Here is a 57,671-nt window from a genome sequence, read left to right on the forward strand (position 1 = left end):
CTATTACCTCAAACTCTCTTATCCGGAATTCTCCGATAACAGGAGTGAGAGGCCTGACCACGGATTTTATATTTGGCTGAGTCCTGAGGAGGGCATCAGCGATCTTTAAGGCTGTCTGTGCGTCCAGATTCTCGTCTTCGAGGAGAGCAATATCCCCTATGACATCATAAGCAGGGTTAAAGCCGAGAAGGTCTTCAGGGACAGGTTTTTTCTCCAGGAGCTCGAAATCGAAATCTGTAAGCTCGAAGCCTTCAGGCAGGCTTTCCAGTTCCTCAGGGGCAGGTTCTCTGGAAAGCGGGAGATAAAGAAAGGTTTCATCCGAACCTATTTTCAGTGAGTTGTCCAGAATTTCAAAACTGAGAAGTACCCTTCTTGCAGGTTCTCCTTTCTTTTTGGAAATTTTTATGCATTGCCGCTTCATAGAGCTCCTACCTTCTGAAACTCTAAAGCTATCCTTTTGTTATTAAGTTTTCTCAATCAGAAATCGAACAGGAAACTTGGTTAAAAATTTTGCTATAAAGACATATTTATATATTGAATTATGTAAAATATAAATAATTAAAAAATGTTAAAATGGAAAGGAAGGGGTAATCTGGCACTTGAAATGATCATATATAACCTGAGAACGATATCACTGGGACTGCAAATTGTGGTTTTGCTGATATTTTTGCTAAGCCTGATAGTATTACAAAAGAAAACAAAAAAAGGAAGCATAAAAAGACACGGAAAACTAACAACCGGAGGATACGTCCTTGCAGTATTATCGGTCCTTTTTATGCTTTATTCGGCCTACAACGTGGCAATTGCCGGAAGGGCTCTTTCAGTTATATATATTCATGGTCTTTTTGGAGCCATATCCCTGATTTTTGGCTTTATTTTCGTTATTAACAGATGGAAATGGAAAACCCGTAAAAATATGAGAATACTGCTGGCTTTATGGGTACTCACATTCAGTGGAGGAGTATTGATCTATCTGACCTTTATTGGAAAGCTCTGAGGAAAATACTGAAAAAAAAGGAATTCTTTGGAAATAAGAAAAAATAAAGGTCTTACTTCACGACAGCTGAATGGGATTATTAAAGTTAAGCATGAAATAAAAACCGAAAATCACCAAAAACCCTCCGCAGGCGTACAGGATAATTTCATGAGTACGCTCGGAGAACAGAGTTTTTCCACGGCTGAAAGACCCGGATACTGCAGTAAACCAGCTAAGGTCCGCTGTCCAGTGTCCGAGAATATAGGCTATTGAGACAAAAAGCCCCAGTTCATACGCCCTCAGCACAAGCGCGCTGCCCGCAGTCAGCCACCAGATCCAGAAGTAAGGGTTGGAGACTGAGGTTATCAGGCCTAACACCACTGGATTTGAAGTCAATTTCATGTCTGACTTTTCAGGAGAAATACCCGCGGAAGCAGCAGCTTTTGCATCCTTTACCGTAAGCAGTCCGAAGACTGCAAGGGCAAGCCCACCAATAACGGAAATAGCTGAAATTGTGCTGCTGCCGACAAATGAAGCAAATCCAAGAAGGATTAGAACAGAGAGAAAAAACTCAACCAGCATATGCCCGAGTACAACCTTCGGACCTGCAAACCAGCCTTTCTTGAGAGAAAGCTCTATGGTTGCAAAAAACATCGGTCCTGGAACCAGGGCACCTGTAAGCCCGATAGTGAAGCCAAGGAGAATGGCTCTTAAGATCTCGATTGTCAGCATTATAACCCGAAGTTTTTATAAATCTACTCATTTTTTACAAATATATACCTTAAAAAAAGAAGGATGCTCGGAAACAGAATATATAAGTACGCTAAAAAGATCAGTTCTAAAGAAAAGGGAAGAAAAAGAGGGAAAACTTAAACCCTCCACCCACCTGAAGAACCTATAATCAGGCTGGCTGAATAAAAAAGAAGAAAAGTTTAGAGAATGATCTCTATGTCCAGTTCTTCTGCAAGTTCTTTATACCTGTTCCTGATGGTAACTTCCGTGACTCCGGCAACATCTGCGACTTCACGCTGAGTCCTGCGCTCTCCGCAGAGAATGGACGCAATGTAAATTGCAGCTGCGGCAACTCCTGTTGGCCCCCTTCCGCTTGTGAGTTCTTTTTCTGAAGCCTGCCTGAGGATTTCAACACTCTTTGACTGGACTTCTCCTTTAAGGTTAAGCCCTGAGCAGAACCTCGGAACATAGTCGATTGGAGAAGTTGGCATGAGCTTTAAGGCAAGTTCTCGAGAAATGAAACGGTAAGTCCTTCCGATTTCTTTCCTGCTTACCCTGGAAACTTCTTCGATCTCGTCAAGTGTCCTCGGGACACTGCACTGGCGACAGGCTGCATAAAGAGCTGCTGCGGCTACACCTTCAATGCTCCTTCCGCGGATAAGATTCTTGTCCACAGCTTTTCTGTAGACGACTGCTGCTGTTTCCCTGACAGTTCTGGGAAGACCAAGAGCAGAAGCCATTCTGTCCAGTTCGGAAAGGGCAAAAGCGAGGTTTCTTTCAGTTGCGTTACTTACACGAATTCTACGCTGCCATTTTCTTAAACGATAGAGTTGAGCACGGTTTTTGGAAGATATGGACTTTCCGTAGGAGTCACGGTTTCTCCAGTCAATCATTGTGGAAAGACCTTTGTCGTGTATTGTATATGTCATGGGCGCACCCACACGGGAACGCTTCATACGCTGATCGTGATCGAAAGCTCGCCATTCCGGTCCTTCATCCACAAAGTCGGCATCAATGACAAGTCCGCAGTCCCCACACACGAGCTCCGCTCTCTCATAGTCGTGAACTAGGTTTCTGCTACCGCATTCTGGACACACGGCCTTTTCGGTCTCAAAACTTTGCTCCTTTTGTTTTTCTTTGCGAGCTTTAATCATGGCACGTATTTTTTCTCTTTCAAGAGTGTCCGAATAGCGAACTCTTTCGACTTCTACCATATTATATCACCTTACAAATTAACATGACCATATGTTTATCCCTGAATTTCAAGTCTGCATCATATAAATTACAGTATATATATAAAAGAAGGGAGAAGAAAACTCGCGGCTATAACTAGCGAAAAACTTATAAACCTGTTAAAGTTAGACCATAACAAAGGATTAAAATCTTCATCGAATGTCAGAGATCTCACCGAATATAGACCCTTTCATTGACGAGAGCCCGAGTTTCTGAATCAGGAATTCGCTTAAAGCCCTTCACTAAAAAATATGGATGGTTCACAGGTCCAAAGACACTGACAATTGTACCAATCCGGTTCAGAGCCTTGTCAACAACAACCGAATTCAATTTTGGAAGACTACCTGAGACGTTATCGGGTTTTACCTCATCCCCTCTAATTATCAGGTTTCTAACACCTGACCTGTGCAGCACGGTACCGAGTCGTTTCATATCAGCCACGAATAGTTTATGCCTCTATACTCAGGGCAGAAATACCCCGGTTTCGAGTGGATTAAACTGTCAGTCCCGAATAAGAATATATATCATAGACTGAAAAGCATATGTAGTCTATGTTCATTATATATAAAGATATCGCAAGACCTATATTATACATAGAGTTTAAATAATTTAAAAGAGTAAGGTATAAAATACGGGGAAAGTAAACCACAAGCTTATATATTAAATGGACATTGTTGGCAACAACCAGACCTACAGTCTAGGAATGTTTGACTCTAACTCCGATTAATGATCTCGATCCAGGGAGGAGAATCATTGTCCAAGTTCGTATATTTTTTTGGAAAGGATGTAACTGATGGCAAAAGTAGTATGAAAGACCTGCTTGGAGGTAAGGGTGCAAACCTTGCCGAGATGGCAAATCTTGGAGTTCCCGTACCACCAGGTTTTACAATTACAACCGAAGTCTGTGTACTTTATCTTAAGGAAGAAAAATATCCAGATGAGGTGCTCAGACAGGTAGAAGAAGCAATCGATAAACTGGAAACATTAAACGATAAAAAACTGGGAGATCCCAAAGATCCGTTGCTTGTTTCCGTAAGATCCGGAGCCAGGGTGTCCATGCCAGGGATGATGGACACAGTTCTGAATCTGGGACTTACGGACAAATCGGTAATCGGACTCGCAAACAAAGTCAATGATGAAAGATTCGCTTACGATTGCTACCGAAGATTTATTGCCATGTTTGGGGACGTGGTGCTTGGGGTTGAATTTAGAAAATTCGATTCCTTAATCGAGGACAAGAAAAAGGAACTGGGGGTTAAATCCGACACTGACCTTGATTCAAAAGCATTAAAGGAATTAGCAGAGAGATTTAAGGAAATAATCAAACTCGAAAAAGGGTTTGAGTTTCCACAGGATCCCAAAGTTCAGCTCCAGATGGCAATCAACGCTGTTTTTGACTCATGGAATAATCAGAGAGCCATTACCTACAGGAAGCTGAATAATATTGATGACAGCTGGGGCACAGCCGTCAATGTACAGACAATGGTCTACGGGAACAGAGGAAATACCTCAGGTACAGGTGTTGCTTTTACCAGAAACCCGTCTACCGGTGAAAAGAAATTCTTCGGGGAATACCTCATCAATGCACAGGGCGAAGATGTAGTTGCAGGAATAAGGACTCCGGATTTCATAAACACCCTCGAGGACAAAATTCCGGAAGCCTATGCTCAGCTTGTGGACATTTGTCAGAAGCTTGAAGCCCACTTCAAGGACATGCAGGACATAGAGTTTACAATCCAGGAAGGAAAACTCTACATGCTGCAGACCAGGACCGGAAAGCGCACAGCTGCTGCAGCCGTGAAAATCGCAACCGATATGGTAGAAGAAGGGCTCATTGACAAAGAAACTGCTGTAAAACGAGTTAATGCGGAGCACATTGACCTGCTTCTGCACCCGAGGATTGACCCGACAGTAAAACTTGAAGTAATAGCAAAGGGTCTTCCCGCATCTCCAGGAGCTGCTGTCGGAAAGGTGGTCTTCACTGCCGAATCTGCTGAAGAAATGGCAGAACTCGGAGAAAAGACAATCCTTGTTCGTACAGAAACCTCCCCTGAAGATATAGGAGGAATGGCAGCTGCACAGGGAGTCCTTACCGTTCGCGGAGGAATGACTTCTCACGCAGCAGTCGTTGGAAGGGGCATGGGCAAACCCTGCGTAGTTGGTTGCGGAGAAATCTCAATCGATATTAAGAGCTCCCTCTTCATGGTTAACGGCTTCACAATTAAAGAGCACGACTACATCACGATTGACGGCAGCATAGGAAGCGTCATTATCGGGAAAGTAGACCTGATCGATGCCGAAATAAATGAAGACCTTAAAAAGCTCCTCATCTGGGCTGACGAGATCAGGACTCTCGGAGTCAGGACAAATGCAGACAACCCTGCTGATGCAGCTCTTGCCCGTGAACTCGGTGCAGAAGGTATCGGGCTTTGCAGGACAGAGCACATGTTCTTTGGAGAAGACAGAATCCCCGCAGTTAGGGAAATGATCATGGCCGAAGACGAAAAATCAAGGAAGAAGGCCCTCAAGAAACTGCTCCCAATGCAGAAAGAAGACTTCCTTGGAATCTTCCGCAGCATGGAAGGTCTGCCTGTAACTATAAGACTCCTTGACCCGCCTCTGCATGAATTCCTTCCGGACAAAGAAGAGCTCGATGAAAAGCTCAGAGAACTTGAAGCTTCAGGAGACTGTGGAAAGATCGATGAGGTAAAGAAAGTTATCCAGCGTGTAGTTTCCCTTAAGGAACTCAACCCCATGCTCGGGCACAGGGGCTGCAGGCTCGGAATTACCTATCCTGAAATCTACAACATGCAGGTGCGCGCAATCATGGAGGCTGCCTGTGAGCTTACTGCCGAAGGACTGAAAGTTATTCCTGAAATAATGATCCCGCTCGTTGGCCTTGTAAAAGAGCTCACTCTCACCAAAGAGGAAGTCTGCAAGACTGCAGAAACCGTAATGGCTGAGAAAGGCATGAAGATTGACTACAAAGTAGGTACCATGATCGAACTGCCCAGAGCCGCAATTGTTGCAGACCAGATTGCTCAGGAAGCTGACTTCTTCTCCTTCGGGACAAATGACCTGACCCAGACAACCTTCGGGTTCAGCAGGGACGACGTGTCCAAATTCGTGCCCATCTACCAGAAGGCAGGCATCCTTGAACACGATCCCTTCGCAGTCCTTGACCAGGAAGGTGTTGGCGAGATCATGAAGATCGGTATACAGAAAGGCCGCTCCGTCAAACCCAAACTCAAGATGGGAATCTGCGGAGAACACGGCGGAGAGCCGAGATCCATTGCCTTTGCCCACAAAATAGGCATTGACTATGTGAGCTGCTCACCATACAGGGTCCCGATTGCAAGACTCGTAGCTGCTCAGAGCACAATGGAAATGAGAAACGCAAAATAAAAAGACGTTTAAAATAAATCTTAAATTTGAATTCTGGCAGGACTAAATCCTGCCTTCAATCCTCTTTTTTGAAAAATACTTTCCTGAGCGTAGAGAGCCTCCTGTATGGTCTCAACTTTGAAAGTTCTAAATGTTTTATTTTCTCATAAGCTACTCATCAAAAGAGTATCTGATATTGATCAATTGATCACAGTAGTAATTGATATTGATCAAAAAGAAAGTGGGAAACAAAACAAAAAAATTAGAAATTGAGATATGGATGAGCCAGAATCAGCTCATCCTCAATATTCTCTTGAGATCATATAGTCAGCAATCTGAAGGAGAAGAGTTTTTTCGGGACAGTCCCTGAGGACATCCAGTTTTGCCTTACCTTCATTGATATATGAGATTGCAAGATTTTTCACATAACCGATTGACCCACATTCGGTCAGAGTCCGAACGGCTGTTTCTGTTTCAGAGATAGTAGCTTCACCTTTTCCAAAGATGCCCAGCTCCACGCCTTTTCCGAAAGCATCAATGACAATGAGTGTGTGTTTCCCTTCCATTAAGTCACTGCCCCTTACCTTTCCGAGCACTTCTTCAGGCGCGATCATATCAAGGACATCATCATACATCTGGAAGCCTATTCCTATAAGACGCCCATATTCGGATAAAGCCTCGGCAACTTCGTCAGAAGATCCTCCGAGGAGGGCACCGATTTTGGCTGCGGCTGCATAGAGGACAGAGGTCTTCTTTTCCACCATCTCAATATACTCGGATTCCGTAACCTTTTCCCTTGTTTCGAAGTCCATATCAAGCCATTGCCCTTCACAGATTTCGGTACAGGTCTTTGAGAGGATATCCATACACTTTAGAACCCTTACAGGCTCATTTTCGACTTTTGAGAGGATTTCGAAAGCTTTGGAATAAAGAGTGTCGCCTGCAAGAATTGCTCCGGCTTCACCCCATCTAACATGGACTGCAGGCATTCCTCTGCGGATATCGTCTTTATCCATTATATCATCATGGATCAGAGTGAAATTATGTACAAGTTCAACAGCGACTGCTGCAGGCAAAACGGACTTGAGATCGGAACCGACAGCTTCTGCTGCCAGGATGAGAACTGCCGGACGAAGGCGCTTTCCCCCGGCATCCACAAGGTAACGGGAAGCTTTGTACAGCTCCTCGGGGCTGGTCACCGGAAGCAATTCATCAATTGCAGCATCAACATGAGAACTTCTTTTTTTAATTTCATCAACAAGCGTCATAAGCATCACGAGATACGGGGTTTTTCATTATAGGGTTACTCTTCTATATATAACACTTCGCCGTTTCTGAGAAGGTGTACGGTATCTCCGAGTACATACCCCGCATCTTCTGCCATTTCGATGTAGTGCCCGTGCATTTCCATATCTCCGTGGGCAGGAATCACATGTTCGGGATTAATCATGCGCAGAAGTTCCCAGTGGTCTTCCCTGTATGCGTGCCCTGAAACGTGGACGTTGTCATAGATCCTGCCGCCCTTCATTTTGAGTTTGGTTTCAAGAGCATAGCGGTTTGCCTGAGTCATCGGGCTCGGGATCACGTTTGCAGAGAAAATGATCTTGTCCCCAGGCTCAACTGTATAGGGAGTTTCCCCGTTTGCAACCCTCACAAGAATGGAACCTGGCTCCCCCTGGTGTCCTGTGACAATAGGCAGATACTTGTTTTTGCCTTCCTGCATGATGCGCTTGAATGCCCTATCGACATCCTTTCTCGTGCCGTAAATCTCCACATTGGAAGGAAGCTCAAGATAACCGACATCTCTGGCAGCACCCACATAACGTTCCATTGAGCGCCCCATAAGCACCGGAATCCTGCCCATCTCTTCGGCAGCCTCGATAATCGCTTTGAGCCTGGCAATGTGAGAGGCAAAGGTCGTAATGATCATACCGACATCAGATTCTTCCGTACCGAGAAGGACATCCCTTACCATGTCTTTTGCAATCTGTTCGGAAGGAGTCTTGCCCGAGCGTCCGGCATTCGTGCTCTCTGTAATCATTGCAATGACCCCTTCCTTTCCAAGGGATTTGAAGCGGTCAAAGTCAGGAGCCTCACCCATTGTCGGAGTCCTGTCCAGCTTGAAGTCACATGCATAAAGGACAGCTCCTGCCGGAGTGTGCACAGCTGCGAGTACACAGTCAATGATACTGTGCTGGACTCTGATGAATTCTATAGAAATATCTTCCGTGACCTGGTAGGTCCCACCTGCCTGCAGAGGGATTACCCTGTTGCAAACCTCAAATTTGCGTTCAGACTCAATCTGTTGCTTGATGATGGCTGCTGTATAGGGGGTAGCAAGTATGGGGGCGTTATACCTGTGGGCAAGCTTAGGGATCGCACCTACATGGTCAAGGTGCCCGTGAGTACAGACGATTGCCCTTACAGTCCCGTTGATTTCTTTCATAATAGTATCATCAGGAATTGCACCCATCTCGATCAGTTCAAGAGAATGCATTTTGTCAATCTCGACATCCTCGTGAATTTGAACCCTGTCAAGTCTGAGTCCCATATCAAGAATAACAATATCTTCACCTATAATGACAGCAGTCATGTTGCGGCCCATTTCATTATAGCCGCCGACTGCAACAATGCCTATTTCAGTCATATTTTTTTAACCTCATATTTAATTTATTGAATATCTTATCCTTATGAAAACCGAAACCTCAAAAACAGATCCGGTAACGGACTTAAATCAATGACCATGAATGTAAACGTGTAATGGAAAAGCATGGAATCATAATATTGAATCATCTTTTTAGAAAAGTCACTTATGAAAGCTACTTTTATACCCTTGAAGAAGTCCCCTCCTGGATCAATTGCACCAGGCTGCAGTTCCTAGCAGAATAATACACTTTAAATATATATTTGTTTCAGTATACAAATATTTTGACCTGCCAGAATTTTCGGAAACTAACTCCGATCCTGTTCTTATGTAACTAAGATTTCCAAAAGGACTTCTAACTTACAGAGAAATTCGGATCCGAACATTCTCTATACTCACTTTCGGTATTCTTCCTTAGTTACAACTACTCTCAAAAAGCCTGTTTCCAAACAGACTCCAGATTAAGGGTAAGCTTCTACGTTTAAGTGACTTTACTAAACTATTTTCAACTATATTCTATACTAAAGTGATCTATTCTTCCATTTTCCAACGACTTATTATAATCCAATGTTTATTTTTTATAGTCCAATAATTTATTTTTATATTCCTAATTATTTCCTTTATTCCAGTATTTTCCAGATTGCAGTCGATTCAACATGGAATTTATTTTACTGCTTGCTGAATGACTTTCTTTATAATTGGTTCCTTACTTCAGTAGTTCGTAAATAGTTCCTGATTTAATGAACATAAGAAATGACTTTTAATATATCAATTTCTTAAGTGACGCGGAAGTTTTTTAAAGAAACTAATTCTTAAACAAAGGTCTTAAAGGATCAATTCTTTGAATTAATCCCTGAATCAATGATTTTTAAGGAGCTAGTTCGCGCTCTGTAATAGTGATAACCTGGAATTAAGCTCTATTCCGTGAAATTCTATTCTGAGCTAAATCTATTATGCTAATTATACTTATCTGAATTACCGAATTATCTGAATTACCGGAGTTAACTCATTACTTTACGATGTTACATTGATCCAATAATATCCAGTAATATAGTAGTTTCATGCAAATTAATAATAAACTGCATCCTTTTACTCTTCAGGTATATCTAAAGGGAAACAAAGCTAACTACTTTTCCCTTGATAAGAGTCAGCGAGATCAATAAATTTTTTTGAATTCGTTTGAGTCAGAGCCATATAAGTGGGTCAATTCTAGCTAATATTAACTATTTCTTTTGAGACATTACTTCCGTTTTACCTATAAACGTTATCATGGAAAATCTGCAATTGAATAAACCTGTAATCGAATAAATCTATAACGGGATATGCAGGCACACGAGGATAGAAGAGAGGGATTGTTAACAGTTGCATCCCTTTCCTTTGGTTAAAGCGCATTCTTTGGTAAAGAGAGGTCTTTTACATTAAAACCGCGCTGTTCAAGGTATTCGCGTGTCCATCCGGTCACAACAACCGAGGAATTATGCAGCGCCTGGATATTTGCACACCCGCAGAGAAACATTGCAGCTTTGAACTCTTCAAGCATACAGGAAAGAACTCTGACAACCGATTCTTTTCCATCAAGAGAAGGCCCCACAAAAGGCAGAGCTGCACTTGCCGCACTGGCTCCAAGAGAAATGGACTTTGCAATATCAAGTCCGTTTCGTACTCCACCAGTCGCGATAAGAGGAAGAGAAACCCTTGACTCTATCAGGCTGGCAACAGTCGGGATTCCGAAGTCCCAGAAAAGTTCCCCAAGGCGTTCAGAGACCGCATCCCTGCTTTCTTTTGCCCTGTAAACTTCAACTCCTGCCCAGCTCGTGCCGCCTGCACCTCCTACATCGATTGCAGAGGCTCCGGCTTTCTGAAGGAGAAGAGCATCCTCCCTGGAAATACCTGCCCCTGTTTCTTTCACGATCACCGGGGTTTTGATCCCAGAACATATTTCAGTTATCATGTCCAGGCAACCGGTAGCATCCCTATCCCCTTCGGGCTGGACGGCTTCCTGCAGGAAGTTAAGGTGAATCGCAAGAGCATCGGCATCAATCATCTCAATGAGTTTTTCTACTCCTTCAACCCCGTACTGGCGGATCTGGGCAGCTCCAACATTTCCGTAGACAAAGGCATTCGGAGCCTCGTCCCTGACAATCCTGAAGGAATCTTCCTGAGCAGGGTCATCAATTGCAGCTCTCTGGCTGCCTACTCCGATTCCGACTCCCAGCTCTTCGGCCGCAGCCGCAAGTGCAGCATTTACAGGGATTGTATCAGGGTGACCTCCTGTAATCGACGCAATTAAAAATGGAGCTTTAATGCGCTTTCCAAGGAAATCCACAGAAAGATCAAGCTCATCCATGTTTAATTCCGGAAGCGCCCTATGGATCAGGGTTACGTCTTCAAAGCCCGCACTTGCCTGTCTGGCTTCAACCGGACTTTCAGCGCAGAGCTTCAGATGTTCTATCTTTCTCCTGGAGGTAGTGTTGATCATGCTTCATACCCTTTATCCGGACTGATCCTGGTCCCTATGGATTCCCCATTTAAGAACCTGTAAATATTATCCGCTTTTCCTGCATTGAATATATAGGAAGTAATACTAGAATTTTTGCTGAGTTCCAGAAGTTCCAGAACCTTCCCAAGCATCCCGCCTGTAACATCGGTACTTCCGGAACCTCTTATACAGTGTCGGAATTCTTCAAAGTTTTCAGGAGTTATCTCAGGTATGGGTTTTCCTTCCTTATCAAGCACACCATCCTCAGCCGAGCCTAGTCCGAGCCTGGTAATCCCAAGTTCCTTTGCCAGATAAGGAACGATCTGGTCTCCGGAAAGGATGCAGGTCCCGAGTTCAATGTCCATGGCAACATCTCCATGCAGTACAGGCACAAAGCCTTTTTCGAGCATGAGTTTTATGCTGTCAAGGTACATGCTCTCTATCCTCCCGTTTCTGCACACCGCACAGCCCATAGGATGCACGGCAATGGCCCTGACTCCGAAACTATTCAGGGCATCCACCACCTTTGAAGCAAGTTTCTTTACGGATTCATGGGTTACAATCGCCCCTTCAGGGTCAAATGTCCTGTCAAGCCCATACTTTTTGGCATAGGTATGCCCGAAAGACCCGGCTCCGTGTACGACAATCATTTTTCCCCTGAAGCCTGAAACTTCCCGCGCAATTCTGAGAAGGTCAGCTTTTTTTACAACCCCTTCGTATGCGCCTTTGTCAGTAATGGCGCTGCCTCCTAGTTTAAGGATAACAGGTTCGGTTGAAGTGTTCATCATATCACTTAATGCCTTTTTTAAATAACTTTCAACTTATAATAAAAGATCACAATTTCTGTAACAATCATAACAAAATGGGAGATAAAAAGTTATCTTATTTGCAGGAAAAATTCTCCTAAGTACCTTTGTTCAGTCAACCTTCAGCCCCTGTTCCGTGGGTTTTGTGATGGTCACTTTGCCCCCTGCACCTGCAATTGCTTCAGCTACGTGAGTGCACTTCTGCGGTGCCGTTAGTGCAACCATACAGCCGCCGCCTCCGGCTCCCGTAATCTTTGCCCCGAAAGCTCCTGCTGCCCTTGCAGAATAGATCAGCTGTGAAAGCTCAAGGATGTTTACCCCAAGTGCATCAAGCAGCCCTTGGTTCACATTCATAAGCCTGCCAATGGAAGCATAGTCTCCAGATAGCACAAGATTTTCTCCGATTCTGGAGATTTTGCCAATAGAAGTCATGAGAGGCACGATAAGTTCAGGGTAACTCTCACGAAGCTGCCTGACACTTGCTACAAGTTCTTTAGTAGAAGAGAAAACTCCGGTATCCCCTATGACAATTCCGCAGTCAGGAGTCTTCAGTTTTTTTCTCTCAGGGATGGTAACAACTCCTCCGAAAGTAGAGACATAGGTATCTGTAGGGCTTGCCACACCCTGCACTTTTATTTCAACCTCATGCCCCAGTTTTGCAATCTCTTCGAGGGACAGACCGCATCCAAGCAGTTCGTTGAGAGCTCCTATACTTGCAATAGTAACTGCAGCAGATGACCCGAGCCCTGAACCTACGGGGATATCCGAATCAACAGTTAAAAAAATACCTTTTATGGGGACAAACTCTCTCATTTTCTCAATTACTGCAGAAACATAGGGATGTCTTTCAAAATCAAGGCCTGTTCTGCCAATCTGTGACTGGATAGTTATGGAGTCATTTAACTCCACCCGCACCCGGGTTCTCAACTCTACTGCACATGCTATTGCGGTTTCTCCGTAAACAACCGCATGCTCTCCGAAAAGATAGATTTTCCCGGGCGCAGAACATGAAACCATATTATTCCTCAACAGTTTTTCAATTTTTGCTGAATTTGAGCATGTTAAGTAATTAACTTTACCCTTAGAAGGCTAGCTATGAGTAAAAGTAAAAATAGTATAAAAAAACCTATCCCTGCCCAGGCTTTATTCCGGATATTTTGAATAATCAAAAGAAATTTTTCTGGTTTTCTTTAAATCTATCTGCTAGTTTTCAGTTATTCAACAATGATTGCAGCATACCCGACAACAGCCTCCGTATCTCCGGAAACCTCCCCGCTGTTTGTATACTTGAGCAGAGTGGCTTTTGAACCCCCTAGCTTTTGAGAAGCTGAAAGCATTGCAGTAATGGGTCCGTATCCGCAGACCGAAGCATTTCTTCGATAAAGCCGATCGTACATTCCTGAGATATTGAAATTCAGGATAGCATCTATGACTTCGGAATCTATTTCCTTTGCACGTTCGGCAGTCTCATAGTGAGTGAAATCGCTGGATGCTATGATGACAGCACGTTTTCCGCTTTTGGAAATAAGATCGGCAACAAGATTTCCTACTTCAACTGCCGTTTCTTCATCCTGCATGCCCATACAGATAGGAAGAATTTTAAAATCTCGCTCGAAGCGGTACTGAAGGAAAGGAAGCTGAACTTCAATAGAATGCTCATATTTGTGCCCGAGTTCGTCTGCATCAACGATGCTCCCAAGAAATCCGTCTGCAAGTTCGAGATCAACATCAAGATTTCCAAGGGGAGTTTTCCATGTTTCCCTGGATACTGATACTGGCGAACCATACCCCGTATGATTGGGACCAAAAATAATATAGGTATCGGCTTCTGGGAGAGTCGCATAGACATGTGCAGCTACTTTCCCGGAATAAACATACCCGGCATGCGGGCAAACAGCCCCCAGGACTTCCCGCTCCCGGATCTCCAGGCCTTCGAAACATCGTTTAAGTTCTTTCTCCAGATTTTCACAACGCAGGGGATAGAACTGCCCTGCAACTGCTGGCTGTCTCATTTCCAATCACCCATAATATAAGATATGGGCAATTTTTATAAACCCTTGCAGTATGCAGGACGGATGTCCCGAAATCAGAGTGGAGTTTCGAAATCGGTCAGCTCGTAATTGAAGGGGGTGTTATTGAGTCTGGAAACTTCTCTTGCAAGCAGCCAGTAGACAAGAGAGAGAGCTTTTCTACCCTTGTTGTTTGTCGGGATCACAAGATCCACATTTGAGGTAAGGTTGTTTGTGTCACAGAGTGCTACAACAGGTACCCCAATGCTTGAAGCTTCCTTCAGAACCTGGGCATCTCCTGCAGGGTCTGTTACAATTATAACATCAGGCTCAAAGAAACCGTGGATCTGAGGGTTTGTAAGGGAACCTGGAATAAACCTTCCGAGCATTGCTCTTGTGCCGAGTGCCCTTGAGAACATTCTTGCAGGGTGCTGACCGTACTGCCTTGAAGAGACTACAAGGATTCTGGAAGGATCGTAGTGAGATAGCAGTTTTGATGCAACTCTGATTCTTTCGTCTGTTGACTGGATATCAAGAACATATAACCCATCAGTTCTGACTCTGTATACGAAACGCATCATATCCTGAGTCTTCTGCTGGGTTCCTATGTGAACACCTGCTGCGAGGTATTCGTCAATAGATACAAGGGATGTTGACCCTTCTTTAGCGGAAGCTGCTTCGTCCTCAGCTACAGGTACAGATCCGGTCTTTACTGCGGCTTCCTTTTCAGGTGCAGGTTTTGCTTCAGCCACGATATTTTCTTCAGGCAAAGGCTGTGCTCCGGTCTCCTCCTGCCCTGTCTGCTCAATTTCCTCCATAAAGTCACCTCATAATATATAGAATCAACATAAAATTCATTCAGCGTCTGAAAGTATCCCAATTACGTTTTTAACTTTTCTTACGTTTAACCGTTATAGGAATAACTCCGGCCTTCAACTCTTCAATGGCTACACCCAGGGGGTCCAGCCGCCCGTCATCTTCAACCAGGACAGGAGCCCCCATTGCAATCTGCAATGATCTTGCACCTACAATTCGTGCACGCTCGAACCGGGTATAATTTTCCTTGACCAACAGATCACCCTGAAACTTAAAAACGCTCCGATGAGTTCCGATAATCGAGAAGCATGATAAATTTGACATATTCAGTACACACCTGAAAACCAGTACCCTTGAAAAAGGGAAAGTGGGACCGCTGAGATTCGAACTCAGGTTCCGGCGTCCCGAACGCCGAAGGATGGACCAAGCTACCCTACGGTCCCTTACTGGTACGGTGAAAGCACGTCAACAAGTTCGACATGGCTGAGGAACATTCTGCGGCAGCAGTAGCGGGTGATCCCGAGATCATCCAGTACTGCGGCAGAGTCTTCGCCGTCATTGACGCGTCTTTTGTACTCATCCCAATAGTTAGAGATTACTTTTCCACATGAGAAACATCGGACTGGGATCATAACTTTCCTTACCTGTAAGATTTCTGGTATTTAGATCTTGCTCCAGGTCCACCAAAGTTTTTGGCTTCTTTCTGCCTGGAATCGCTTACAAGTAAATTGCGGTCATAGGCTGCAAAGTTGTCTCTGATGGTTGTGTCATTTGTCCATTCCACAATACCACGGGCAACTGCAGTCCTTACTGCATTAGCCTGCCCTATGATTCCGCCACCCTGAACATCGACATTGATGTCGAGACCGGAAACAACATCGTTTCCTGCAATAAGCAGAGGCTCGGAGATTTTCATCATCGCAAGCTCAGGCTTATAGAGCTCAAGCGGAACTTTGTTGATCCTGACCTTACCTGTACCTTTCATGACTGTTGCGCGAGCAGTTGCAGTCTTGTGCTTTCCAGATGAATTAACTACTTTGACCATGAGGACTCACCCATTAGAATTTTGAACCCATTTTCTGGCTCACTTCACCAAGCTCCACGTACTTGTTGGAACTCAGAAGCCTCATGTCGGCATCTGCGATGGTGGTTGTCTCAGTGCCCTTAAGTTCGTAGGGTACACCTACATAGACCTTGAGCCTGGACATTGCGTCTCTGCCTCTTGCTCTCTTGTAGGGCAACATGCCACGAATAGTCCTCTTCAGAATGCGGTCCGGACGCTTCGGGAAGTAAGGCCCGAATTCCGTTGCACCTCTTTCCCGGGTTTCCCGGTATTCTCTGAGAGTGGCTGCCCTTGAGCCAGAAATGATGGCTTTTTCGGCATTTATGATATAAACCTTTTCGTCTCCTGAAAGCAACTGTTTTGCAACTGAACTTGCAAGACGCCCCAGAATAAGCCCTTTTGCATCGATAACCGTCATCTTCGTCACCTCAGCGGAAAATCCGGATACCGGACCCTTTTGGATTTGCTTCCATGATCTCTTCGAGACTCAGGCACTTGCCGCCGGCTTCAGTGATTTTTTCAACTGCAGATTCGCTGAATGTTACAGCCGCAACGGTAACAGGATGATCAAGAAGACCTGCACCCAGAACCTTACCCGGGATAAGCAGGACATCATCTTCAGCAGTGTGCCTGTTGATCTTGCTTATATTCACAGCCGCATAGTTTCTGGACGGCGCCTCAAGACGTTTCGCAACATCCTTCCAGATGGGGGCAGAGTCTCCATTTGCCCTCTCTTTCAGGGTAAGAATCAGGGAAACGATTCTTGGATTCGTTTTTCTTGTAAGTTTTACCAGTGATTTTTTACCCAATGTATGTTCCTCCGCAAGATTTATTGAAAATCTTACTCACGCGGAAAAAATCCCTATCGCGTTCGAACATCGCTATAACTGCCGCAGCTCAAAAGCTCGGGGCAGTAAATTAAATATCAAGCGATTAGTCGGATTGGTATGATGTGAATAACATTTCTAGTACATAAAGATTATGTGCATCGATAATTCCTAAAAATGTTCATTCTTTCTCTATTAACTTGTACCTCTCAGAATGTTACATGGACCAAAGCTGTACTGGTATTTCTCACTGTAAGGATTGCATAAAGTATACCAGATAAAACTGGCTTTCTAAGTTAATTTGAGAATTCCGGAAATGTGTTAAAGAGGGCCTCATTTTTATAATTAAAGGAATTATAATATTTGGGGAACAATCAAGATTGAGAGATCAATGTCATACTGAGTTAGTACCTGATATGGGAGCGGGCGCTAAACGAACATTAGATTTCTTTGGAAATATTAAAACGAAGGCTGGAGATTGGCCGAGCCACAAAGAGAAAAGGCCGCGCGACTGGCCTGAATTGTACTTGTCTTACAGTGCAACGGTCACTATTAGAGTCAGAGCCCAGCGGGCAGGCTCGCTGGCTGCAATTGCTTCCGAATAGCTGATCAAAATTGGATTGATACACATGGTAATCAAATTTTTGTTAATCGGAGAATGCTGAGCTTAATCTAAATTGATTAAACAAATGAGTGCGTACATGGTGATACTATTATGCCTGAGACAATTATTCGATATCTTCTAAACCGATTAAAACAGATGGGCATTAAGGATATTTTCGGTGTGCCGGGAGACTTTGCATTTCCTATCAACGATGCCATCTGTGATGATAAAGAGCTGCACTGGATCAGCTGCTGTAATGAGCTGAACGCCGCTTATGCTGCTGACGGCTATGCTCGTATCAATGGCATGTCAGCGCTGTCTACTACTTTTGGGGTAGGTGAACTATCCGCACTATGCGGCATAGCAGGCTCCTATGCAGAGCACAATCTGGTATTTCATATTGTTGGAATGCCGGCAATGCAGGTTCAGGAGAAGCATGCTATAGTACATCATACGCTTGGCAACGGGGAATTCGACCAATTTATGACGATGGCTACTCAAGTGGTATGTGCAAAGACGATACTTACCCCGGAAAACTGCGTTCAAGAAGTCGAGCGTGTAATTGCGGCAGCTCTGGAGTACCGCCGTCCAGTCTATATTGCCATAGCTCACAACTATGTGAATGAAAATATCTCCCTCTCTACGGCACCGGCAAACGTTCCTGTAAAAAGCGATCCTGAGGTGCTGGAAGAAGCGGTCTCGACCATTGTAAACAGGTTGTCGAATGCAAGTAAAGCCTGTATTATGCCAGGTATCTTTGTAGAACGTTTTGGGCTCCGAGACTTAACTGCTGACATTGTTAGTTCTTCGGGTTTACCTTATGTGACCATGGCGATGGATAAATCAGTACTCGACGAAACTAATCCCTCCTATTCGGGATTATACATCGGACAGCTTGCGAACCCTGAAATAAGGGAATTCGTAGAATCCTGCGACTGCATACTTGCCATAGGCACTATCTTGTTTGACATTAACACGGGTTTGTTCACGGCGAAGCTGGATAAATCCCGCATTATCAATATTATGCCTTCTGAAGTCCGTATAGGGCATGCCGATTACACGAATCTGAAAATGTCTGATGTACTTGAGGAACTCGTTAAAAGACTTTATAAACGTACTGACGTAAAGGGACCTGTAGCTAAATTACCCACACTGCCGGATGTAGATGCCAACAACCCGATAACAGCTGATTATCTATATGCAAGCTATGCTAAATTTTTTAAGCCAGACGATATCATCATAGCGGATTCAGGTACATCCTTTTACGGTCTGCTGCCAGTACTTTTACCTGAAGGAGCCAGGTTCTACAGCCAGACCCTCTGGGGTGCAATAGGCTGGGCTACTCCGGCTTCCTTTGGCGCCGCACTGGCTGCCCCGGACCGACGGGTGATCCTTATAACGGGAGAAGGGGCGCACCAGATGACAGTTCAGGAGGTAGGTCAGTTTTGCCGCTATGGTCTGAAACCTGTTATTTTCGTACTGAATAATCAAGGCTACCTGATAGAAAGAATGCTGTCCAGGAAGTTAGATTATTGTTACAACGACCTGGGACAATGGAAATATCATGAATTACCAGAGGTACTTGGCTGCAGTGATTGGATAATGAGGAAAGCTGTCACCTGCGGCGACCTGGATAAGATCATGGAAGAACTGGAGAATACCAGGACAGGCGCATATATAGAAATCGTTACGCCAAAGTTGTCGGCACCCCAGATTATGGAGGCAATTCATAACAATTTGTGAGACCCGTCAAACAAAGTTGCCCTGCAGGCAGACTCTTATCCAAATCGTTCCAGAAAGCGTTGTAAAATGTTTGAGCTGGGTACAGAAAACTTCCAGGTGCAGTTCGTGTGACAAGAAGCTAAACGGATAATTGTGAGGAAATCACTACTTTAAAAATCATTACGTAATTCATTCAAAATATCTCTTCTCAATGTGTATAGCTGGTAACAACCCCTTCTGAAATATCACTGAAATGAGAATGCGAGAAAGTAGTGCTTATCTTTCATATCACAGGTACCTCGTTTCCACACTCATGTTTCTTCTAAGATGTATATGCTCAGGCAATGGGCAAAATATTTGTTCTATTGATAAAAAATAATTGGTATTTTTACTTGAATATAGAAGATACGCTTATTATTACGAGAAGATCAAAGATTATGTGTAATATTTTGCTTCCTTTCATAAATACTCCAGCTTGCCCTAATGATCATAATATATGAATGTTTTCAAATAAACTTCTTTATTTTGGGGAATAGACTCCTTTTAATCAACAATTTAATTTAGGAATTAGTGGCGGTTAATAGCAGGAAGCCTTCTTCATAAAAATGGATAGCAGGCATAAAAAGAAAGCACGTCTGGTACTTTCATGCTAATTAATTCAATTATTTTTTTCTCTATCCGATCGTAACTCCATTAATAAGAAAAACCAAGAACAGCCCTGGAAACCTTCTCAATTATCCCTTCTATCCTGCATCCGAACTTCTTTGCCACGATAAGTGCTACTATCCTGATATCCACAAGATAAGAGAGATGGTCCTGCATGGAGTTTATCTCGGAAACAAGCCTCTGCCTGTTTATTCCCGTATCTGCGGAAATGAAGTCGAGGATCTGCTCAAAAGAGATTTCTTCCCTGCGCCTGGAATTCCCGAGTTTTCCGGGTTTCTCTTTAAGTTCGAGAAAATTCTCAGGAGGCTTAAAAGCATGGGGAAGCCGGACACTCTCAACATCAAAACAGGGCACAATTACACCGTCCTTCAGGGAAAGCAGACCTGCTTCAAGGGCGCGGGCCTTTACTTCAGAAGCAGTTTTCGGGGAAAACCATTTCAGGTCAAAGGCAAGGGAAAACTCAAAGTCTTTTTCCGGAAGGGAATCTGCAAGATTTTTCTTAAAAGGAGCCGAAACAACATGTTTAAGTTCTTCCATTCATGAACCTCGAAGAATACTTCGAAAAATAATGCATTTGGAAAGACAGTATAATATATAAGTCCCACCAGGATCAATCTCAGATCCGGGAAAAAAAATTCAGGGAAAAAGTAAGTGTCTCCGGCACAGAAAAATTAGACCTGCACCGGAATAAGATATTTTTCGGAATTATCCTTAATGCAATTTACTTATGTGTTCAGAAGAGTCACAAGCTTGGCATTAAGAATACCTGGGACCTGCCTGACCTCATCAAGGATGGCATCGGAAACATCGGAGTCAATGTTGAGAACCATCATGGTCACGCCTCCTACTTCTGATCTTCCGACCTGCATTCCCGAGATATTGATATTGTTTTTACCGAGCACCATGCAGCAGGGTCCGATTACATTTGGCTTGTTAATGTGTTTGGCAAAGATCATACGCCCGGCAGGGAAAATATCTACCGTGTCCTCATCAACGGAAACAATCTTGGGCTCATCTCCAACAACAGTTCCTGCAACCAGCTTTGAGGTTTCTGCGCTGGTAAGTTTGATGCTCATAGTGGAAGAATATTCCTCCGCAGATTCGGACTTGCTTTCCACGACAGCGATTTTTCTTGACTTTGCAAGGGTTGGGGCATTGACATAATTTACCCCGGCTCCCAGAGCCATTTCAAGCAGTCCTTTGAGTGCGGAAACTGTGAGAGGTCTGGTATCTTTTCCGGAGATCTCCCCATTGTATCCGATTTCTACCTTTTCGTAGTTGCCGTCTACAAGCTGGCCTGCAATTTTGCCCATAAGCTCTGCTAGCCTTATGTATGGGGCAAGGACTGCCATAGCTTCGGGTTTTACGGAGGGGATATTGATTGCATTCTTTGCAAGCCCGCCGGAAAGAACAGAAACAACTTCATTGGCAATATCGATTGCAACATTAACCTGAGCTTCCTGTGTGGAGGCACCGAGGTGAGGGGTTACGATAACGTTATCAAAGTTGAGGAGAGGGCTGCCAAAAGGAGGTTCTTCGACAAATACGTCAAGAGCTGCTCCGCCTACCTTGCCGCTCTCAAGGGCTCTTATCAGGGCTTCTTCACTGATAATGCCGCCGCGTGCGCAGTTAAGAATCTTGACTCCCTTCTTCATGAGGGCAAACTGCTCGTCATTGAGGATATTCCTGGTTTCCTTGATAAGAGGAGTGTGTACTGTGATGTAGTCAGCCTCTTTTGCGATCTCATTAACCGTAGCCAGCTTGACTCCGAGTTCCATAGCCCTCTTCTCGGAGATGAAAGGATCGTATCCCATAAGGTTCATTTCAAGCCCTGAGGCTCTCTTTGCGACTTCAGACCCTATCCTTCCGAGCCCTATAACTCCCAGGGTCTTGCCCTTGACTTCAACGCCCATGAATTTGTTGCGCTTCCATTCCCTGGCTTTCAGGGAGGCATTTGCCTGCGGGATATTCCTTGACATTGCCATCATCATGGCAATTGTGTGTTCTGCTGCCGAAATCATGTTTCCTTCGGGAGCGTTGGTAACGATAATTCCTTTCTTTGTGGCTGCATCCACATCCACATTGTCGACTCCGACCCCTGCCCTTCCGATAACCTTCAGGTTGTCAGCAGCCTCGATTATTCTCTGAGTAACCTGGGTACCGCTGCGTATTACAAGGGCATCGTAGCCTTTAATCTTTTCAACCAGCTCATCTTCCGAGAGTCCGGTGCTGACGTCAACATTAAAGTGTTCCTTTAGAATCTCCAAACCTTCATTGGAGAGTGAGTCGCTGACCAATACTTTCATGTCAATTTCTCCAGATAAATACGATAAACATGAGATGCAAAGTTTTAACAAAGGATACCAATCAACTTAATCACACTTAAGCGTTGTCACATGTTTTTAGATAGGAATTCCTCACTAATTCTTCATATTTTGGAAATTAAAGCCCGTTATGCAGGTTAACCTACAAGCCTTATAATCCCGATTTTCGGTTCGTAACATTGCCCTCCTGCAAGAAGAGAGCGGACAACTTCTTCTACTACCTCTTCGGGAACGCCTCTTGATACTGCAGCATTTACAAAAGAGGCGTAATCAACTCCTTTGCCTCCACCCATTTCCCTTAGAAGTTCAAGTACGAACTCCTTCTGATCAGCCTTGGCTTCTGCAGTATCTTCGGCTTCAAAATTAAGAGCTTTCAGCCCTTCCCTGATAGAAGCCCTGAGCTGCTTTGCAAATTCCTGGGGGGCGCGTTCCCTTTCAAGGATAATGGAAATCCCTTCAGCAAGCTCTTCGGAAACTCCCCTTTCAAGCAGGTATTCTCTGAGTGTTTCTCCGCGGTATCCGCTCGCAAGGGCATCCGAAAAAACCTCAAGCCTGTCAACTGTCTGTTCCGCAGTATCAACAACCCATCTGTTGCGGATTTCTTCATCCACCACATTTACCTCTTCTGCCCGGATAGAGATGAAAACCGAGCCTGGTTCGGGTTCATAAATCCTGGCTTTTCCTGTGAGAGCTATGAAAGCAGGAACTTGAGCCGTTGAAAAGAAAATAGAAGCATCAGGCTGGAACTGTCCTGCATATACCGTAAATGCCCCTGTAGGGTCAACTATTCTGGCTTTCCACATTTCGTTTTGCGTGCCTATGCTATCCAGTTCGGTAAGCACCCCGACTGCAAAGACACGGTTGAGAATAAGTCCCAGAGGGCTGATAAGAAGGTTAGGGGATTTAGAATCGGCTTCAGACGCAGGTCTTTCCGATTTCTCAAGTTCCCTACAGGCTTCAAATTCCTTTGCAAAAACCCTTTTTGCGATTTCCCGTTTAAGCAAGGCTTATCCCTCCTCTGGAAACCCCTGAACCAGGGTATTCTTCATCCAGTCCGAGCCTGCGTAATAGCTCAACAACTCTGACAGCCAGGTCATCTTCAGGCACCCAGGCGCTTTCTGCAACAAAAGAAACTCCATATTCTCCATTTGAAGAATTCCCACGCACTGCCAGGTAACGGCCTGTAAGAATTCGTCTCAGGTCTTCATAAACCGCGTCTTTAGAAATATCGGAAAACATGAGCTGTTCAGCTTCTTCAAGTGTTTTCCCGTAGATGACTTCTGCAAGTTCCCTTGGAAACATGACTGACATTGCCCCTGTCCCGTCATCCAGTACAGCTTTAATCCGCATGTCCCTTACGCCCTCCACCTTGCCGTGCACCCTGCAGTTTGCTTTCAGAACAACGCGACTGCACTCGGGACAGCGGGAAATTATCCCGGAACCCGGCCTGACGGAAACAACATTGCCTGCGGCAACTACATCGAACATGCTGTCCTTTGAGGCTATTTCTTCAATTTTCAGGAGGGCAGGATCTTTTGCAGCGGACTCGAAAGTGAAGGCAAGCTTTTCAGCTTCTTCAACTCCGACTGAAGAGACTTTAGTGCTGCTGATAAGATTGATCGAAGGCATTCCCCTGAACATGCGGATCTGAGCTCCTTCTATCCTGATTATGCTTCCTATGTCAATCCCCGGGAGTTCGACCCAGGCAGTAAAAGGCAGTCTGGCAGTCTCATCTGCGAGCACACCCGAAATCACTTTTGACTGCTTGCCCCTGACAGGGACTTCTCTGTGAGAAAGCCGGAGTATGCAGGCAACCGTGTTTACGGAAAAATCGGCAGCACCAATGTCAATTAATTTCTTTGCAGAGGTTTTGGAAAGTTCTGAGAGCTGGGGAATGGAAGAATCAGAAACTTTAGATACAAGAGACTGCTCTCCGATAGAGAGCCTGATCCTGTTCTGCCAGAGGCGGGTATAGGCATTTTTGATGTTGATTACATCTCCGACCGAGCCCGGCAGTTCTTTCCAGGAAGAAAACATGACAGAGCCCGTTTCGTCTGCAAGAACCCCTGTATACAGCTTTGAAGGTCCCGCCTGAACGCCTTCCTGAGGACGGAGTGCCTTTTCTCCAATGTCCAGGATTCTGCCTATTATTTCAAAATTCTTAAGCGAAGCTGAAAGATCTTTTACCTTCAGGACTTTTCTTTTTCCACCGAACTTACGGAGTATGGTCTCTTTTGCAACCTCAGGCGGGACATGAAAAGCAAGAAGCTTATCAAACTCTGCCCGGATGCCAGTCTTATCGATATCTCCAAGCGCCCTGGTTAGCTCTTCAAGATGGGGCGCAATCTTTTCATCCATTTTAAGCCTCCATTTGAGACAATAATAAAACGATTCAAATATAAGGGTTTTAGCTTTTAAGGACTTTAGGTATAGGACTTAAGCACTTGAAGTACAGAGCAATAGCAAAAAAAAGACAAAATAACTTTGGATTGAGAATTATGAAGAAACGGTGGATAGATTGAGGACGGTAGAAGAAGGAATAACTTCAGATATTATTAAAAATTATGCTCAAAGTAAGGGAAACAAGGAAAAAAAAGTAGATTACAAACGAGAATAATTGGCTTTGGAATAATTTACATTATAACAAGTGCAGTGGCGCAAAAATACCCCGCTGCTTCAAATGGGAAGCGCCACCGCAACTTTGATTTTTCTGCAGATCACAATTATTTATGACTTTTCTGAAATCGATTCCGCTATTTTGAATATTTCATCCTCTTCCAGGGGTACACCAAGGAGAAGATTAATATCTCCCAGCTTCCATCTCAACGTTTTTGCTTCCCCCGAAACATATTTTCCTTCTGTCCCATTAATCTTAACATCAGTACCGTTACTCATAAATATAGAATAGGTGGAGGCGTTCTTATATACGGTTTCAGTGAGAACAATACTGGCTTTTATGCTGGCTCCTTCCTTTGCATATATCAGTTCGACTGTTTCGTAATGACTATCCGGGTCCGAGGAATATTCACTGTTGTTGGTGATTATTGAATAGCTGAATTTATAGCCTTCAGGCAGGTATTCAGGAGTAAGGATTTTAAAACTGGCTCTATTTCTGGCTTCTTCAAGGCTCAATTCTTCATACGGCTTTATTTCCCCTAAATCAACTATTTTTGCGCCATCCGGGATTTCGAATTGAAACTCAGAGTCTGGGATCCCTGTATTAACTTTCAGGTCTCGAATTTCGTTTTTATCAGTTAGATTTCCATCGGCGTTATAAAACTCATACCTAAGAGGCATCCATGTTTCCTGGTCTACCCAGATTTTTATCTTAGATATCAGCTCATAATCCCTATCTGTTTCTTTCGGAATTATCTCCAGCAGATAAGCGGTTCTTCCATCTACACTCTCTACGCCAAGTAGTGTTACATTATGATCGTTCAGGAACTCGTTTATAGTATTAATGTAGTCTTCTTTCGGAGCCCCGGAATTATTCGGGAGTTTTTCTTTCAGGACCGTGTTCGTATCCTGGAAGTAACTCCACGCAATTTCACCATCCGATACATCGATCTGATCACCTTCCCCCGGTCTCGTTATAATTTCTTTGAACTTATCAGGTTTTTTGAACATATATTTACATTCGATTTCTTCAGTCTTTCCTTCGGCGTAAGAGGTCATATGCATTGTATATGAATAATCTTGAATGCTGTCCTGTTTATCCATCATCTGGGTCGCAATTTCTTCTGCACTCGGGTTTTCTTCCGTGCAGCCTGAGGCAAAGAGTGCTACAGCTATAAGTGTCAGCACAAGTATCGATTTGAACTTTTTTGTTATCGTCACGCTATTCATCCTTCAATACGTTAATTTTAAGTTACAGTTAATGATAATATTACTTCCGCTTATTATTGCTTTTACTTATTATTACTTCAACTTATTATTACTTCTACTCATTTCCAAGAAATTAGACAAAAAGCCTAAATATTTCCAAAAACAAATTTATTTAACTTGTATGTTTAGAGTTAGACAAACCTAAAAAGAATATTTAAGCTATGGAAACTACTTTTTGCCTATCCTTATTAACATGTTTGAAAAAAATAATTAAAATTGATAACAAATATACTAGATTTATATATTATTCTACATATCTCCAGGTTGTTTGATGGAGTGGACAGAAGGATTAAATAGTGTGGGATATTTCTATTTATTTACCAGAAAAAATATTAAAATAGAGTTTTAGACTTCATATCATAGCTTCAGTTTTACAGTCGGATTTACCAGAACCGACCAGTTAATAAACAAATTCCTATTTTAATCTATTATCTCTACTTTTCAAGGACAATTGTTCAGAAATTATGATTCCAAAGATATATCTTTTCAGACAAAATGGCAGTGTACCTAATTTTCTGTAAAATCACAAATCTCAATAAGTTATTGAGGAAGAAATTCAACATTAAAAGAACCAAATTTCATTCAGTATTCAATAATTTGACTTTGATTTTACAGCAAATTTGCAACATTGCCCGGACAAAATCCGAAGAAAAGAGAATTAGAAGCTTTTAAAAAGATAAAACAAAATGAAGGAATTATAAAGAAATGGAAGAGTAAAAGGGGAACTGATGATGGAAAATACAAAAGAAAGGAACCTACTGGCAATAAAAATAATAGCCGCACTTATTCTGGCAGTTATATTCACATCTTCTTCTGCTTCTGCAGCAAATTTAAAGGTAGATCCTTCAGTAGAAGGAGGCTATACTACAATACAGGCTGCAGTAGACGCTGCAAATGCCGGAGACACTATTTTTGTAAGTCCCGGAACTTATGTTGAAAACCTCAAAATAGACAAACAGGTAAGAGTCTGGTCAGACTCAAGAAACCCTGAAAATACGGTTGTAAAGCCAGCTGACCCTGCGGAAAGCGTTGTAGAAATAACAGCAGAAAGAGCAACATTCAGCGGTTTTGGAGTAGGGGATTCGGAAAAAGCAGGAATTTTACTCAAAGGGGCTAAGAACTGCTATATCAACAATAACAGGGTACAGAATGCAGAATATGGAATTCTTCTGCAGGATGCAGAGAGTAATGACATAAACGGGAATATAATAACCCTGAACGAAATAGGACTAAGGCTCGAAGGCTCTAAATCGAACACTATTCAGGATAACCTTATTGCTTATAACTACGGGCTCGGAGTTTCTCTGGAAGAAAGCAGCAGAAACATTTTCTTTAATAATTACTTCAAAAACGCCGAAAACGTAGAAGGCAATGCCGTAAACGCGGATAATAGCTGGCAGAGTACCCTTACGGTCAAAAGTAACCTTATCAGGGGTCCTTATATCGGCGGGAATTTCTGGGCAGACCTTGAGGGTAAAGGCTACAGCGAGACCTGTACGGATGAAAACAGCAATGGAATATGTGATGCTTCATATGCGATAACAGGAGGCGGATCGGATAATTCCCCGCTCTTCCCGAAAGTCCGGAGTGGTATTACAGCCCTGGAAAGCAAACTGGATGCCGAAGCTTACGAACAGGGCATATCGGCCAGAGAGAAAGCAGAAAATGAGACTATGGCCCCTGTAGAAAGACAAACAGAAGCAACTGAAGAAAAACCCCCCGAAGCGGAAGCTTCAGAAGAAAACGCAGCCCCAGCACCTAGTCTTGCAGTTACAGTTCTGGTGGTAGGAGCAGCTTATCTCATGAAGCGGAGAAAGTGAAGAAAAGAGAAAAATCAAGGCTTACCTGGGTGCTCCACAGAAAAACTGAAGGATATCCAACTTAACTTAACTAAAAATAAAGAGAAGATAATGGATTGTAGGGCCAGTTGCGGAAAAAGCCCAAGAAAAGCTAAATCTACCAGAACAAGGTAAAAACATCAATTTTCTCAGACAAAATCAAAGACCTCCACCGTCCATTATTATTAAATTTTTTGGTGGTTTTATTTAAAAATAATGGATAAAAAGCCCTTTTAAATATAAAAAAGGGATAAGAAGGCCAGTCAGTTAGATGGAGTCGTTCTTCTTACCCTTGATCCTATTTTTAATATATTTGGTTTAAATATGTCTGGTTAATACATTTGGTTTAAAATATTTACTGCTTTTTACTGTAATATATCAGGCTATATTACTTTATTACTTCCTGTCAAGTTCTTTACTATCAAGCTGACAGTGACTTTCCTGCTTTGCTGAATGCATATGCAGGACTCTTAATATAGAGCGTGTTATCGTGTCTATTGAATTAGTTGTCAAGAGAGCCATATCCGTACCCTTTGGCTACCCAATTCTCAACACTGTGATCGGATGGGCCCAGTATGTTTGTGCCTGATCCTACCTCAACGTAAGGGGACACGTTCCACATAACGTTATCATGAACGCTAATTGACCCTTTTGCATTCCAGTTTCCAATGCCTGCACTGCTGCTTGATCCTTTGTAATCATGCATAATGTTGTGATGGACATTCACATTTGTCAGTGTATTTTCCAGCTCAACACAGCACCATCCGGACCCTGCGCTACCTGTGAAGGTATTATGGTCAACCTCAATATTTGCGCAGTTGTCTACCCTGGCACCTGTGTTGGTCTGAACCTCAACATAACAGTTATACATTCTGGAATCCTTGGTGCCGGACAAAAATGATACGCCATCGTGTCCTGAGGACTGCATTCTGCAGTTATATACCTCTATTCCAGAACTCTTACTGATTCTAACACCATCACCATACAGATAGCGAGTAAGTAAGATATCATGTACTTTACTATCGGTTACAGATGTGAATTTTATGCAGTTTCGATAGGCTCCATGACCTCCATCACCAGGTCCGGTTGCTGTACTCTGAAATTGAAGATGGGATATTTCAACGTTAGAAACACCTGATCCGAATATATATGCAGGTGATCCTTCGGAATTGCAGACTGAACCTTTAGCAAAGATTATTGTACTGTCGCCTGCACCTTTCAGTACTACATTGGATTTCAAAATTATAGGTGCACTTATCTCATAAGTGCCAGCACTGAGGATAACATATCCAGGGTTGCTTGCTGTTGCTCCTGATGCTACGGAATTTATTGCGTTATTGATTGCAGTTTGGGCATCTGACCCGGAGGTCGGACTTACGGTTACTGTATTCTGTGCGCCTAACGCCGCGGGTACGGTTGTTAAAATAAGGCATGCTGCTAGGAATAGGGTTCCTATCTGTCTTTTTAGCATCGTATCACCTTTGGGTTGGATTCAGAATTTTGGGTTAACTCAAAAAACTATAGGTAACTATAGATCTCCAACAGCTGATACGGTTGTCATAATAAGACATGCTGTAAGGAATAGGGTTTCCTGCTTCATTTTTAGCATCGTATCGCCTCTGGATTGGATTTAGAATTTGAGTAAACTCAAAAACTCCAGGATGATCGTAAATCTTTCCCGGATATTTCTCAAAATTCCATATTACGTCGTACTCATAATGTTTTTCCGAACTATCTAATTAGACCGAGTATGTATTAAACATCTAATTATGCCGGATCTATACGGTAATTCAAAAATCTAATTACGTCTGCGTAATATTTTTGAATCTATCCAATTCGATTCTCTGCGTTTTGTGGGGCGGACACGGTGCAGAGGATTTTCATTCTCCAATTACATTATAGGGATCAGTCACTGGAGGTAGAGTTGAAATTAGAGTTTTACTTTATAGCGTTCAAACTTCGTTGCTGACCACAGGAATTTACTCCTTTGATCAACTATTATCTGCTCACCAATCAGACATCCAGCCAGTCGATTCCTGTGAGAAGTTTGTAGCTATTTAGTGTTTTGTTTATATTACTGAGTCGACATATAAGGTTCATAAGGGTTATATTATAAAAGATTTTGCATTTATATGAGAAAATTGGAAAGAAATAACATCAAATAACAAATAATGAACAAAAAATAGCAAAATTTAAGTGAATAACGAAGAAAGCTCAAAGTTAAAGGAAAGTAGATAAAAGAAAAAGGAAAGTAGATAAAAGAAAAAGGACAGTTCTCTACCCCTTTTCATTTTGAAAAATCACTTGTGGGCAAAGTACGCCACAACTTCTTCTCCGTTTACGGCGTCGATTCTGCAGAAACCGAAGCGTTCAAACTGGACTATTTTATCAAGCTCGGTCTCAATCCCACGCTCTCCAATTCCTTCGATATCGCCCTCAGGTCCGCGAACTTTTACAGGAATTCCGTCAATGGGTGCCCAGTGGATAATTTTCCCTTTTGCTTTTTTGAGGTCTTCGAGAGAGGTTTCGGAGCGTTTTACCCGCAGTGGAGAAAGAGATGTAATCTCAACGTTGCAGAGGTCTTTTAAGCGAAGGACAGAACCTACATTGAGTTTTTCGATATCTTCTGAACAGACAAGAACCTTATTTTCTATAGGGATTTCCCTCATTCCTCTTGCATGGTTTGTGGGGTGGCGGGGAACCTTTGCAACTACAGGCTTCATACCTTCAATTTCAAGTTCAACAGGGTCCCAGACAAAGAAGTATCTGTTTGCAATGGGGTCCACGATTTTGCGGTTCTCGGCATAGAGGGACTCCATACTAATGCTCACGTCAGTCATCCCGACTCCCATCTCAATCATGAACTTTTTGAGAGCTTCAGCCTGTATTCCGCGGCGCCTGATTGCACGGATTGTCGGCAGGCGGGGATCATCCCAGCCGCTGTATTCTCCGGCTTCGATAGATTTCCTAAGAGTGCTTGTGCTGAACTTTCCGAACTCATGAATCTTAACCCTGCCCCAGTGGGTTGTTTTAGGGTATTTCCAGCCAAAATATTTATAGATATATCCCTGCCGTTTTTCGCTGTCTATAAGGTCTTTGCCCCGAATAATGTGGGTCATACCAAGCTCGTGGTCTTCGATAGCGCCTGCAAAGTCAAGAAGGGGCCAGACAATATACTTATTTCCGATTTCAGGGCGGGGATGGGACATTTTTCTGATCCTGAATGCTCCCCAGTCCCGAAGTGCAGGGTCTTTGTGCTCTATATCGGTCTTTATACGCAGCACGGCCTGCTGGTCTTCGTATTCCCCGGCAAGCATCTTTTCCCAGTGCATGAGGTTTTCTTCAGGGCTTGCATCCCTATGCGGGCATGCCTGCTTGGCATCCTTTAATTGTTTGAATTCTTCCCCTCTACAGAAACAGACATACGCTTTGCCTATTTCGATGAGCTTTCTTGCGTAATCGTAATAGATAGGAAAATGATCTGAGGCATAAACAACCTGGTCAGGTACAACACCGAGCCATTTGAAGTCATCCAGGTACCAGTCATAGGCCTCAAGCATGGGGCGTTTTATATCCGGATCAGTGTCGTCAAAACGCAGGATAAATTTTCCATCATACATTTTCACATACTCGGAATTGACCACCATCCCCCTAGAACTGCCAAGGGTCGCAGGTCCATTGGGGTTAGGGGCAAAGCGCATTACAACTTTACCTGTTTCTGCCCCCGGAAGGGGTTTTAAGCCTTTGTCAGGCTCTTTTTTTACACTCAGAGCTTCTATAAGTTCAGGAGCTATTTCCGACAGGCGGGCTTCCCAGGCTTCAGGGCTTCCTTTAGCAATTTCGGAAACAATACTTTCAAGAGCAGCAGATACTCCACTGGGGTCAGCTCTTAACTGAGGGCATTCCCCCATAACTTTACCCATAACAGCTTTAGGCTGAGGGGCTTTTCCGTATTTTACAGCGTTTTGAAGGGCGTATTTTTCAATTATTTTAATATCTTCAGGATTTAATGTCATAGAAGCTTCTCCAGGAGTAAACCTTGATTTAACCGTGATTGTATGATGAGAATATTAAGTAAATCTAATCGTGTGTAGGTAAACCTACGGAAAGGTAGGCATTTCCAGATAGATATTGAATCTGATGATTGCGGAAAAAACATGTAAATAGGATTATAAAAAGTCACCGAACCCCTGGATTTCAGGAAAAGAACCCTGTAGCAAAAAAGCACACTCTGGAAGGGCCTTCAGGGTTAGAGCCTTTATTTTGGAATGGCAGCTTCAATTTCCCGGATACGGGATACTTTCTCATTGATCTTGCCGAGTTCACTCTCAAAGTCCTGCAGGAACTTAGGGACAGCATCCCCTGGAACAGCCCCCTGAGCTGAAGGTTTGATAAGGTTTGCCTGTTCGAGGACTCGAAGAGAATAGCGTACCTTATGGTTCTGCATCCCGGTAACTTCTGCAAGTTTAAGGATTCCTATGGGACCTTCTTCGATTACCTTTTTGAGTACAATCAAGTGGCGCTCTGTAAGGTCAAGCTCAGTTGCAATATGCTCAAGCAGCATCATACGACCTCGTTTCTAAGTGTTCCTATTCCCTGGATCTCAATTTCCACAGTATCTCCCCTATGAAGTTCTCCAACCCCGGAGGGTGTACCGGTAGCAATCACATCTCCTACTTCCAGAGTCATAATCTCGGTGATGAATTCGATAAGATAGGGAATGTCAAAAATCAGGTTTGAAGTGCTTGATGCCTGTTTTGTCACCCCGTTTACCCTGCAGGTAATGTTCGTATCTGAAATATCGATTTCTTCCGTAGAGACAATATAGGGCCCCAGGGCTGCAAATGTATCAAAACTTTTTGCCCTTGTCCACTGCCCGTCTTTTCGCTGGAGATCACGTGCGGTCACATCATTAAAGCAGGTATAGCCTGCAATGACATCCCCGGCCCTTTCGGCTGAGATGTTTTTACAGCGCTTTCCGATCACGACTGCAAGTTCGGCTTCATAATCAACCCTCGAACTGGATGGAGGGAAAATGATCTTGTCTCCATGCCCTATAACCGCAGAAGGAGGCTTTAAAAAGAGAACAGGGGTCTCAGGAATTTCCATGGAAAACTCTTCGGCATGATCCTTATAGTTCAGGCCGACACAGACAATTTTAGAAGGAAAGGAAGGGGGCAGAACACGAAGTTCCGAGAGTTCAAATGTCCCGGCAGAAGTTCCTCCATTGGGATATACCCGCCCATTCTCGATTTCTCCATAAAAAACGTTATCTCCTGACCTGAACCTTCCAATCATAGTTTTGCCTTCCTCGTCCTCTTTTTACGGAGCTTTTTATCCGCTTTCTTTCATTTTTTAAAAGGATATATCAAAACTTAAATTTTAACTCTTCGCCCGCTGGCATCACGTGAATATTTTCCGAGTTCCGAACCAATTAGTTGAACTCCTGAAAACACAGGTCCATCCTTACAGACCCTGAGTCCTGACTGATCAATGCAGCATGCCCCGCAGACTCCGATACCGCATTTGAAATAGCGGTGCAGGCTGAACTCTGACTTTTCCAGAACTTTCTTCTCTTCAAGGAGCCTGAAAACCGAAGCCATCATTATTTCAGGCCCGCAGACAGCAATTCTATCATAAGCTGCAACATCGAGGTTTTTGAGGGCATCGGTTACAAACCCTTTAACTCCTTTTGAACCATCATCGGTAGACACATATACCTTTCCGAGAGCTTCGAAGCGCTCTTCAAAAAGAAGGTCTCCTGCATTCCGTGCCCCAAGAACAGTATTCACTTCCGCACCTGCTGCAGAGGCTGCCTCTGCATACGGAGACAGGGGAGCAGCTCCGACCCCGCCGGCAATAATGAGTAATTTTTCATCTTTAGCAGGAAGAGTAAAGCCCTTTCCGAAAGGACCCCTGAGCCCGAAGGAATCTCCTTCTTTTAACTCGAAGAGTTTTGAGGTTGCCTCACCTACTTTCTGGACGGTTATGGAATTATTTCTGGAGAGCCCCATGGGAACCTCGTCCACGCCCCTGACCCAGACCATAACAAACTGGCCTGGCTCCATATCCTCAAACCTGTGGTCAAAGAAAAAAGTCCTGACCAGGGGAGATTCTTCAGTTATCTGTGTTATTATGGCATTAAGAGGAAGCATCAGACCACCTCGTGGGCAAGCCCTATGATTTTCTTTATATCCGAATAGCCTTTTCTCCTGAGGAAGGCTTCTATTCCCGAATCGATTTCAGAGAATACATCGACCCTGTCATATACCGCAGACCCGACCTGGACAGCTGCTGCCCCTGCCATCATCATTTCTACAGCGTCCTTCCAGGAAGAAACCCCCCCTACACCAATTACCGGGATTTCGAGAGCAGTGTAAAGGTCGTAAACACATTTGATGGCTACGGGTTTTACAGCTTTTCCGGAAAGCCCTCCTGAACGGTTTCCAAGCACAGGAAATCCGGATTCAATGTCAATAGCCATTCCTTTTACTGTGTTGATTGCAACAACAGCGTCCGCACCCCCGGACTCGGCTGCATTTCCGATGCATGTGATATCCGCAACATTGGGAGTCAGCTTAACCCAGACAGGGACATTAACAACGTCCTTCACTGCTGCCGTAACTGCCTCAACAAGGCAGGGATTCGAACCTATTGCAGCCCCGTAACCCTCAGCATGAGGGCAGCTCACATTAAGTTCGAAAGCATCAGGCTTTGAAGGAAGCAGGCCCTCGGCAACTTCAGCAAACTCGGAAGGAGTACCGCCAAAAATACTTGCAATCACAGGGGCTGCGGAGTTCTCTTTTGCAAACTCGAGCTCCTGAAGGAAGCCGGGATAGGAAGGATTCGGAAGCCCCATGGCATTTAAAAAGCCGCAGTCCAGCCTGATCATGCTCGGGTTTGGGTGTCCGGTCTTTGGGGCAGGACCTATTGATTTGGTCACAACTGCACCAGCTCCCCCTTCACGTGCGACCCTGCAGAGGGAAGCGCCGGTTGTCCCTAGCACCCCGGCTGCAAGAATAGTAGGATTTTTTAATTTAAGTCCGGTGAGAGTATACATTAAATAACTCCGTTTCCTGCCCACAGGCAGTTTCTGCATCAGTAGTCGTACGAATTTTCTGAACCGGATGCGTTTCTGGAAATCTGAAGGAGCGCTTCTTCAGCCAGCCTCCTGCCTCCCATTTCCACAAGCCTGTGCCCGAGTTCCCTGGCTTTCTCAATGCCACCGCGCATAGGGATAAATTCATCAATCCTGACAGCTTCCCCGCCGTCAAGGGAAAGGACTTCAGCCCTAACATGAATTTCTGTTTTATCGGGTGTAATTTCAGCATACGAGCCTACGGGAGTTGTACAGCCCCCTCCGAGCTCTGAAATAAGGATACGTTCAATTTCGGTAGCAATCCGGCTCTCGGTATGGTCAAGCATGGAAACTGCGGCTTCAGCTTCAGTACCTGCTCTTGTTACTATTGCAACCGTACCCTGGTTAGGGGAAGGGCAAAAAAAGTCAGGGGAAAGGATTTCTCCTTCGATCTCCCAGCCCATGCGTTCGAGACCTGCTTTTGCGAGCAGAATTCCGTCATACTGCCCTTCTTTAAGTTTTCTGAGCCTGGTATCGATGTTGCCTCTGAGATCCTGGGTAATAAGGTCAGGCCTGTACCTCTTGATCTGGGCAGTCCTTCTCAGGGAACTGGTACCTATAATGGACTGTTCGGGCAGTTCGTCAAGAGGAGTCCCGTCATATGTGATCAGGACATCAAATGGGGTGTCGCGCTTCAGAACCGCAGCAGTAGGAAGAGTCTGCGGACGGATCGTGGGCATATCCTTCATAGAATGGACAGCGATATCGATTTCTCCTGCAAGCATAACATCGTCCAGCTCCCGGACAAAAGCCCCAACTCCTCCGGATACGGCATGCAGAGGGCGGTCAGTAAACCGATCTCCGCTGGTTTTTATTATCTTAATACTGGTTTCAACGCCCTGCTCTTTAAGCAGGTTTGCAACATTTCTGGTCTGGGCAAGCGCAAGCTGGCTGCCCCGGGTACCTATTATCATGTAGAATCCTCAAACGTTTTCAAACATAAGTTCTGAGAAACATAAGTTCTCAGAAGTATGATTTTTCAGAGATATAAGTTCTCAGAGATTTTCCATATAAGCTTCAAGGGTCTTTTCAATATCTTCGTCACTGTGGGCTGCAGATATGAAATTGGTCTCAAACTGGGACGGAGGCAGGAAAACCCCGCTTGCAAGCATCCTGTGGAAGAAAGCAAGGTATCCTTCCTTGTCACATTTCAGGACCTCCTGATAGTTATGAGGCTCGTCCCCGAAGAAGATCTTGAACATGGAAGCAATTCCGCATACATTGTAAGCAAGCCCTTCATCCTCAACGATTTCGGAAAGTACAGCTCTCATGTAGTCTCCTGTCGAATTCAGTTTTTCATGAACTCTTTCCTCTTTCAGGTAATCAACCATGGCAATGCCTGCAGCCACGGAACACGGGCTCCCGCTGAAGGTTCCTGCCTGGTAGACAGCTCCTGAGGGTGCGATCATTTCCATAATCTCACGCTTACCTCCGAAGACTCCTATGGGTAGACCTCCGCCCACTATCTTTCCGAGGGTGGTCATGTCAGGCACGACCCCGAAGTATTCCTGCGCCCCTCCCATTGCGAGCCTGAACCCTGTGATGACCTCATCGAAAATGAGAAGCACATCGTTTTCTTCCGTGAGTTTTCTGAGCTCTTCAAGGTATCCCGGCAATGGAAGAACAGGCCCTATATTGCCAAGCACGGGTTCTATGATCACTGCTGCAAGGTCATCCCTGTTCTTTTCAACAAGCCCGGTCATAATTTCAATATCATTGTATGGAGCCTGCAGGGTATGCTTCGTGAAATCTGCAGGAATTCCAAGGGAATCGGGTTCTCCAAGGGTCGTAGCCCCGGAACCTGCCTTTACAAGAACGGCGTCATGAGCACCGTGAAATCCGCCTTCGATCTTGATGAATTTATTTCTACGTGTAAAACCGCGGGCAAGGCGGAGGGCACTCATGGTTGCTTCCGTGCCTGTGGATACGAAACGGAGCATGTCAATGCTGGGATAATAGCTTGCAACCTTTTCAGCAAGGTTCACTTCAAGCTCGGTAGGTGTCCCGTAGAGCCAGCCCTTATCAAGCTGTTGCTTGATTGCTTCCTTTATTACCGGGTGGTTGTGCCCGAGGACAGCAGGACCGTAGGCGAGGCAGTAGTCAATGTATTCGTTTCCGTCAAGATCCCTTATCTTTGAGCCATCCGCCGACGCGGTATAGAAAGGATAGGGCTTGATTGCTCTCACCGGGCTGCTAACCCCGCCCGGAATAAGGGTTTTTGCTTTCTCATACATCTGTCTGGACTTCTCAAGTGTAACCTCAGATATCATGAAATCTCACCGGATGGACTTAACTTTGATAAAGGGGTGTAAATAGTTAAATTGAGTAACTGGTTAAATTTAATGGATTAATCAAAGTGAAGAAGCTTCGGAATAATTCCGAATTATAGTAAGCTCTGACTTATAGCAAGCCTCTGGATTAAGCTAATTCTCTTTTCTGTGCTCCTTACTTATCCTTATAACAGAGCCTTCCCCTATTAAGCAGTTATTGATAGAGGTAGTTATCATGACTGCATACAGGTAGTTATGATGATCGAATATAGTAATTATGATGGTTGCATACAGGCAAATTAACAGGCAAATTCAGAAACAAAATATAAAAAGGAGGGGAAAAGAAAAACCTGAATGAAACCCCTTAAAAACAGGAATGCATGGAAAAGAAACTGTTATTTCAACATTCGAGCAGCATCTTTTGCAAAGTAAGTAATAATGAAATCCGCCCCAGCCCTTTTGATAGAGATAAGGGACTCATAAATAGCTTTTTTCTCATCAATCCACCCATTGGCTGCAGCGGCTTTGATCATAGAATACTCTCCGCTTACATTGTACGCGGCTGTTGGCATGCCAAACTCGCTCTTGACCCTGTATATGATATCAAGGTAAGGAAGAGCAGGCTTTACCATAAGAATATCCGCCCCTTCTGCCACGTCAAGGGTTACTTCCCTGAGAGCCTCATCGCTGTTTGCGGGGTCCATCTGGTAGGTCGAGCGGTCTCCGAAGGAATAACCGGATTCGGCAGCTTCCCTGAAAGGTCCATAGAAACAGGAGTGGTACTTTGCGGCATAGGACATAATTGGAATGTTCTCAAATCCTCTAAAGTCAAGTGCCTGCCGGATTGCATCTACCATTCCGTCCATCATTCCGGAAGGAGCTACCATGTCGGCTCCGGATTTTGCATGGCTCACGGCAATTTTTCCCAGGACTTCGAGGGTAGGGTCATTAAGGACTTCTTTGGTTTCAAAATCAATTATCCCACAGTGCCCATGGCTTGTATATTCGCACATGCAGATGTCCGTGATCACCACAAGCCTGTCTCCGAGTTCAGCTTTGATCCTCCTTACAGCTTCCTGGACCACATCGGCTTCCCCGCAGGAAGAGCTGCCCTCAGCGTCCTTGAATGCTGGAACTCCGAAAAGGATCACTGCAGGAATCCCGAGGTCTGCAATCTCTTTTGCCTCATTTGCAACCTCGGAGAGGGGGAGGTTGTATATTCCCGGCATGGAAGAAATCTCTACAGGTGAATCGAGATTCTCGTTCACGAAAATAGGCATGACCAGGTCGTCCACGGATAAGGTGGTCTCACGCACAAGGTCCTTGATCTTCCCTTTTCTCAACCTTCTCAACCTGACTTCTGGAAACATGTGATCACTCCTGAAATTAAAAGTTTTACCTGTAAATTGATTTAGTTTGATTATTTTTACCTGTGAATTAATTCTGTTTTACGGTACGCTTTGACTTTAATCTTTTACAGCGTACTCCTCTTTAACCGCTGCCTGTTCTTTTGTACAGCCCGGTTCTATTTGTTCGAACTTTACCTGTTTTATTTTTTCAAGTTTTACCTTATCCTTTTCGAGGCAGAAGACCCTTGAGACCACATCAAGAAACTCTTCGTTTCCCAGTTCTGCAGCCTGACGGAGGACTTTGGTAGGTTCTGCCAGGATCTTGTTAACAATCGAATGAGTAAGGTCGTCAAGCACCTCGATTTCGATATCTCCTATAGTATGATATGAACTGAGTCGGTTGACTGCCTTTTGCCGCTCCCTTATGCGGACGTCATAGACCTGCTTGTAAAGCTCGGAAATCAAACGGTCGGCTTTCTGGCGCTTGTACTGGAGATTCAAAAGCCTGATCTCTTCCTGAATAATGGCTTCAGCCTTTTTTGCCTCTTCTTTTCGCATCTTCAGGGTTCTTTCACTTATGACCCTAAGGTTATCAATATTGCAGAGTTCGACGTTTTCGAGCTCCACAACGGATTCCTCAATGTCTCTGGGATTTGCAATATCGATAAGAAGTAGCTTTCTTTCCCTGTCATTTATGGCCTCTTCAACGATTTCCCGAGTAAGAATGTAATGGGGAGCTCCGGTGCCGCTGATCACGACATCAGCGCCCGGAAGGTAGTCCCTGATATCATCAAGCCTGACTGCGTGTCCGCCGAGTTCGTAGGCGATTTCTTCAGCTTTCTTGAAGGTACGGTTTGCAATGTAAATGGCTTCGATGTCTTTTTCGGCAAGAGCTTTTGCGACCAGGACTCCTATTTCCCCGGCTCCGATTACAAGCACGGATTTTCCCGTAAGTCCTCCGAAGATATCTTCGGCAAGGTCAACAGCCGCAGAGCCTATGGAGACCGAACCTTTATTGATTCGGGTCTCATTCCTGATCCTTTTGCCTACCTGAATAGCCTTATCAAAAGCTGTATCAAGAATCTTGCCGGTTGTTCCGGCTTTCTTTGAATAAGCATAGAGGTCCTTTATCTGCCCGAGGATCTGGTCTTCTCCTACAATCATGGATTCAAGCCCCCCTGAAAGCCTGAGCAGGTGTTCAAGGGACTCATCATGCCCGTAAAAGTCAATGATATGGGTGGAAGCTCCCATTTCTTTTGCAAAAGAGAAAAGTACACTGCTGCTCTTGGGGGAAACAACGTAGATTTCAACACGGTTGCAGGTTTTTAAGACGACGCACTCGTACACATACTCATGGTTGTACAGGTTATGGAGCAGCCCGTCCAGATCTCCGTGCCAGGCGGACTCCATTTCCTCAACTTTTGCTTTTTTATGGGATATAACCATACTTGAGATTTCTGTCACAGAGAGCCTCCGGATAGAGTGAATAAGGAAATAGAATGAATAATATAAGGAGTTGTAGATTAAACTTTGTCCGGAAATCCTCAGCCATTTTTCACCAAAGGGTTTCCATTAAAGGATAATTGTTCGAAGTTGTTAAAGATTGTTTGAGACTATTAGATGTTGTTAGAGATTACCGAAATCGTTAGAGATTATTCGAGATTACCTGAAATTATTGAATATGCTTCTTTTGCTGCCTTTTCATATGATTCTGAAAAGCCATTCCAGACACTTTTGCTTTCAAGGACTTTCCATAGAAGGGCTTTCCTTTTCTTCTGTTCTTTTACGTTCAGCTTGAGGTAACTCCTGAGTTCGTCCTGAAGCCGGATCATATCGGAATATGCAGGAGTTATCACACCTTCTATTTGCCTGCGGGTGTATTTGGAGACCGCAGGACTGTGCCCGAGGGTGGAAATCCCTATCACAAGGTCTCCTCTTTTGATGACTGAAGGGATTACAACACTACCTAAAGCATCCACCTGATTAATCAAAATATCGCTTTCCCCTGCAATATCAGTGATCTTCCGGTTAAGGTCGGAACTGCTCGTTGCAGGGATAACAAGAAAAGCACCTGAAATGATTTTCCTGAGTTCGGAGTCATCTGCTGCCGTAAGGTCAAGTCTTGACAACCTGATCTGTCCTGATGCCTCAAGTTCCTGCAGCCTTTCTGAAAAGTCGAGGCTGACAACAATGGTGTCCGCACAGCCGCAGAAAAGTTCAGCCTTGCGTTCTCCGACAGACCCGCCTCCGAAAATCACTATTTTCCTGCCTGAAAGGTCAAGCATGAGGGGGAGAAAGTTGTTTGCTTCAGCCATCTTCAGGAACCTCGAATATAAAATACTATACCTGGGATATAAAATACATCAATAAGAATACATTAATCAGTCAGCCTTTAAAGCCTAACTCCTGTTTTCTTGAACTCTTTTTCACTGAAGAAAAGGGTGTAGTCCTTAATTCCGGTAGCTCCCGAAATTTTCTCAGCCACTTTTTCGCAGTCTTCGGGGTTATAGGAATGGACCATTGTAAACAGGTTATACTGCCAGTCAGGATAGCGGGGGCGTTCATAACAGTGCGTAACTTCGGGAAATTCAGCCATGATATTCCCTACCGTTTCGATCTGCTCATCAGGAACATTCCAGACACACATTGCATTTGCTGTTATGCCTATAGCCCTGTGCCCTATTGAAGCCGCAAAGCGACGGATCTTCCCAGCCTTCTGGAGGTTTTTAAGCCTGTCAACAACCTCCTGTTCACTGATTCCAAGTTCGGCAGCAAACCCTTTGAAAGGAGAATGAGTGATAGGAATTCCGTCCTGCACGAGTTTGAGCAGTTTTACATCCGTTTTATCCATAATTTCACCTGATATCAAACTTGACCTGAATCTTAAACAGGTGCTTTGTAGGAAGATCAAGAAGAGGACAGCCTGTTTTCTCCCTAATTTCGCTGAGAATTTCCTCAAGCCTGTTTTTATTTGGAGCCGAAAGCGTGAACCAGAGATTATATTGTGCAGCACTCCTGAGATAATTATGGGAAACTTCGGGATACTCGTTAATAAAAATAGCAATTTCCTCTATGCGGGACTCAGGCACCTTCAGAGCTACAAGAGTACTTACACCCCCCATATTTCTCGTGCTGAGGACAGGGCCTACCCTTCTTACTGCCCCTTTCCTGTTGAGTTCACGCAGCCTTTCAATTACCTCAATTTCCGGAAGCCCGAGAATCTCGCCTAACCTTGCAAAAGGTTCGACTTCGAGGGGGACTTCCTGCTGGATAAAGTTGAGGATTCTTTTGTCCGTCTCATCAAGTTCTATTACCGGAACTTCCCTGTCAGTATGATCCATGTCACAGGAAAAATCGGCAGCCTCTTTCCGGAGCTGATCTTTTAAATTTTCAATGCCAATCATCTGGATCACTATTACTTTTTTCCGGGCCTGTATATGCAGTAAGGCTCTTCTTCGAGATAGTCGCCTGTAGCAGCGTAGGCTCTTGCCCTGCAGCCTGCACAGACTTTTTTGTATTCACATATCCCGCACTTTCCTTTAAGCTCTTCGGGATTTCTCAGTTTCCTGAAGACCTCGGAGTCCTCCCAGACTTCTTTGAAAGGCTGTTCCCTGATATTTCCGGCAAGTACCGGAAGATAGCCGCAGGGATAGACCTGTCCGACACTCGATACGAAACAGAACCCAGTCCCTCCAAGGCAGCCTTTTGTCATGGCTTCGTAGCCGTGGGTTTTTACGGAGATCTCGATGCCTTCTTTTTTTGCCCGCTGGCGCATGATTCTGAAATAATGAGGAGCACAGGTCGCTTTCAGCTGAATTTCCGATTCTTTCTGCATATCATAGAACCAGTGCAGCATGCGCTCGTAGTCTGCCGGGGAAACTTCATCAGACTCTTCTCCTCTGCCTGTGGGCACAAGGAAAAAGACATGGTAAGCAACTGCCCCGAGCTCTTTTGCAAGCTCAAAGGTCTTTGGGATTTCTTCAAGGTTGCGTTTCGAGATTGTTGTGTTGATCTGGAAAGGAAAATCCGCTTTCCTGAGGACTTCGATGCCTGCAAGCGTCCTGTCAAAAGCCCCTGGCATGCCGCGGAATTCGTCATGAGTCTTTGCGGTAGCTCCGTCAAGGCTGATGCTGAGACGCTGGACTCCGGCATCTCTCAATTTTTTCACAACCTCAGGCGTTAGAAGGGTCCCGTTTGTTGCGAGAACTACACGAAGCCCGGCATCTGTTCCGTACCTGGCAATTTCAAAAACGTCAGGTCTGGTAAGAGGCTCGCCTCCGCTCAGGATGAGGATAGGTTTTCCAAGCTCTACAACCTCGTCAATGAAATGTTTAGCTTCTTCGGTTGTAAGCTCGCCTTCGGGAACCGAGGAGGTGGAAGCTCCCCTGCAGTGCACGCAGTTCAGGTTGCAGCCCGCAGTAAGTTCCCATGCAATAAGCCGTGGTGAATTTGTCATGGCAATCATAAATTAATGGTTTATATTATGGAAGTCAGAGTTAGTGAATTTATAAATTCAAGATTCGGAGATTTGCACCATTAGAGAATTGAATATAGGTCAGGATCAATATGACTTAAAGTTAGTATAATTGAAACTTGAGAGGTCATATTAATAAAGTAATATTAATATTCTGCCATTTCAAACGGTGACCTGTAAAAAGAGAACAGAAAGTCAGGTATTTATCTGACTGGGACCCGAGTTTTTACGATTAAATAGTCAAACATCTGCCTGAACAGGGAGAAAAAAAAGGTAAGATCAGAAGTTGTTCAGGTTGATATCAGTTGCTGCCACCCTCCAAGTTGTTCCCACCTTAACTCTTCTCCATATGGGTTCGGATAATCAAATTCTCGTTCGAACACGATTATTGTCTGAACGTCGTACTCCATGTTATTTTCTAAATCGAGAGTAGTTTCGTATTTGAATGGTTTTCGGTACGTTAAAATAATATCTTCTTCATAAAGTAATGTGTAAGGTATTTCTTCGTCTTCATATGGTTTATATTCCCTTGAGAGTATCTGGATTCTGGTCGGGATAACATCAGTTTGTGAATTTTCAGCAAAACTGTATTCATAGGCCTGTTTATCTCTATAATTAATATCCGTTGACAGAGTAACCTGTGTATGTGTCTCATTAATTTTAGAGGAATTATACCAGCTGAAATCAGTAATTTCTACATTGTTCCCGGAAAGACCAGATTCAAACGGGAAGTACCAGGCAACAATTGCAATCAAAGATATTATAGTTAAAATGCCTAAGCCTATAAGGGCTTTTTTCAACAGGGATCTTTTCTGTAAGTAATATGCAAGACCGGCTCCTGCCAGAAGAATAAGGATATAAATTGGTATGGAGGAAGAAGGTAGGTTATCGTCTCCTTTTTTATTATTTAAAAAAATATTCTCCTTGATTAGTGTTGTTTTTGTTTAAATTTGAGTAGAAGTAGAATAGCCCATACTCATTATTAGAGCTAAAAGTATTGTTTGTAACAAGATTATTGCTGGAATCTCCGATTGAAATACCATTGGAATTATTAGATAAACTATTTATATCTAGAATATTTCTATCAGAAGATAGAAGATAGACGCCAGAGTTTCCATTTTCTATGAGAATGTTATCTTTTAAGTTATTTGACTCTGAGATCCATAAAAGAAAGCCAGATTGTTTGTTGTTACCAGCAATGTTATCCACTATTATACTTTCGAGAGAGACGGTTAGACAAAGCCCGTACTTGTTCGTGAAAAACTGGTTATTTGTTAAGTTATTGGCACTTGATTTCCTGAGAGCAATTCCATAGTTTTCATTATTACTGGCATTGTTGTTGGCTAAAGTATTTTGATTTGATAGATTCAGGTAAAGCCCACGTTTATTTCCAATGATGAGATTGTTCGTCAAATCATTGTCTTTCGAATTAATCAGATAGATTCCATGCAGAGTGTTTGCGAATAGAGTATTATTCTCAATGCTGCATCCGGAAGAGGTATTTAGAACAAGGCCATCCTGAACATTTGAAATGATATTATTTTGAACAAGCGAGTTACTGACCCCGTCCAATAAGATTCCCAAGGTTTGATTTTCACTGCTGTTCCCGGAAATTGTCAGGTTGGTTATTTCTACATTGTCTGATGTAACATGGATTATCGGTAGAGAAGAGAAGTCAGGGTTTATAATTACATCTTCCGGGTTGCGAGAAATAGAACCGATTTTTAATTGTTTATCGATAGTAAGAGTTTCCGAATAGTTTCCTTTGTAGATCAGGATTGAGTCATTTTCCTGTGCAAAGTTTATTGCTTCCTGTATAGAAGAAAAATTACTATTCTCATTATTAATATCCACCGTAATCGTAGTAGCAGATGCGCAATTGATTGTAAAAATAATCAGCAATATCGTAGAGATATTTTTAAGTTCCATACCATAACGTCCGGCATAATTACATAGGTAAAATAAGGAGTGAACTAAAAAGTTCACTTCAAACTTTTCATTTCATACTCTTATCCCAAGTAGTAATATCCAATTGAGGAGCTATCACTTGCTCCTATGTACTCATAGACATTTTCTTCGTAGTTGAAAGTAGTATCAGCTGAATTATACCAATACATCGTATTTGATCCAGTCCAAGTATTTGGATCATTTAATTGGAAGTATGGATTTACACCGTCGGAGTCGTATCCTCTAAGAACTACTGCATGGCAAACACCCCATCTGCTTTCTTCTATAAGAAAGAACGGTCTTCCGCGATCAATCATATCTTCAATTTGATCGATAGTATAGGAGAGTGATGGAGAGTGATCCAGTTCTTAAACCTTTGATTAAAGATACTCCTTGATGATCCAGATAATCTTGAGCTTGTCCAGCACTCATAGGAGCACAACCATTATAATCCCAGATGCTCCATATAGTTGGATGGTTACCGGACCAGTATTCTTCAAGCATTGCAGCAGAAGCCTCACCACAAGCTTGGCTTGCAGCATCGTAGTCTCCTTCTTCTGTGTATATCTCCCATTGACTTCTTTGAGGAACAGTCAGGAATTTACTGCTTTTGATTGTTGCAGTTGGACTAACATTTTCATACATACTGATAGATGATCCCAAGAGACCTATTTCACATTCAATTCCGTTCTTTACAACTTTCCCAACAATGCATCCGTTTCCATCTTCATAGAATTCTCCATGTAAGTTGTATTTTCCCTTTTTATCTTGAAGATCGACGTAAGTTGCGTACATTTCTCTCGCGCCTTCATAACGGGTCATTGTCATGTTGTCTACTTTAGAGTAAATAGGTTTGGCTCCTTCTGGAACATCCCATCCTATGAATACTTGAGTTGCTTCACCGGATAATTGAACTTTCTCCTCTTCTCCATCAAGTGGGATTATGCCCTCAAGAACAACAAAGTTGTTCTTATCGATGGTGCCTGATAGATAAGCTGTCGCTGATTTTTTAGTAGTGTTTGCTGTGCTCAAGTCAGTGATCTTTTTGTCATCTAGAGGAATTATCAGAACCCCATCTTTTTGATCCATTGTTAAGGTAACTTGTTTGATATCTGAGCTATCAGACAATGTTTCTTCTTGGGCGCTTACCATTGGTACAAATGCCATGCTTATCAGCAGCATTGCGGTGAGTAGCGCGCCAGCTCCAAATTTTCTGTTTGCAATCATTCTTTTACCTCGTGATTTTATTCCCGAGGCAAGAACAGACAAACCTTAAGTACCCTTAAAACTATCATTTCCTCACCTCAGGGCATGTGAAGTTCAAATGTGCTCTGGAAAGTTTGTTTGGACTTCACATTCAAAAATGTCTCATAACCTTCTCCTATACATTTATTACGATGATGAACTTTTCATCAGCCCGATTGACATTCATTAAACCAGTCCTCTTTTTCATCAAAAATGACGGAATTTCAGAGCTCTAACTGACATCTGAAATTCAACCCACTTTTAGCAAATAACCTGCATATTCTTTCCTTCACTTAGCTATAAAATTAACAAAAAAGGTGGCAATATACATGCCCTAACAAAAGAAAAGAATATATTATGTCAAAACAATTTAATAAGAAAGCGAGGAAAAAAATATATAGATGCGGCGACAGGAAATGAACGGATTCGAAATTTATAAGAAAATGGACGATGACGCTCAGGCAGTACATAGGTCAAGACTTCTAACAGAGATACTTCTATCGTTAAACGAAGAAAGCAGAAAGCTTTCCCAGTTATGCGAAATTACCGGGAGCACGTCCCAGGCACTAATTCCAAAGCTCAGGAGACTGGAAGCAGATCATTTGATAGAAACAAAAGAACGCGAATATTTCCTGACACCGGCAGGAAAAATTGTGGCTTCAGGAATAGCTGACTCTTTTGTAATATTTTGGGCGATTAATAAATTTAAGCATTTCTGGTTGAGACATTACCTCGAAGAAATTCCCAGTCCTCTGTTAAAAGAAATAGGATGTCTTCACGAGTCTGAAATCCTCAAGGATCGAGGCATGAAAATCCTTAATGTTTACAACAACCAGTTAGAAATGATTAAAGAAGCAGACCATATATATGGTATATCGTCTGTGGTAACCGAAGGATATGCTGATTCTATCTCTGAAAGAGTGAAAGAAGGAATCCCTGTTGAGCTTATAGTTTCTCTTCACGTTGCAGAAGAATTGAAGCGATCACCTTACGTAAAAAAACTAGCCACATTGAAAGGTTATAAGAATTTTAAGTTAATGCTTATGAACGAAGATATTAAAGTGGGACTTATTGTTACGGATAAACGTCTTTCTCTGAATCTGTACAAAAAAGAAGGTATTGAGTACGACATAAGCACAGGCCTGTTTAGTTCTGACTCGAAAGCTATCGAATGGGGAGAGAGGCTTTTCTGGTATTGTAAAGGGAAAACAGATTTCACAAAATTTCAATGGCGTAAAACTTGTCAGAGAATACCTGGATAATCATCTTCTAAAACCATTTCTATCTCTACCAGTTTCTATCTTTACCATTGTCGTTATTGGATACCTGTTTTCCCAATCTATAACTATGATAGCTGTGCTCCAACGATGTAAAGGTATTGAAACATTTGCTTCTTCAGTTCCATTATCCAGTGTAGTCCTGAATGTATACTCTTTCATATTAACAGAATGTAGAAGACTAGACGGCTTTGCCTCATAAATCGTTTCGTTTGGATGCAGCCTGTATGATTCTTTGAATATGGAACTGTTATGCGAGTCCAATACTTCTACAGTTACTTCATGGGCCTTTGTATCGTTATTTCTGATTTCAAAAAAATCAGGTAAGGCTGGACCGCCTGCAAGAAGCATCAACGCATAATAGCCCACAATTGCAACTACGGGTATGATCAGCAAGAGAAAAAGTATTTTTTTAAGACTTTGCATTTAAAATCCCTTCTATTATAGAAGAAGATTTGATATCTCCTTCAAAATCTCCAAAAGGAGTACTCCTACTCCAAACCCTTTACTATTTATCTATTTCACTTCTGACTATTTCCTGGAAAGCTAGGATCAGGCAAGTTTTAATTATTCACAAAGTTAACATAAACCCATGCCTCGGACAAGATATGGATCAGGATCAAATACACTCTGGAAGTCGTTTGAACTATATAAACTGTTTTTCTAACACATTCTATATAAATTATAAAGTTTTTAGTCAGATTGCCAGACAATTCATGCTTAATTTATGACTGTATATTTCAATAGTAATACTTCATATGACAGATTGTATGATACTTGAATGGAAGCATAGTGTGTCTATGGCTGCTGTCAGTATTTTCGAGGAGAGGAAAAAGCACCTAAAGATTTATAAAGGGCTTTTCTCCTGAAAACCGCGTTTCGGATCACGCCGGATCACGTCTTAAGTGTCATCTTCTAAAACTTCTTTAATTACAGTTTTTGTAGTCCATTCAGGCAACTCGTCAACCTTTTCAATAGATATCACCGTCCCGTTTGGAGTGTCAACAGTTATCATGCAAAATTCTCCACCGGTCATTTGTGAATAAGTTGATGTTACAGACCCGTTCAGTGAGTCAGCTTCCCTGTAGAGGTTTTCCAGAGAGTCATCCGGTCCGATGGTTTTTAATGTACCATTTTGCATTTCAACAGTTATTTCGTGGACATACCAGCCGTTAATCCGAATATATCCTATAGACTCCCCAGTTTCATTGAAAATTGCACCTGCACCTGAATAGTTCCCTTTTGTCAGGTTTTGAAAACCGCTATCATTAGCATATAAAGGAGGTGTTAAGAATAGCATCTTTACACCTTAAAAGACTCAACCCATTCCGGTCTTTCAGGAGGGTTATTGTTCAGCATTATCCTCCATTCTTCATCAGTCAACCTTTTTCCTGAAGGCTGCCAGAATTCATAATAACTCATTACAGGACCTGCTCCAAGAACGATCCTGCCGTCAGGCTGTTTATAAGCCACTACTATCAGATCCAGTTTTCCGGTCCCTTCTTCCAAAACGCTCCCCGAATTTGTATAGACATCTGCAACCATAACAGAGCTCTGGGCGTCACCATCGATGTCCTCAAGCATCGGAGCTATGTTCTGGTCGAAATTTCTAATGAGTTCATACTCTTCATCCGTCAGCTCTTTGTTTTCAAGTTCTTTAATAGAGATTTCCAGTAGTTTTTCAAGAGTGTTTTCAAGAGTTGAAAAATCGTTATCCGACTGCTCATCAAGTACTTTCATTTCGGCCAGCCCGGAATGTGCCATTTTTGTAAGAGCAAGCATCCTGGCATAGAATTCGGGAACCGGCTCCACATATCCTTGAACCGGTTTCTCCTCAGGCGGCACGTAGGGAGCACCTGTAAAGTAAGCCTGCTTTGCATAGAGGATAGTATCATGCCTTAGCTCGGCCCAGGAGGCAAGGGCGGTGTTAAGCTGCTTATCTTCCCAGGCTTCGGTCTGCATAAAAGTAGGATAACCCGCCGGATAACTTACAAGGAGAGGCTTTAAAGCATACAATTGAGCCCAGTAGAGATTTTTATTCCAATCATCTTCATTAAGAGCTCCAAATTCATATTCAAGAGATCGATAGCGCACTTTATAATCTTCGTTTTCGGAAATGCTCAGGTTTATAAGATGTTCTCTGGCTCTTTCAGAACCGAGAAGATACATTATATTCAGAGCAGGAGTACCGAGCTTATGGAGAATATAGGAGTCTGGGACGTATCGTTGACCCATGAACCTGAAACCTTTTGTAGCATCAAGAGTTTCGTTTTCAGTTTCGGAACTGCAAGAATTATTTTCCCTGTTCCGCCATAGATTTTCGGACCTTCATATTTTTCCAGTTCCACTTTCAGTGCCGTGAGAGTTTCGTTGTCGAAGCTTACTCTTTCTCTATCGTCCCCAAAAACAGCATCAAGAGCTTCTGCATATTCATAGGGCCCAAGGTCATCGGAAAAACCAACATAGAAAGCTGTTACATCGTAGATTCGATCCCATCTGGCCCGGAGGTTTTCGTCCCTGTCAAAATGGTCAGAAATTAAAAGGGCCTGAAAAGTCTGAACTCTTGCTTTCTTATCTAATTCTTCCAATGCTGAGCTTTCTGTCATTGATTCTTCTGTTGTTGATTCTTCTGCTGTTGATTCTTCTGCAGTAATCATGCCTGACCGGAGCAGCATACTTATTCTACCGTGCCACATCATGGCCTTGAAGTAGTTCATCAGTTTTTCAGAGGATGTGTAGTGCCCTCTTGGGACGTACTGAGAGTAATCTTCTTGATACAGGAAAATCGGGGAGGTCTCAAAACCTTCGTGAGCTTCTATCAAAGCGAGTTCAGCTTCAACGTTTTCTTTTACAAATGAAGGGACTTCAAAGCTATGTTTTTCGGAACCCTGATCCTCTGTAGATTTGGCTTCGATCCTGTTTGGATCTGATTTCCCTTCAAGCAAACTAAGAGCAACTGCAAAATATGCAACATTTCTTCTTGCAGCTTCTGTTACTTCTTCATCTGAATTGTTTTCTTTTGCCTCGTTATAGTCCTCTATGGAAGCTTCAAGAAAAGCTTTGTCAAGTTCCCAGAGCTTATCGTAAAACTCCTCTTCCTCGATTCTCTTTAAAGTCTCATCAAACTGGATATGGTAGAGATGAAGAAGAGAATCCGTTGTGACGAAGATCGGGACACCAGCCACTTTAAGGCTCCTGTAAGTCGCATTTACCTGCTCCGCTTTAAATCGATTATTAGTAACATCATTTTCAATTACAACAAACCCATTTTTGTACAGTAAGTTCCTGTTTTCGTTTATAAGGGGAATCTGTTGAGTGAAAAGATAATAATTCTCAAGCTCCGAAGCCTTTAGAGGCAAAGAATAAGCGGGGACATCAGCCTCAAACTGCAGGTTTTCTTTGCTGTAATATCTGGAAAAGGAGCTTTCCTTTTCAATTTCAAGGGTATTGCTCTTTTCAAAAAATTCTCTACAGGAACAGTTTCCCAGGTATTGTTAAACGAAACACCCAGTCTATCGGTCATTTCTTTCTGGCGTGTTTCTGTAACAGGGTCGCTATTGCTGGCGTTCAGGTTATCAGCCATTTCTTCCAATTCGGTTTCTTTTACTGTCCCGCTGCTGTCAATGCAGCCGGACCCAGAAACAAGTGTTATCGCCAGCAGGAAGATAACCATCAATGCATTTATTTTCAAGTGAAATCCCTCACATCTTGATTTTGATTTTAGTAAACAGGCTCAAAAAAGAAAGTGAAAAAAGAAGCTACTGAGAATAGTATCTTTTATCCCCTAAAGGATTCAACCCATTCCGGCCTTTCAGGAGGGTTATTGTTCAGCATTATCCTCCATTCTTCATCAGTCAATCGTTCTCCTGAAGGCTGCCAGAATTCATAATAACTCATTACAGGACCTGCTCCAAGCACGATCCTGCCGTCAGGCTGTTTGTACGCTACTACTATCAGGTCCAGTTTCCCTGTCCCTTCTTCCAGAACACTTCCTCCCGGACCTGTATAAACATCTGCAACCAGAGTGGACATCTGGGACTTTATATCCACATTCTCAAGCATTGGGGATATATTCTGATCGAAATTTCTTATGAACTCATACTCTTCATCCGTAAGCTCTTTGTTTTCAAGTTCTTTAATTGAGATTTCCAGCAGCCTTTCAAGGGTGTTTTCAAGAGTTGAAAAGTCTTTATCCGACTGCTCATCAAGCACTTCCATTTTAGCAAGCCCGCTATGTGCCATTTTTGTAAGAGCAATCATCCTAGCATAGAACTCAGGCACTGGCTCCACATAACCCTCCACAGGCTTTTCTTCCGGAATTTGGACAGAACCTGTGAAGTAGGCCTGCTTTGCATAGAGAATAGTATCATGCCTGAGTTCTGTCCAGGAAGCAAGAGCTGTATTAAGCTGTTTATCTTCCCAGGCTTCGGTCTGCATGAAGGTAGGATAACCTTCTGGATAGCTTACAAGAAGGGGCTTTAAGGTGTATAATTGAGCCCAGTAAAGGTCTTTGTTCCAGTCTTCTTCATCAAAAGCTCCAAATTCTTTTTCCAGAGATAGGTGGCTATTTTTATGTTCTTCACTTTCAGAAATACCCATGTTTTTCAGGTGCTCTCTGGCCCTTTCAGAACCGAGAAGATCCATGATGTTCAGGGCAGGAGTACCGAGCTTATGGAGAACATAGGAATCAGGGATGTAGCGTTGACCCATGAACCTGAAACCTTTTGTAGCATCAAGAGTTTTGTTTTCAGTTTCGGAACCTGCAAGAATTATTTTCCCTGTCCCGCCGTAGATTTTCGGACTTTTATATATTTCCAGCTCGGTTTTCAGTTCTGCCAGGCTTTCATTATTGAAACTCACTCCATACCTATTCCCCCCAAAGACAGTATCCAGAACTTTTGCGTATTCATAGGGCCCGAGATCGTCGGAAAAACCGACATAGAAAGCCGTTACCTCGTAAATTCTATCCCACCTGTCTCTGAGGCCTTTGTCCCTGTCAAAATGGTCAGAAATTAAAAAGGCCTGAATAGTCTGAATTTTTGCTTCCTTTTCCGGGTCTTCTGAAGAAATCATTTCCGGCTGAAGTAGCATACTGATTCTGCCGTGCCACATCATAGCCATAAAATAGTTCTTCAGTTTCTCAGAGTGAGTGTAATGTCCCCTTGGGGTGTACTGAGAGTAATCTTCTCCGTACTTGAAAATTGGAGATATTCCTCCCTCCTGTTCCTCTATCAGGTGCAGTTCAGTGTCTACATCTATTTTTACAAAAGAAGGAATTTCAAAACTGTATTTTTTTGCTTCCTGAGAATCGAATAGTGCAATTTCCCCAAAATTCTCCCATGATTGCCCTATCTGGTCGGATTTCGGTTCAAGAAGGCTCAAAGCAACCGCAAAATATGCTACATTTCTTCTTGCAGCTTCTTTTTCTAGTCCTGATGCACTGTCATAATCCTCTACGGAGGCTTCAAGGAGAGCTTTGTCAAGTTTCCACAGCTCATCGTAAAATTTCCCTGATTCCGCCCTTTTTAGCGTCTCATCAAACTGGATGTGATAAAGGTGAAGAAGAGAATCAGACGTAATGAAAATAGGAACATCAGCCACTTTCAGGTCTCTGTAAGTATCATTTACCCGTGTGTTCCCTGCTCCGGGCAGGTTTTCAATAGCCCGATTTTCAATTACAACAAACCCATTTTTGTACAGCAAATTCCTGCTTTCGTTCGTCAGGGGAATATTTTGGATGAAATCACCATAGTTTGAAATTTCGGATGCCTCAAGAGGTAAAGAATAAGTGGGAACGGAAGCTCCAAACTGTAGATTTTCTTTACTGTAATATCCAGAAAAAGAGCTTTGCTTTTCAAGTTCAATAGTATTGCTCTTTTCGGAGAAATTTTCAACAGGTGAAGGGGCAGAGGTGTCATAGAAAAAGGTATCATTGGATATATTATCCAGGTTATCTGTAATCCCTTCCATGCCGGTTTCTTTAACTGGTTCACTACTGCTGTCAATGCAGCCTGATCCAAATATCAATGAAACCATCAGTAAAAAAATAACTATCAATTCACTTATTTTCAAGTCGGATTCCTCACATTTTGATTTTAAAAGGCAAATTCATAAAAATAAAAATTAAATAATAAGAAAATTCAGGCAAGATATAACAATTAGAGAGTAACAGGACTAATTTTTTAATATAATTACTCCGAAAATTAACAATAATGTTGCACATAACCCAATTGCTACAACATGGTTGATGTCCTCTATTGGAAATGCAGTGATTTTTCTGTCGTTTACTTGAGTAGAGAAATTTAATGTAGAATTTTCTAATCCACCACTACTGCCTGAAACCTAGCTGAAGGACTGAAAATGTGAATCGTCATAAAGGTAATCAAAACGGACCATGCCTTTCTTGTTGTAGAACACAACGGAAACACCATCAAGACCGGCTTTAATCGCATGTTCTTTCATAATATTGCAAATTTCGTTAAGTTTATTCTTTGAATAAACCGTTTCCTCTTCTTTATAATAAAGTTCTATTGGAAAAACTTCATCCATCATCTCTGAACCGTAGGAAATTATCGGCCCTTCAGGGTAGAAGTATGGCTTTATTTCATCAAGAGAACTATTTTTTATAACTTGTAAGGATGAAGAATTAGACAAATAATAGTAAAGCACCGGAAATTCAACATCTGTCAGTTGAACAACGTTCCTGCCAAATGTAGAATTACTTTCAGGAAAATAGAACATTGCCGGTTTATTCCAGAGACAAAACATAACCGGGACTTCATCAAGTCCGGCTTTAATCGCGTTATTTTTTACAATGTTGTAGATTTCTTTTAACTCATTTTCTGAATAGATAGTTCTACTACCTTCATAATCATAGAGTTTAATCAAGAAATACCCGGGCATAGGACCGGATCCGTAATCGACTATCGGACCATCAGGATAGAGGTAAGGCTTTACTTCAAAAATAGAACTGTCTCTTACATCCTGCAGGGTTGAACTGAACTCAGCCAGCTGAGAGGTGTTTTTAATTTCCGGAACACTTCCATACGCTTTTAGCACACTGGGGTCGTATATCTTACTTTCAGGATCAGTACAGTTTTTAAGAGATTCTTTACTTAACTTTGAGAGCAGGGAGATTATTTCCTCCGGGTTATCGTGCCAGGAATAGTATGGCACATTATACATGGGTATTTCTGACCAGTGAATTGTTTTCTCTGTAATTTCATCCTGGTCAGGTAAATAGAAACTATCTGCAAGTGCAGGTTCTGAAAGCAGGATTAGAACCAAAAAAACAATAAGTAGTCTTAATGGTTTTCTACTCATATTATCACCAAGATTCCCCTGAAATTGAAAAAGTACGAAAGTAACTATTCAAATTTACAAAACTCCTCCACCAGTAGTCCCTATGCTTCAATAATCATCCTTAGTTCCGTAATTCCTGTTTACCATGCCTTTGACTCTATCCTTTACTCCAGAGGCAGGATCATGCAAGCCTTAAGAACCCTCAAAACCGGCATAGCCATGTCTCTGAAAAGTGGAGTTCAGGTGAGTCTGGAAAGTATATTTGAACTCCATAATTGATTTTTAACAGACTCTATATAAATTTTCTAGCCAGATCATCAAACTGACATTTTTTCGTATTCTTTTAAAGTACGAAATTATTTCCTGATCTTCGATTGTTCGAGACTATGGACAGAAAACTTATAAGGCTATAGTTACTGCAGGTGTTTTTGACAGTGCAAAAAAAGAAATTTCATGAGTCTACAACTATTTACATCGAAATTCAAGCAAACTCATCTGAATCAAACGACTACGTGCCGGATTATCTTTAATAGGATTAAAAAAGTAATTTGCGGCGGAAAGTACATGATCAGAGTAAGTTATGAAAATCAAAGCCGCAATTGTACGTATTTCCTTTATTCCAGCAGAGTCCTTGGATTAATAAAACCGCTCCTGAGCATATGGTCAGCAAGGGCAAGAGCAACCATAGCTTCGGCAACCGGCACCATACGCGGGGGAATCGTGGGGTCGTGCCGCCCTTTGATAACGATATCAGTGTTTTCCAGAGTTGTAAGGTCAACGGTTTGCTGAAGTTTGCTAATGGAAGGTGTGGGTTTTACTGCCGCCCTGCAAACGATATCCAGACCTGTCGAAATTCCTCCAAGAATCCCGCCTGCGTTATTGCTTGGACAGGTGATTTTTCCGTCCTCCATGCGGAAGGAGTCATTCATCTCACTTCCACGCATGCGGGCTGCCTCAAATCCGGCTCCGATTTCAAAGCCTTTGACCGCGGGGATACTCATAAGAGCTTTTGCAAAGTCTGCATCAAGCCTGTCAAATACGGGTTCTCCAAGGCCTGCAGGCACACCTTTTATAATAAGCTCGACAATCCCGCCGACGCTGTCTCCTTCCTGCCTCAGCGCTGCAACCCTTTCAAGCATTTTCTTTGCAGCTTCTGGGTCTGCGCAGCGAACAGGAGTTTTTTCGACATTTTCGAGGATTTCTTCAAAAGAGAGAGGTTTTGCCCGGATCCCGCCGAGTTCGAGCACGTGCCCTGCAATCCGGATACCAAAATGGGAAAGTAGAAGCTTTGCCAGGGCGCCGCCTGCAACCCTGCCTATAGTCTCGCGGGCTGAAGACCTGCCTCCTCCTCGATGGTCTCTTATTCCGTATCTTGCCATGTAAGTAAAGTCAGCATGTCCTGGGCGAGGGGTATTTTTAATAGCATCATAAGAAGAGGATCGAGCATCAGAGTTCCAGACCAGCATGGAGATGGGAGTGCCCGTGCTCATGCCTTCGAAAATTCCGGAAAGTATCTCCACCCTGTCAGCCTCATTTCTCGGTGTGGAGACTTCACTCTGCCCAGGGCGCCGCCTGTCCAGTTCTTTCTGGATGTCAGCTTCTGAAAAAGGAAGCCCTGCAGGCAGCCCGTCAACCACGACACCGACAGCCCTGCCGTGAGACTCGCCCCAGGTCGTGATTTGAAACATTTGCCCGAAAACGTTTCCAGCCATGCATCTTAACTGGTTTTTTTGGTATTTGATCCTTGGGGTAAGGCGGGCTCAAGGTGCACAACCACATCAGTAACGTCCTCGTATTCGGCTTTCAGCATTTTGCTTACTCTGTGAGCAATAAGATGGGCTTCTTCCAGAGGCATGTCAGGCTGTACAAGCACATGCATATCTATTCGGATATCCCCCATTCCTCCGCGAGTCCTGATCTTATGGCAGCCCAGTACTCCTTCAACCCCCAGGGCAAGTCTGCATATCTCTTCTTCCTCAAGCCTGGACATATCGAGCAGGACCTTTGAGCTTTCCTTCATAATCCGGAACCCGGCCCTGAAGATAATAAGGGATATAAGAAGAGCAATTACAGGGTCAAGAAGAGGAAAGCCCAGCCTTACGGCAGCCAGGCTTACTATTACTGAAAGAGAAACATAAATATCGCTTTTTGTATGTAATGAGTCAGCAATAAGGACCTGGCTTTTCAGGGATAAACCCTGTCTGTACTCATAATGAGTAACCAGATAGTTAATGCACATCGTGCCCAGTATAATGAGAAAACTGATAGCTGTTACCTCAGGTACACTCCGGACAAGAAAACGGTCAAATGCATTCCGGAAAATCTCAAAACCCACATAAAGAAGGAGCAGGGAAATAAAAATAGAGGCTACCGTTTCATATTTATGGTGGCCGTAAGGGTGCTCTTTATCCGGAGGGCGTGCTGCAATGAAACTTCCTATTAGTCCTACAATGTTTGAGACCCCATCGAAAAGAGAATGATAACCATCTGCGGTCATACTGAGAGCACCGCTCAGGGTTCCGTAGATAATTTTAGCAAAAGCTACGGCAAGGTTCAGGAAAAGTACAAGCACAAGAACTCGTTGGACTTTTTTAAACCTGTGTATCACCGGATAACATCCCCTAACTTCAAACCGCAAAATCAGGAAAGAAAACAAAAATC

Annotated in this window: 51 protein-coding genes, 1 tRNA gene and 1 pseudogene (1 of these 53 only partly in view); 6 read left to right on the forward strand and 47 right to left on the reverse strand. The window is 43.2% G+C overall.

The annotated features are described in order from the left end of the window. Positions 1-421, reverse strand: the start of a protein-coding gene (locus MSHOH_RS19300) for a class I SAM-dependent methyltransferase (protein ID WP_048142131.1). Its footprint begins 590 nt before the window's first position; only the first 421 of its 1,011 coding nucleotides appear in the window; the start codon lies at positions 419-421; the stop codon falls past the left edge of the window. A gap of 144 nt (positions 422-565) precedes the next feature. Here MSHOH_RS19300 and MSHOH_RS25425 point away from each other — a divergent pair, with 144 nt between their 5' ends. Beyond that, positions 566-997 carry a hypothetical protein gene (locus tag MSHOH_RS25425; RefSeq protein WP_239451068.1) on the forward strand — a complete coding sequence of 144 codons (432 nt, stop codon included), beginning with the start codon at positions 566-568 and terminating at the stop codon, positions 995-997. Positions 998-1,054: 57 nt separating this feature from the next. On the opposite strand, the gene MSHOH_RS19310 is transcribed toward MSHOH_RS25425, so the two are convergent. The 3 genes from MSHOH_RS19310 to MSHOH_RS19320 all read right to left on the reverse strand — a co-directional run bounded on the left by MSHOH_RS19310 (position 1,055) and on the right by MSHOH_RS19320 (position 3,373). Then, the gene (locus MSHOH_RS19310) at positions 1,055-1,708 is read right to left on the reverse strand and encodes a LysE family transporter (protein WP_048142133.1); all 654 of its coding nucleotides are present in this window, start codon (positions 1,706-1,708) and stop codon (positions 1,055-1,057) included. 200 nt (positions 1,709-1,908) lie between these two features. Then, positions 1,909-2,922 (reverse strand): transcription initiation factor IIB, encoded by a 1,014-nt coding sequence (locus tag MSHOH_RS19315; RefSeq protein WP_048142134.1) that lies wholly within the window; start codon positions 2,920-2,922, stop codon positions 1,909-1,911. Between the two features lie 190 nt (positions 2,923-3,112). Further along, positions 3,113-3,373 carry a Gar1/Naf1 family protein gene (locus MSHOH_RS19320; protein WP_048143660.1) on the reverse strand — a complete coding sequence of 87 codons (261 nt, stop codon included), beginning with the start codon at positions 3,371-3,373 and terminating at the stop codon, positions 3,113-3,115. Between the two features lie 321 nt (positions 3,374-3,694). Between MSHOH_RS19320 and ppdK the strand changes: the two genes are divergently transcribed. Then, the gene (gene ppdK, locus MSHOH_RS19325; RefSeq protein ID WP_048142136.1) at positions 3,695-6,346 is read left to right on the forward strand and encodes a pyruvate, phosphate dikinase; all 2,652 of its coding nucleotides are present in this window, start codon (positions 3,695-3,697) and stop codon (positions 6,344-6,346) included. Positions 6,347-6,627: 281 nt separating this feature from the next. On the opposite strand, the gene MSHOH_RS19330 is transcribed toward ppdK, so the two are convergent. The 13 genes from MSHOH_RS19330 to MSHOH_RS19390 all read right to left on the reverse strand — a co-directional run bounded on the left by MSHOH_RS19330 (position 6,628) and on the right by MSHOH_RS19390 (position 16,951). After that, a complete protein-coding gene (locus tag MSHOH_RS19330; RefSeq protein ID WP_048143661.1) occupies positions 6,628-7,593 on the reverse strand; it encodes a polyprenyl synthetase family protein in 966 nt (321 codons plus the stop codon). Between the two features lie 35 nt (positions 7,594-7,628). After that, positions 7,629-8,972 (reverse strand): RNase J family beta-CASP ribonuclease, encoded by a 1,344-nt coding sequence (locus MSHOH_RS19335; protein ID WP_048142138.1) that lies wholly within the window; start codon positions 8,970-8,972, stop codon positions 7,629-7,631. A gap of 1,378 nt (positions 8,973-10,350) precedes the next feature. Further along, entirely contained in the window at positions 10,351-11,448 is a 1,098-nt protein-coding gene (fni, locus tag MSHOH_RS19340; protein WP_048142140.1) for a type 2 isopentenyl-diphosphate Delta-isomerase, read from the reverse strand. Next, the gene (locus MSHOH_RS19345) at positions 11,445-12,233 is read right to left on the reverse strand and encodes an isopentenyl phosphate kinase (protein WP_048143662.1); all 789 of its coding nucleotides are present in this window, start codon (positions 12,231-12,233) and stop codon (positions 11,445-11,447) included. The genes fni and MSHOH_RS19345 overlap by 4 nt, the downstream gene beginning before the upstream one ends. 132 nt (positions 12,234-12,365) lie before the next feature. Continuing rightward, positions 12,366-13,271 carry a mevalonate kinase gene (locus tag MSHOH_RS19350; RefSeq protein ID WP_048142142.1) on the reverse strand — a complete coding sequence of 302 codons (906 nt, stop codon included), beginning with the start codon at positions 13,269-13,271 and terminating at the stop codon, positions 12,366-12,368. A 197-nt stretch (positions 13,272-13,468) separates the two neighbouring features. After that, entirely contained in the window at positions 13,469-14,272 is an 804-nt protein-coding gene (locus MSHOH_RS19355) for an MEMO1 family protein (protein ID WP_048142144.1), read from the reverse strand. 68 nt (positions 14,273-14,340) lie between these two features. Further along, positions 14,341-15,081: a 30S ribosomal protein S2 gene (gene rpsB / locus MSHOH_RS19360; RefSeq protein WP_052730941.1), complete on the reverse strand. Its 741-nt coding sequence runs from the start codon at positions 15,079-15,081 to the stop codon at positions 14,341-14,343. A 70-nt stretch (positions 15,082-15,151) separates the two neighbouring features. Further along, positions 15,152-15,334: a DNA-directed RNA polymerase subunit K gene (locus tag MSHOH_RS19365; RefSeq protein WP_048050875.1), complete on the reverse strand. Its 183-nt coding sequence runs from the start codon at positions 15,332-15,334 to the stop codon at positions 15,152-15,154. A 113-nt stretch (positions 15,335-15,447) separates the two neighbouring features. Next, positions 15,448-15,522, reverse strand: a tRNA-Pro gene (locus MSHOH_RS19370). Further along, entirely contained in the window at positions 15,523-15,711 is a 189-nt protein-coding gene (locus MSHOH_RS19375) for a DNA-directed RNA polymerase subunit N (protein WP_048142146.1), read from the reverse strand. Positions 15,712-15,719: 8 nt separating this feature from the next. After that, positions 15,720-16,124 carry a 30S ribosomal protein S9 gene (locus MSHOH_RS19380; RefSeq protein WP_048142148.1) on the reverse strand — a complete coding sequence of 135 codons (405 nt, stop codon included), beginning with the start codon at positions 16,122-16,124 and terminating at the stop codon, positions 15,720-15,722. Between the two features lie 13 nt (positions 16,125-16,137). Beyond that, positions 16,138-16,560 (reverse strand): 50S ribosomal protein L13, encoded by a 423-nt coding sequence (locus MSHOH_RS19385; protein WP_048142150.1) that lies wholly within the window; start codon positions 16,558-16,560, stop codon positions 16,138-16,140. A gap of 10 nt (positions 16,561-16,570) precedes the next feature. Then, positions 16,571-16,951 carry a 50S ribosomal protein L18e gene (locus MSHOH_RS19390; protein WP_048142153.1) on the reverse strand — a complete coding sequence of 127 codons (381 nt, stop codon included), beginning with the start codon at positions 16,949-16,951 and terminating at the stop codon, positions 16,571-16,573. Between the two features lie 733 nt (positions 16,952-17,684). Between MSHOH_RS19390 and MSHOH_RS19400 the strand changes: the two genes are divergently transcribed. After that, complete coding sequence (locus tag MSHOH_RS19400; protein ID WP_048142156.1) at positions 17,685-19,316, forward strand: alpha-keto acid decarboxylase family protein; 1,632 nt, start codon at positions 17,685-17,687, stop codon at positions 19,314-19,316. Between the two features lie 672 nt (positions 19,317-19,988). Here the strand turns inward: MSHOH_RS19400 and MSHOH_RS19405 are convergent. From MSHOH_RS19405 to MSHOH_RS19425, 5 genes are all read right to left on the reverse strand, one after another. After that, a complete protein-coding gene (locus MSHOH_RS19405; protein WP_048142158.1) occupies positions 19,989-20,498 on the reverse strand; it encodes a DUF2240 family protein in 510 nt (169 codons plus the stop codon). A 188-nt stretch (positions 20,499-20,686) separates the two neighbouring features. Next, positions 20,687-22,267, reverse strand: coding sequence for a phosphoglycerate dehydrogenase (gene serA, locus MSHOH_RS19410; RefSeq protein ID WP_048142160.1), 1,581 nt, complete (start codon positions 22,265-22,267; stop codon positions 20,687-20,689). Positions 22,268-22,422: 155 nt separating this feature from the next. After that, positions 22,423-23,289 carry an RPA family protein gene (locus MSHOH_RS19415; protein ID WP_048142161.1) on the reverse strand — a complete coding sequence of 289 codons (867 nt, stop codon included), beginning with the start codon at positions 23,287-23,289 and terminating at the stop codon, positions 22,423-22,425. Next, complete coding sequence (locus MSHOH_RS19420) at positions 23,282-24,643, reverse strand: Single-stranded DNA binding protein (protein WP_048142163.1); 1,362 nt, start codon at positions 24,641-24,643, stop codon at positions 23,282-23,284. The genes MSHOH_RS19415 and MSHOH_RS19420 overlap by 8 nt, the downstream gene beginning before the upstream one ends. A 369-nt stretch (positions 24,644-25,012) precedes the next feature. Then, complete coding sequence (locus tag MSHOH_RS19425; protein ID WP_048142164.1) at positions 25,013-26,131, reverse strand: outer membrane lipoprotein-sorting protein; 1,119 nt, start codon at positions 26,129-26,131, stop codon at positions 25,013-25,015. 770 nt (positions 26,132-26,901) lie between these two features. Here MSHOH_RS19425 and MSHOH_RS19430 point away from each other — a divergent pair. Further along, positions 26,902-27,990 (forward strand): right-handed parallel beta-helix repeat-containing protein, encoded by a 1,089-nt coding sequence (locus MSHOH_RS19430; protein WP_048142165.1) that lies wholly within the window; start codon positions 26,902-26,904, stop codon positions 27,988-27,990. Positions 27,991-28,510: 520 nt separating this feature from the next. Here the strand turns inward: MSHOH_RS19430 and MSHOH_RS19435 are convergent. The 18 genes from MSHOH_RS19435 to MSHOH_RS19515 all read right to left on the reverse strand — a co-directional run bounded on the left by MSHOH_RS19435 (position 28,511) and on the right by MSHOH_RS19515 (position 46,413). Continuing rightward, positions 28,511-29,479, reverse strand: coding sequence for a right-handed parallel beta-helix repeat-containing protein (locus tag MSHOH_RS19435; protein ID WP_048143664.1), 969 nt, complete (start codon positions 29,477-29,479; stop codon positions 28,511-28,513). Between the two features lie 829 nt (positions 29,480-30,308). Beyond that, the gene (locus tag MSHOH_RS19440; RefSeq protein ID WP_048142166.1) at positions 30,309-32,024 is read right to left on the reverse strand and encodes a glutamate--tRNA ligase; all 1,716 of its coding nucleotides are present in this window, start codon (positions 32,022-32,024) and stop codon (positions 30,309-30,311) included. Positions 32,025-32,266: 242 nt separating this feature from the next. Beyond that, a complete protein-coding gene (locus MSHOH_RS19445) occupies positions 32,267-32,572 on the reverse strand; it encodes a hypothetical protein (RefSeq protein WP_052730942.1) in 306 nt (101 codons plus the stop codon). Further along, positions 32,572-33,306 (reverse strand): fumarylacetoacetate hydrolase family protein, encoded by a 735-nt coding sequence (locus MSHOH_RS19450; RefSeq protein ID WP_048142167.1) that lies wholly within the window; start codon positions 33,304-33,306, stop codon positions 32,572-32,574. The genes MSHOH_RS19445 and MSHOH_RS19450 overlap by 1 nt, the downstream gene beginning before the upstream one ends. A gap of 77 nt (positions 33,307-33,383) precedes the next feature. Further along, positions 33,384-34,163, reverse strand: a complete 780-nt coding sequence (locus MSHOH_RS19455; protein WP_048142169.1) for a dihydroorotate dehydrogenase electron transfer subunit — start codon at positions 34,161-34,163, stop codon at positions 33,384-33,386. Continuing rightward, positions 34,163-35,068, reverse strand: a complete 906-nt coding sequence (locus tag MSHOH_RS19460; RefSeq protein ID WP_048143666.1) for a dihydroorotate dehydrogenase — start codon at positions 35,066-35,068, stop codon at positions 34,163-34,165. The genes MSHOH_RS19455 and MSHOH_RS19460 overlap by 1 nt, the downstream gene beginning before the upstream one ends. A 38-nt stretch (positions 35,069-35,106) precedes the next feature. Then, positions 35,107-36,060: a hydroxymethylbilane synthase gene (hemC, locus tag MSHOH_RS19465; RefSeq protein ID WP_048142170.1), complete on the reverse strand. Its 954-nt coding sequence runs from the start codon at positions 36,058-36,060 to the stop codon at positions 35,107-35,109. 81 nt (positions 36,061-36,141) lie between these two features. Next, positions 36,142-37,416, reverse strand: coding sequence for a glutamate-1-semialdehyde 2,1-aminomutase (gene hemL / locus MSHOH_RS19470; RefSeq protein WP_048142172.1), 1,275 nt, complete (start codon positions 37,414-37,416; stop codon positions 36,142-36,144). Positions 37,417-37,811: 395 nt separating this feature from the next. Beyond that, on the reverse strand, positions 37,812-38,786 hold the full coding sequence (gene hemB, locus MSHOH_RS19475) for a porphobilinogen synthase (protein WP_048142174.1): 975 nt from the start codon (positions 38,784-38,786) through the stop codon (positions 37,812-37,814). A gap of 96 nt (positions 38,787-38,882) precedes the next feature. After that, the gene (gene hemA, locus MSHOH_RS19480) at positions 38,883-40,229 is read right to left on the reverse strand and encodes a glutamyl-tRNA reductase (protein WP_048142176.1); all 1,347 of its coding nucleotides are present in this window, start codon (positions 40,227-40,229) and stop codon (positions 38,883-38,885) included. Between the two features lie 188 nt (positions 40,230-40,417). Further along, on the reverse strand, positions 40,418-41,080 hold the full coding sequence (locus tag MSHOH_RS19485) for a precorrin-2 dehydrogenase/sirohydrochlorin ferrochelatase family protein (RefSeq protein WP_048142178.1): 663 nt from the start codon (positions 41,078-41,080) through the stop codon (positions 40,418-40,420). 77 nt (positions 41,081-41,157) lie between these two features. Continuing rightward, complete coding sequence (ahbB, locus tag MSHOH_RS19490; RefSeq protein ID WP_048142179.1) at positions 41,158-41,616, reverse strand: siroheme decarboxylase subunit beta; 459 nt, start codon at positions 41,614-41,616, stop codon at positions 41,158-41,160. Positions 41,617-41,620: 4 nt separating this feature from the next. Beyond that, a complete protein-coding gene (gene ahbA, locus MSHOH_RS19495; RefSeq protein ID WP_048143667.1) occupies positions 41,621-42,169 on the reverse strand; it encodes a siroheme decarboxylase subunit alpha in 549 nt (182 codons plus the stop codon). An 11-nt stretch (positions 42,170-42,180) separates the two neighbouring features. After that, entirely contained in the window at positions 42,181-43,230 is a 1,050-nt protein-coding gene (gene ahbD, locus MSHOH_RS19500; RefSeq protein WP_048142181.1) for a heme b synthase, read from the reverse strand. 299 nt (positions 43,231-43,529) lie between these two features. Beyond that, complete coding sequence (locus MSHOH_RS19505; RefSeq protein WP_162197663.1) at positions 43,530-43,994, reverse strand: hypothetical protein; 465 nt, start codon at positions 43,992-43,994, stop codon at positions 43,530-43,532. A 148-nt stretch (positions 43,995-44,142) separates the two neighbouring features. Then, the gene (locus tag MSHOH_RS19510; RefSeq protein ID WP_048142184.1) at positions 44,143-45,168 is read right to left on the reverse strand and encodes a right-handed parallel beta-helix repeat-containing protein; all 1,026 of its coding nucleotides are present in this window, start codon (positions 45,166-45,168) and stop codon (positions 44,143-44,145) included. Between the two features lie 80 nt (positions 45,169-45,248). Continuing rightward, positions 45,249-45,503, reverse strand: coding sequence for a hypothetical protein (locus tag MSHOH_RS23240; RefSeq protein WP_082089428.1), 255 nt, complete (start codon positions 45,501-45,503; stop codon positions 45,249-45,251). Positions 45,504-45,507: 4 nt separating this feature from the next. Then, positions 45,508-46,413 carry a hypothetical protein gene (locus MSHOH_RS19515; protein ID WP_048142186.1) on the reverse strand — a complete coding sequence of 302 codons (906 nt, stop codon included), beginning with the start codon at positions 46,411-46,413 and terminating at the stop codon, positions 45,508-45,510. A gap of 434 nt (positions 46,414-46,847) precedes the next feature. On the opposite strand from MSHOH_RS19515, the gene MSHOH_RS19520 reads away from it, so the two are divergent. Then, positions 46,848-47,693: a helix-turn-helix transcriptional regulator gene (locus MSHOH_RS19520; protein ID WP_048142188.1), complete on the forward strand. Its 846-nt coding sequence runs from the start codon at positions 46,848-46,850 to the stop codon at positions 47,691-47,693. Here the strand turns inward: MSHOH_RS19520 and MSHOH_RS19525 are convergent, their stop codons facing one another. The 5 genes and pseudogenes from MSHOH_RS19525 to MSHOH_RS19545 all read right to left on the reverse strand — a co-directional run bounded on the left by MSHOH_RS19525 (position 47,694) and on the right by MSHOH_RS19545 (position 55,031). Then, positions 47,694-48,134, reverse strand: a complete 441-nt coding sequence (locus MSHOH_RS19525) for a hypothetical protein (RefSeq protein ID WP_048142198.1) — start codon at positions 48,132-48,134, stop codon at positions 47,694-47,696. A gap of 475 nt (positions 48,135-48,609) precedes the next feature. After that, on the reverse strand, positions 48,610-49,008 hold the full coding sequence (locus MSHOH_RS19530) for a hypothetical protein (protein WP_239451069.1): 399 nt from the start codon (positions 49,006-49,008) through the stop codon (positions 48,610-48,612). Between the two features lie 2 nt (positions 49,009-49,010). Continuing rightward, positions 49,011-51,381, reverse strand: a pseudogene (locus MSHOH_RS19535) (DUF3160 domain-containing protein). A 104-nt stretch (positions 51,382-51,485) separates the two neighbouring features. Then, the gene (locus MSHOH_RS19540; RefSeq protein ID WP_048143669.1) at positions 51,486-53,744 is read right to left on the reverse strand and encodes a DUF3160 domain-containing protein; all 2,259 of its coding nucleotides are present in this window, start codon (positions 53,742-53,744) and stop codon (positions 51,486-51,488) included. A 306-nt stretch (positions 53,745-54,050) separates the two neighbouring features. Further along, positions 54,051-55,031: a hypothetical protein gene (locus MSHOH_RS19545; RefSeq protein ID WP_048142199.1), complete on the reverse strand. Its 981-nt coding sequence runs from the start codon at positions 55,029-55,031 to the stop codon at positions 54,051-54,053. A gap of 24 nt (positions 55,032-55,055) precedes the next feature. Here MSHOH_RS19545 and MSHOH_RS24430 point away from each other — a divergent pair, with 24 nt between their 5' ends. After that, positions 55,056-55,289, forward strand: coding sequence for a hypothetical protein (locus tag MSHOH_RS24430; protein ID WP_162197664.1), 234 nt, complete (start codon positions 55,056-55,058; stop codon positions 55,287-55,289). 335 nt (positions 55,290-55,624) lie between these two features. On the opposite strand, the gene aroC is transcribed toward MSHOH_RS24430, so the two are convergent. Together aroC and MSHOH_RS19555 are read right to left on the reverse strand one after the other, a co-directional pair. Next, positions 55,625-56,722 (reverse strand): chorismate synthase, encoded by a 1,098-nt coding sequence (gene aroC / locus MSHOH_RS19550; RefSeq protein ID WP_048142201.1) that lies wholly within the window; start codon positions 56,720-56,722, stop codon positions 55,625-55,627. Positions 56,723-56,727: 5 nt separating this feature from the next. Beyond that, positions 56,728-57,618, reverse strand: coding sequence for a cation diffusion facilitator family transporter (locus MSHOH_RS19555; protein WP_204245352.1), 891 nt, complete (start codon positions 57,616-57,618; stop codon positions 56,728-56,730). Between the last annotated feature and the right edge of the window lie 53 nt (positions 57,619-57,671).

The organism is Methanosarcina horonobensis HB-1 = JCM 15518, from assembly GCF_000970285.1.
Lineage (GTDB): Archaea > Halobacteriota > Methanosarcinia > Methanosarcinales > Methanosarcinaceae > Methanosarcina > Methanosarcina horonobensis.

What these genes read in the sequence shown, in the direction of transcription:
- MSHOH_RS19545 (WP_048142199.1), bottom strand. Translation starts at nt 55,031, where the DNA reads ATGAGTAGAAAACCATTAAGACTACTTATTGTTTTTTTGGTTCTAATC.
- MSHOH_RS19430 (WP_048142165.1), top strand. Translation starts at nt 26,902, where the DNA reads ATGGAAAATACAAAAGAAAGGAACCTACTGGCAATAAAAATAATAGCC.
- ahbB (WP_048142179.1), bottom strand. Translation starts at nt 41,616, where the DNA reads ATGGATAAAACGGATGTAAAACTGCTCAAACTCGTGCAGGACGGAATT.
- MSHOH_RS19460 (WP_048143666.1), bottom strand. Translation starts at nt 35,068, where the DNA reads ATGTATACTCTCACCGGACTTAAATTAAAAAATCCTACTATTCTTGCA.
- MSHOH_RS19330 (WP_048143661.1), bottom strand. Translation starts at nt 7,593, where the DNA reads ATGACGCTTGTTGATGAAATTAAAAAAAGAAGTTCTCATGTTGATGCT.
- MSHOH_RS19425 (WP_048142164.1), bottom strand. Translation starts at nt 26,131, where the DNA reads ATGAATAGCGTGACGATAACAAAAAAGTTCAAATCGATACTTGTGCTG.
- MSHOH_RS19320 (WP_048143660.1), bottom strand. Translation starts at nt 3,373, where the DNA reads ATGAAACGACTCGGTACCGTGCTGCACAGGTCAGGTGTTAGAAACCTG.
- MSHOH_RS19315 (WP_048142134.1), bottom strand. Translation starts at nt 2,922, where the DNA reads ATGGTAGAAGTCGAAAGAGTTCGCTATTCGGACACTCTTGAAAGAGAA.
- aroC (WP_048142201.1), bottom strand. Translation starts at nt 56,722, where the DNA reads ATGGCTGGAAACGTTTTCGGGCAAATGTTTCAAATCACGACCTGGGGC.
- MSHOH_RS19400 (WP_048142156.1), top strand. Translation starts at nt 17,685, where the DNA reads ATGCCTGAGACAATTATTCGATATCTTCTAAACCGATTAAAACAGATG.
- MSHOH_RS19540 (WP_048143669.1), bottom strand. Translation starts at nt 53,744, where the DNA reads ATGGTTTCATTGATATTTGGATCAGGCTGCATTGACAGCAGTAGTGAA.
- MSHOH_RS19485 (WP_048142178.1), bottom strand. Translation starts at nt 41,080, where the DNA reads ATGGCTGAAGCAAACAACTTTCTCCCCCTCATGCTTGACCTTTCAGGC.
- MSHOH_RS19375 (WP_048142146.1), bottom strand. Translation starts at nt 15,711, where the DNA reads ATGATCCCAGTCCGATGTTTCTCATGTGGAAAAGTAATCTCTAACTAT.
- hemB (WP_048142174.1), bottom strand. Translation starts at nt 38,786, where the DNA reads ATGTTTCCAGAAGTCAGGTTGAGAAGGTTGAGAAAAGGGAAGATCAAG.
- serA (WP_048142160.1), bottom strand. Translation starts at nt 22,267, where the DNA reads ATGAAAGTATTGGTCAGCGACTCACTCTCCAATGAAGGTTTGGAGATT.
- MSHOH_RS19515 (WP_048142186.1), bottom strand. Translation starts at nt 46,413, where the DNA reads ATGATTGCAAACAGAAAATTTGGAGCTGGCGCGCTACTCACCGCAATG.
- fni (WP_048142140.1), bottom strand. Translation starts at nt 11,448, where the DNA reads ATGATCAACACTACCTCCAGGAGAAAGATAGAACATCTGAAGCTCTGC.
- rpsB (WP_052730941.1), bottom strand. Translation starts at nt 15,081, where the DNA reads ATGGAGGAAATTGAGCAGACAGGGCAGGAGGAGACCGGAGCACAGCCT.
- MSHOH_RS19520 (WP_048142188.1), top strand. Translation starts at nt 46,848, where the DNA reads ATGAACGGATTCGAAATTTATAAGAAAATGGACGATGACGCTCAGGCA.
- MSHOH_RS19345 (WP_048143662.1), bottom strand. Translation starts at nt 12,233, where the DNA reads ATGAACACTTCAACCGAACCTGTTATCCTTAAACTAGGAGGCAGCGCC.
- MSHOH_RS19380 (WP_048142148.1), bottom strand. Translation starts at nt 16,124, where the DNA reads ATGGTCAAAGTAGTTAATTCATCTGGAAAGCACAAGACTGCAACTGCT.
- MSHOH_RS19450 (WP_048142167.1), bottom strand. Translation starts at nt 33,306, where the DNA reads ATGATTGGAAGGTTCAGGTCAGGAGATAACGTTTTTTATGGAGAAATC.
- MSHOH_RS19310 (WP_048142133.1), bottom strand. Translation starts at nt 1,708, where the DNA reads ATGCTGACAATCGAGATCTTAAGAGCCATTCTCCTTGGCTTCACTATC.
- MSHOH_RS19510 (WP_048142184.1), bottom strand. Translation starts at nt 45,168, where the DNA reads ATGGAACTTAAAAATATCTCTACGATATTGCTGATTATTTTTACAATC.
- MSHOH_RS19385 (WP_048142150.1), bottom strand. Translation starts at nt 16,560, where the DNA reads ATGACGGTTATCGATGCAAAAGGGCTTATTCTGGGGCGTCTTGCAAGT.
- hemL (WP_048142172.1), bottom strand. Translation starts at nt 37,416, where the DNA reads ATGATATCTGAGGTTACACTTGAGAAGTCCAGACAGATGTATGAGAAA.
- MSHOH_RS19435 (WP_048143664.1), bottom strand. Translation starts at nt 29,479, where the DNA reads ATGCTAAAAAGACAGATAGGAACCCTATTCCTAGCAGCATGCCTTATT.
- MSHOH_RS19455 (WP_048142169.1), bottom strand. Translation starts at nt 34,163, where the DNA reads ATGCTTCCTCTTAATGCCATAATAACACAGATAACTGAAGAATCTCCC.
- MSHOH_RS19420 (WP_048142163.1), bottom strand. Translation starts at nt 24,643, where the DNA reads ATGGATGAAAAGATTGCGCCCCATCTTGAAGAGCTAACCAGGGCGCTT.
- hemC (WP_048142170.1), bottom strand. Translation starts at nt 36,060, where the DNA reads ATGATAATAGGTACCCGGGGCAGCCAGCTTGCGCTTGCCCAGACCAGA.
- MSHOH_RS19530 (WP_239451069.1), bottom strand. Translation starts at nt 49,008, where the DNA reads ATGCTATTCTTAACACCTCCTTTATATGCTAATGATAGCGGTTTTCAA.
- MSHOH_RS19445 (WP_052730942.1), bottom strand. Translation starts at nt 32,572, where the DNA reads ATGCTGCTTGAGCATATTGCAACTGAGCTTGACCTTACAGAGCGCCAC.
- MSHOH_RS19440 (WP_048142166.1), bottom strand. Translation starts at nt 32,024, where the DNA reads ATGACATTAAATCCTGAAGATATTAAAATAATTGAAAAATACGCCCTT.
- MSHOH_RS23240 (WP_082089428.1), bottom strand. Translation starts at nt 45,503, where the DNA reads ATGATTGATCGCGGAAGACCGTTCTTTCTTATAGAAGAAAGCAGATGG.
- MSHOH_RS19405 (WP_048142158.1), bottom strand. Translation starts at nt 20,498, where the DNA reads ATGGAAGAACTTAAACATGTTGTTTCGGCTCCTTTTAAGAAAAATCTT.
- MSHOH_RS19350 (WP_048142142.1), bottom strand. Translation starts at nt 13,271, where the DNA reads ATGGTTTCATGTTCTGCGCCCGGGAAAATCTATCTTTTCGGAGAGCAT.
- MSHOH_RS25425 (WP_239451068.1), top strand. Translation starts at nt 566, where the DNA reads ATGTTAAAATGGAAAGGAAGGGGTAATCTGGCACTTGAAATGATCATA.
- MSHOH_RS19525 (WP_048142198.1), bottom strand. Translation starts at nt 48,134, where the DNA reads ATGCAAAGTCTTAAAAAAATACTTTTTCTCTTGCTGATCATACCCGTA.
- ahbA (WP_048143667.1), bottom strand. Translation starts at nt 42,169, where the DNA reads ATGATTGGCATTGAAAATTTAAAAGATCAGCTCCGGAAAGAGGCTGCC.
- ahbD (WP_048142181.1), bottom strand. Translation starts at nt 43,230, where the DNA reads ATGATTGCCATGACAAATTCACCACGGCTTATTGCATGGGAACTTACT.
- MSHOH_RS19335 (WP_048142138.1), bottom strand. Translation starts at nt 8,972, where the DNA reads ATGACTGAAATAGGCATTGTTGCAGTCGGCGGCTATAATGAAATGGGC.